Here is a 52,329-nt window from a genome sequence, read left to right as displayed (position 1 = left end):
CCTTGACCTGGGGATCTTCAAACATCTGCGCCAGGTCATTGATGGGGCCGCACGGCACACCGGCCTGCTCCAACTGAGCGACCCATTCAGCGGTCGTCTTGAACACCGTAGCCTGACGGATCAGGGGGATCAGCACGGTCCGGTTTGCCACCCGCAACTTGTTGGTCGCAAAACGCGGATCGTCCGCCCACTGAGGCTGCCCCGCCACTTCGGCAAACTTGCGGAACTGCCCGTCGTTCCCGACCGTCAGGATGAAATCGCCATCAGCCGTAGGAAAGTCCTGGTAAGGCACGATGTTCGGATGAGCATTGCCCAGGCGCTTTGGCGCATTGCCCGTGGTCAGGTAGTTCATCGCCTGGTTGGCCAGGCACGCGACCTGCACATCCAGCAATGCCATGTCGATATGCTGCCCACCACCATCGTGGTCTCGATGTGCCAGCGCGGCCAGGATGGCCACCGTCGAATAGAGCCCGGTGAGGATATCCGTCAGCGCCACGCCAACCTTGACCGGCCCTGCCCCTTCTTCGCCTTCAGGTCGACCCGTCAGGCTCATCAGGCCACCAAGGCCCTGGATCATGAAGTCATAGCCCGCACGCTTGGCGTAGGGACCGGTTTGTCCAAACCCGGTAATCGAGCAATAGATCAGATCAGGATTGATCGCCTTCAGCGACTCATAGTCCAGACCGTAGGCCGCCAGACCGCCGACCTTGAAATTCTCGATCAGGATGTCCGACTTGGCCGCCAGCTCACGCACCAGCTTCTGTCCCTCTGGGCGCGTGAAGTCGATGGTGACTGATTGCTTGTTGCGGTTGGCCGACAGGTAATAGGCGGCCTCGCTGGTGTTCTCGCCATAGGCGTCCTTGAGGAACGGCGGACCCCAGGCGCGCGTGTCATCGCCATTGCCCGGACGCTCGACCTTGATCACTTCGGCGCCAAGGTCGGCGAGGATCTGCCCGGACCATGGCCCGGCCAGCACCCGCGATAAATCCAGTACCCGTAGATGCGAAAGCGCGCCCATGGCGTTCTCCTATTAATAGAACGCCTGGATGCCGGTCTGCGCGCGACCGAGGATCAGCGCATGGACGTCGTGCGTACCTTCATAGGTATTCACCACTTCCAGGTTGACCAGGTGACGCGCCACCCCGAATTCATCCGAGATACCGTTGCCGCCCAGCATGTCACGGGCCATACGGGCGATATCCAGGGACTTGCCGCAGGAGTTGCGTTTCATCATCGAGGTAATTTCAACCGCCGCGGTGCCTTCGTCCTTCATGCGACCCAGACGCAGGCAGCCTTGCAGCGCCAGGGTGATTTCGGTCTGCATGTCGGCCAGCTTCTTCTGGATCAACTGGGTAGCGGCCAACGGGCGACCGAACTGTTGACGATCCAGGGTGTATTGGCGAGCGGTGTGCCAGCAGAACTCGGCTGCGCCCAGCGCACCCCAGGAGATGCCGTAACGGGCCGAGTTCAAGCAGGTGAAGGGACCTTTCAGACCACGGACGTCGGGGAAGATGTTTTCTTCCGGAACGAACACGTTGTCCATGACGATCTCACCGGTGATCGAAGCCCGCAGGCCCACCTTGCCGTGAATCGCCGGGGCGCTCAGGCCTTTCCAGCCCTTTTCCAGAACGAAGCCACGGATGTCGCCGGCATCGTCCTTGCCCCAGACCACGAACACATCGGCGATCGGGCTGTTGGTGATCCACATCTTGCTGCCGGTCAGGCTGTAGCCGCCTTCGACTTTTCGTGCACGAGTGATCATCGCACCCGGATCGGAGCCATGGTTAGGTTCGGTCAGGCCGAAGCAGCCGATCCACTCGCCCGACGCCAGTTTTGGCAAGTATTTCTGTTTCTGGGCTTCAGTACCGAACTCATTGATCGGCACCATTACCAGCGAGGACTGCACGCTCATCATCGAGCGGTAGCCGGAGTCGACACGCTCGACTTCACGCGCAATCAAACCGTAGCTGACGTAGTTCAGGCCGCTGCCACCGTACTGCTCGGGAATGGTTGCGCCCAGCAGGCCCACTTCGCCCATTTCGCGGAAGATCGCCGGATCGGTCTTTTCATGGCGGAAAGCTTCGAGCACGCGCGGCGCCAGACTTTGCTGAGCGAACTGCGCAGCGGTGTCGCGGATCATGCGCTCTTCTTCGGTGAGCTGTTGATCCAGCAGCAGGGGATCGATCCAGTTGAAGCTAGCTTTACCGGCCATGAGTGTGTCCTCTCGAAACAGGTCAAATAACGTGCAGTGATCCTAGGCCGGCTTCGACGTCTGGGCAAACGAGGATTTCGCATACTGTTGTGCTAATTTCTCACTCCGAAACGTCGCAGAACCCATTCAATGCGATGTATTAGTGAGATTGACGTACATGCGCAGGAAAATACCCAGCACAACGGCCTTAATCAGCTTCGAGGCGGCCGCCCGCCATGAAAGCTTCACCAAGGCAGCCCTGGAACTTTCGCTGACCCAAGGGGCGATTTGCCGACAGATCGCCAGCCTCGAGGAGTTCCTCGGCGTGGAACTGTTCCGACGTTCCCGGCGGGGGGTCAAGCTGACGGAGGCAGGACTTTCCTACAGTCGCCGGGTGGCCACTCAACTCGATGCGGTTGAGCGCGACACCTTGTCGGTGATGGGCCAGCAGGGAGCCAACGTCATCGAACTGGCCGTGGTTCCGACCTTTGGCACCCAGTGGCTGCTGCCCAGGCTCAAGGACTTTCAACACAAACACCCGGAAGTGACGGTCAACCTGACCAACCGCACGCGGCCATTCCTGTTTGCCGACACCGATTTCGACGCGGCGATCTACTTCGGTGATGCCGATTGGTCGGGTACTGAATCCCACAGGCTGATGGGTGAAAATCCGATGCCCGTGTGCAGCCCCAACCTGCTGGGCAACAAGAATGTCCTGACACCCTCTGAAATCGCCGACCTCCCCCTATTGCAACAGACCACCCGCCCCTACGCCTGGCGCCAATGGTTCGACTCTCAACACCTGAACGTCCCGCGGGACATGACAGGACCGCGTTACGAGCTATTCTCCATGCTGGCCCAGGCGGCGATGCACGATATGGGGATTGCGCTGATCCCGCCGTTCCTGATTCAGCGCGAATTGGCCGAGTCGCGCCTGGTGATCGCCAACCCGCAGGCTCTCTCGAGCATCAAGGCCTACTACCTGATGATTCCGGAGAGAAAGGTCGAATCGGCGTCTTTAAGGGCTTTTCGTGACTGGCTGGTAAATCAGGCCCATGGCTACAGCCTAGAAGGATAAAGGCCCGTAGCACTTATCTGACCTCGTAGTCAGAAAAATAAAAACCCTACAGATATAAGTAATTGTCGCATAGAAGAAAACTGTACGGTGACGCAGTACAAACGTGCCACAAGCGCCTGAAGACGCGGCTTTGAGCCACTATTTCATCGCGATGCCGCATCATTCATATGGCCGATGTGTAAATTGTTGGATTTGCGTAAAAAGCCCGGAAAGGCACGGCCTGCAAGGGATTGAGCCGTTTGGTTGCGACATTCGGTCACGGGGTGACTTGTAGTTAATTTTCCGTCACCCGTCATAATCCCTTGAAAGGGCACAAAGTTCGCCTGCAAAATGCCGCGCCCCGCCTGAATTTGGCGGGGTCGTGCTGATCGGCCGCCCCAGCCGCACCATCCGTAGTGCATGGGTTTACTCAATAAGATCACGCAGGAGATTTGACGTGCACATTGGTGTTCCTCTCGAAACCCAGACCGGTGAAACACGGGTTGCTGCAACCCCCGAAACTATCAAGAAGCTCATCGGCCAGGGTCATAAGGTCACTGTACAAAGCGGCGCCGGCGTCAATGCCAGCGTTGTCGACAGTGCCTATGTAGCCGCTGGTGCGGTCATTGGCAGCGCCAGTGAGGCGTTTGGTGCAGAACTGATTTTGAAGGTGGTCGCTCCCAGCGACAGCGAGCTTGCTCTGATAAAGAGCGGCACCGTTGTGGTGGGGATGCTCAATCCGTTCAACAACGAAACCATCGCCAAGATGGCCGAGTGCGGCATTACCGCCTTTGCCCTGGAGGCCGCGCCTCGCACCTCCCGTGCACAGAGCCTGGATGTACTGTCCTCGCAAGCCAACATCGCCGGCTATAAAGCCGTGTTGCTGGCCGCCCATCACTATCCGCGCTTCATGCCGATGCTGATGACCGCCGCGGGCACCGTGAAAGCGGCGCGGGTGCTGATTCTCGGCGCCGGTGTTGCCGGGCTGCAGGCCATCGCTACGGCCAAGCGCCTGGGTGCGGTGATCGAAGCCTCGGACGTGCGGCCTGCGGTGAAGGAGCAGATCGAATCCCTGGGCGCCAAGTTCGTTGACGTGCCCTACGAGACCGATGAAGAGCGCGAATGCGCCGTCGGTGTCGGCGGTTACGCTCGCCCAATGCCGGCCAGCTGGATGCAGCGCCAGGCCGTGGCCGTGCACGAACGCGCCAAGCAGGCTGACATCGTCATCACCACGGCACTGATTCCGGGTCGCAAGGCGCCGACGCTGCTCAGCGCGGAAACCGTGGCCCAGATGAAACCGGGCTCGGTGGTCATCGACCTGGCGGCGGCACAGGGCGGCAACTGCCCGCTGACCGTGGCCGATCAGGTGGTTGTCGAAAACGGCGTGACCATCGTTGGCCCGACCAACCTGGCAGCCGCGGTCGGCGCCGATGCCTCGGCACTGTATGCCCGCAACCTGCTGGACTTCATGAAACTGTTGTTCGATAAAGAAGGACAACTGGTGATCAACCTTGAAGACGATATCGTCGCCGCGTGCCTGATGTGCCGCGACGGCCAGATCGTGCGCAAGAACGGCTGAGGATAAAAACAATGGAAGACATGCTGATCTCTCACGGTATCTACAACCTGATCATCTTCGTGCTGGCCATCTATGTCGGCTACCACGTGGTCTGGAACGTGACCCCTGCACTGCACACCCCACTGATGGCCGTGACCAACGCGATCTCGGCCATCGTCATCGTCGGCGCCATGCTCGCGGCCGCCCTCACCGTGACCCCACTGGGCAAGACCATGGGCACCCTGGCCGTGGCCCTGGCCGCGGTCAACGTGTTTGGTGGCTTCCTGGTCACCCGACGCATGCTGGAAATGTTCAAGAAGAAAGCGGCGCCAGCAAAAGCTCCGGCAGCCAAGGCCGAAGCAATCAAGGCTGAGGTGCAGCAAGCATGAGCATGAATCTGGTTACTTCCCTGTATTTGATCGCCTCGGTCTGCTTCATCCAGGCGCTCAAGGGACTTTCGCACCCAACCACGTCGCGTCGCGGCAACCTGTTCGGCATGCTCGGCATGGGCCTGGCGATCCTCACCACGGTCGGCCTGATCTACAAACTCGGCGCCGAGCTGGCCCACGACGGTATCGTCTACGTGATCGTCGGCCTGCTGATCGGTGGCACTGTCGGTACGATCATGGCCAAACGCGTTGAAATGACCAAGATGCCCGAGCTGGTCGCCTTCATGCACAGCATGATCGGCCTGGCAGCGGTGTTCATCGCCGTGGCCGCCGTGGTCGAGCCACAGTCGCTGGGCATCGTCCAGAACCTCGGCGATGCAATTCCGGCCGGTAACCGCCTGGAACTGTTCCTGGGTGCTGCCATCGGTGCGATCACCTTCTCCGGCTCGGTCATTGCGTTCGGCAAGCTGGCGGGCAAGTACAAGTTCCGCCTGTTCCAGGGCGCGCCAGTACAGTTTGGCGGTCAGCACAAGCTGAACCTGCTGCTGGGCCTGGCCACACTGGCACTGGGCGTGACTTTCATGCTTACCGGCGACTACACCGCTTTCAGCGTGATGCTGGCGCTGGCCTTCGTGCTCGGTGTGCTGATCATCATCCCGATTGGCGGTGCCGACATGCCGGTCGTGGTGTCCATGCTCAACAGCTACTCCGGCTGGGCAGCAGCGGGTATCGGCTTCTCGCTGAACAACTCGATGCTGATCATTGCCGGTTCGCTGGTGGGTTCGTCCGGTGCGATCCTCTCGTACATCATGTGCAAGGCGATGAACCGCTCGTTCTTCAACGTACTGCTCGGCGGCTTCGGCAACACGGCGGACGCAGGCCCTGCAGGCTCGAAAGAAGCGCGCCCGGTGAAATCCGGCTCGGCTGACGACGCGACCTTCCTGCTGACCAACGCCGACACCGTGATCATCGTTCCGGGCTACGGCCTGGCGGTAGCGCGGGCACAGCATGCGCTGAAGGAACTGACCGAGAAGCTGACCCATCGCGGCGTGACCGTGAAGTACGCGATCCACCCAGTTGCCGGTCGGATGCCTGGCCACATGAACGTACTGCTGGCCGAGGCCGAAGTGCCTTACGACCAGGTGTTCGAGATGGACGACATCAACTCCGAGTTCGGCCAGGCCGACGTGGTGCTGGTGCTGGGCGCCAACGACGTGGTCAACCCGGCCGCGAAGAACGATCCGAAATCGCCGATTGCCGGCATGCCGATCCTCGAAGCGTTCAAGGCCAAGACCATCATCGTCAACAAGCGCTCGATGGCCAGCGGCTATGCCGGTCTGGACAACGAACTGTTCTACCTGGACAAAACCATGATGGTCTTCGGCGACGCCAAGAAAGTCATCGAAGACATGGTTAAAGCTGTCGAGTAAGACCGCTTCGCAGCACCACAACGCCCCGACTCGTCGGGGCGTTTTTGTTTGCGCAAATTGTCGGACAAACCACCGCGTTATTACCGAAACGGTAACGGTGTTTTGTCTGAAAGCACCGGAATAGACGCTCCGTTTGCGACCTTGGTAGCGGGACACAGCGCCGTGAAATTCACTAGACTGCACGTCCTGCTACCCGTTGCCCGAGATAACAATCCATGTACCGTGACCGTATTCGCCTGCCTTCGTTGTTGGATAAAGTGATGAGCGCCGCCGAGGCTGCCGCTCTGATTGAGGACGGCATGACCGTCGGCATGAGCGGCTTCACCCGCGCCGGCGAAGCCAAGGCCGTACCCCACGCACTGGCCGAACGGGCCAAGGTCACCCCGCTGAAGATCAGCCTGATGACCGGCGCCAGCCTGGGCAACGACCTCGATAAACAGCTCACCGAGGCCGGCGTATTGTCGCGCCGCATGCCCTTCCAGGTGGACAGCACCTTGCGCAAGGCGATCAACGCTGGCGATGTGATGTTCATCGACCAACACCTCTCGGAAACCGTCGAACAGCTGCGCAACCAGCAACTGAAGCTGCCGGACATCGCGGTGATCGAAGCCGTGGCCATTACCGAGCAAGGCCATATCGTGCCGACCACTTCCGTGGGCAACTCGGCCAGCTTCGCGATTTTCGCCAAGCACGTGATCGTCGAGATCAATTTGGCGCACAACCCGAACCTCGAAGGCCTGCACGACATCTATATCCCGACCTATCGCCCGACCCGCACGCCGATTCCCCTGGTCAAGGTCGACGATCGTATTGGCAGCACCGCCATCCCGATCCCACCGGAAAAGATCGTCGCGATCGTGGTCACCAACCAGTCCGACTCGCCGTCCACCGTGCTGCCACCGGACGTGGACACCCAGGCCATCGCCGATCACCTGATCGACTTCTTCAAGCAGGAAGTCGACGCGGGTCGCATGACCAACAGGCTCGGCCCGCTGCAGGCCGGAATCGGCACCATCGCCAACTCGGTGATGTGCGGCCTGATCGACTCGCCATTCGAAGACCTGACCATGTACTCCGAGGTACTTCAGGATTCGACGTTCGACCTGATCGACGCCGGCAAGCTGAGTTTTGCCTCGGGTAGCTCGATCACCTTGTCGAGCCGGCGCAACGCTGACGTATTCGGCAACCTGGAGCGCTACAAGGACAAACTGGTCCTGCGCCCGCAGGAAATCTCCAACCACCCGGAAGTGGTCCGTCGCCTCGGCATCATTGGCATCAACACCGCCCTTGAATTCGACATCTATGGCAACGTCAACTCTACCCATGTCTGCGGCACGCGGATGATGAACGGCATTGGCGGCTCGGGCGACTTCGCGCGCAACGCGCACCTGGCTATCTTCGTGACCAAGTCGATCGCCAAGGGCGGGGCGATTTCCAGCGTGGTACCGATGGTCAGCCACGTTGACCACACGGAACATGATGTCGACATCCTCGTCACCGAAGTCGGCCTGGCGGACCTGCGCGGCCTGGCGCCTCGGGAGCGCGCTCGCGTCATCATCGACAATTGCGTACACCCGGATTATCGCCAGGCACTGAACGACTACTTCACGAAAGCCTGCGCAATCGGCGGACACACGCCGCATATCCTGCGTGATGCCCTGAGCTGGCACATGAACCTGGAAGAAACCGGGAGAATGATCGCGGTTTGATTGATACAGATGGCAGCTGACGCAAACACAGTTTCGTCAGCTTGCTGTTGCCAAGCCAAATCCAGACAAAAACTGTACTGCTGTACCGGTCTTTTCCTACCGAATTTTCCTACACTTCTCACTCAAATGAGCAAAATTGCACCATAACGGCGCAGACAGGTACAGTTGCCTCATTTTCGACCAGTACACCCCCTATAAACAGTTAACTGAGCTCTCACAATACAGATGAACTGTATCTACAGAGACTAGGCAAACAAGAGGATCATGGGCACCAGTTAAGCCACTACCTAATCCCGCCATAAGCGGAAGGATGAAAACCATGGAACGTACACTCAGTTCCGATCTGTTCTTCGAAGACACCGCTGCAAAAACCCAGGCTTCCATGCCTCTGCGCGTTATCGCCAATCTGATGCTGTGGCAGCGCCGCATCTCCAGCCGCCACCAACTGGCTCGTCTGGATTCGCGTCTGCTGGCTGACGCCGGGATTAGCGAAGCACAACGCTACGAAGAGCTGAGCAAGCCGTTCTGGCGCTAAGTCAGCGTCGCTGGCCCTGACCTGCAGGGTCTACCGCCAGCAACCCGAATTGAAAAAACAAAGCCCGTCGTGGGAAACCGCGACGGGCTTTGTCGTTTCAGGCCTGTTAATGCGCAAACAGGTACAGTTTCTATAATCAGAAACCTGACCGTTACAGTTCTGCAATTGTCTTTTGGCCGATCAAACTGATTTTTAGCAACCTTTTCTCTTATAGGCTGTTCGAAACGCCCTGCTCAGGCCTAATATCAAGCCAGAACGTGTTGCCCCCCCGAGTGTCTAACGTCTAACTCATCAGACACTGCACCACTTTTTAATCGTCTTATCCAAAGGAGTTACACCATGTCCCGTCTTCGTCTGCTCAGCGCTGCTGCCCTGCTTGCCGTGGCTGCCAATGCCCACGCCACCAGCTTCATCGTGACCACCGATGCCGTCGTCGGTGCACTCAAAGCCACGTCCGACGCGACCTCCGACGTCACGTCTTCGTTCAAGGACGACAAGATCGTGCTCGCGGCCCGTGACGACGCTGCCAGCTTCGTCGCCAGCGAAGGCAGCATTCGTGGGGTAAAACTGGAAAGCGCACTTGATCACATTCGCCATCAGGCTCCTCAACTGAACGCAACCGACGCACAGTTGGCACAGGCCATCCTGACCATCTAAGCGTTTGTCGAGATGCGGGACACGCATGGCGTGTCCCAATGTTTCAGCACTGGCTCTAGCCCGGGCCTTGCGCTAGCCTTGGGACTCACGTTCAACTGTCGAGTCTCATGCGTTTTCTTTCAAACCTGCTGATTGCTCCGGTATTTCTAGCGGCCTGGTACTCGGGGGCGGCCCATGCCTTCGACGCGTTTAACCTTTCTACCCAGGGCATCGTGGCCAGCAGTTATGCCTCAGGCATGGTGACCTCTGCCCCCTTCGACCATAAACTGCTCGCCGCCCGGGATGATGCCGCTGCATTCATCGCCAGTGATGGCCAGATGAGAGGCGCACGGCTGGAGTCGGCCCTGGCTTACCTGCGCCAGACCCGGCCAAAACTTCATGCCAGCGACCTTGAACTGGCACAGGCAATTCTCGTCCAATAGTTATCCCAAGTTTTTCCGGAGTCGTTCCATGCGTAACCCACTGATTGTTGCCACTCTTGGCCTACTGTTGTTGGCTGATGTGGCCCAGGCCCAAACCCTGGTTGCCACCAGCAACATTCTCATTCGTGCCACCCAGCGCACACTGGACTTCACTTCCGACACCACGACGTCCATCCGCGACTCGAAAATTGTCCGCCAAGCCCAAGACGATGCCGCCAGTTTCGTCGCCAGCAACGGCGATATTCGTGGTGCGCACCTGGAATCCGCTCTCAATTTGTTGCGCACTCGCGTTCCGGAAGCCCGCGAAGCCAGTGATCAGGATCTCGCCGAAGCCATCCTCGCACTGTGAGGTCTCCAGCTGCCTGGCTGTTGGCCGGGGTCGTGCTGCTGTTCGGCAGCGCGGCCCACGCCGACCTCGAACTACGCCTCAAGACCGAAGGCCTGAGCCCCGCGCAGCAGCAAGCCAGCCAAGCGTTGCTTGATGAAGCCATGCAGGCATTGCCGCCACGGTTCATCGAGCAACTCGACCGGCGTATTGACGTCGGCTGGACCGATAACATGCGCAGCGATGCCTACGGCCAGGCGTCACTGGTGTCCGAGCTCGATCTGAACCGCAACCTGTTGGCGAGCCTCACCGATGGCAGCGCCGCGACCAAAAAGACCTATCGCCCCCATGGCACTGTGCGCCGGGAGATGCTCGCTACGGTGCTGCATGAGCTGACCCACATTTATGACCGCTCGCGTCTCTGGTCGAATGAGGAGCGCACGCTGATCCAGCGCTGTACCCAACGCAACGGCAGTTCAGGGCTGATCGGCATTCCCGATCAATGCCGCGGCCAGTCCGATCGACGCTTTACGTTCAGCGACGACCCGCGCCTGCTCGACCTTGCCGGGTGGCAGCAGTACGTTGGCCGTCGTGGTGAGCGCGAACAGCACAACCGCCAGATCGTCCGCAGCCCGGATATCTACGAGACCAGCAGCCCCAAGGAATTCGTCGCGGTCAACATGGAGTATTTCCTCCTCGACCCGAGCTACGCCTGTCGTCGCCCTGCGCTGTACCGCTACTACAAGGAACGCTTCGGCTGGGCACCTGCGGCCAAAGGCGATTGTGGCAAGACCTTCGCCTTCCTCAATGCCGGCAATGACTTCGCCAAGACGCCTTTGGGCCAGGTCGATCCAGAGCGGGTCTACGCTGTCGACTATCTACTGGCAGAAGCCAACCAGAACTGGGTCAGCCGTTGGGGCCACAGCATGTTGCGCCTGGTGATCTGCGCACCGGGCCGGCCACGCGGGCCGGATTGCCGCCTGGACCTGGACCAGCACCTGGTGTTGTCCTACCGCGCGTTCGTGGGCGACGTGCAGCTATCGAGTTGGGATGGATTGGTGGGCAAATACCCGTCACGCCTGTTCGTGCTGCCACTGGCCCAGGTGATCGACGAATACACCAAGACCGAACTGCGCAGCCTCGCCTCCGTGCCGCTGAACCTGTCTCGTGAAGAGATCGAAAACGTGGTGGAACGTGCCGCCGAGATGCACTGGAGTTACGACGGCAACTACTTCTTCCTGTCAAACAACTGCGCTGTCGAAGAGCTGAAGTTATTGCGTGGCGGCACCAACAACTCGAAGTTGGTTGCGCTCGACAACATCATGCCCAATGGCTTGCTGGAAGTGCTGAAGGGTCGCGGGCTGGCGGATACCAGCGTGCTGGACGATCCACGTGAGGCACTGCGCCTGGGTTATCGCTTTGACTCATTCCGCGATCGCTATCAAGCGATGTTCGAGGTACTGAGAAAGCAACTACCGATCAAACAGGAAAAGGTCGAAGACTGGTTGTCCCTGACCGCAGCGCAGCGTCGCCAGTGGTTCGATCAGGCGGATTTGCGCACCAGTGCGGCATTGCTCCTGCTGGAACAGGCAAGCTATCGCCAGCAGTTGCTTCTGGCCCAGGACGAGGTCAAGCAACGTTACCTGGGTGCCCGTGAGCTGAAGAACGGTGGAATGGACAAAGCCAACGCGACACTGAGGCAAATTCTCGATAGCAGCGGGTTCCTCAGTCGTCCGGCGGAATTGCTCGGCAGCGGCGGGTATGGCTTGCCGCAACCGGCTGAATGGCAACGCCTGGAATCGGAGACCAGCCTGCGGCAGAAGCAGCTTCAGGCACTGACCGGGGATCTGGACAAGGAAGTCAGGGCGCTGCTCGATCCAGACCGTGCAGCGGAAATGGCCGCCAACGAGGCCAATGTGAAACAGATTGGCGAACACCTGCGCAAGTTGCACAAAGCTTCGGGTGGGTTGGAGTTGCCGTAAAAAAGGCTTCGCGGCGCAACCGCCGCGAAGCCTTTTGCCAAACGCGGGTCAGAGCACCCCTTCGAGAATCTCGTAGACAATACCGCTGCCCATCGCGATCAATACGATATCGCTACCCGCGCGACGCCATTCGTAGCCCTGGTAATACGGCAAACGACTCAATGCGCGATTGTCCAGGCGTTCGCCGTAATAGCCATGGGGCAGTGGCCGGCCACGTTCCAGATGTATGCCTGGAGGTGGCGGCGCACCACGGACGAAATAGTCGTGATGGTCATGAATCGTCTGGCGCACCGGGCCAAAATCCCGGGGAGGCCCACCGCGATGGTTGTCCTGCCCGCCACGATGGTCATTGTCGTGGTTATCGTATTGGCCCTGTTGCGGGCCGCCGTGGTCATGATCGTTGCGCTGATCGGCGCTGGCGTTCAGCAACGGGGTCGCACTGAGAATCAGCACACCCAGGCTGGCAATCAGACGTTTCGGCATTTTCATTGGGGCTTTCCTCACCACACACACAACAAAAAGGGCTTCAGAACGTAGTCCTGAAGCCCTCGGTCTTGCTGGTTAGTCTGTGTCGGGAGGTTCTAATTCCTCTGTATCAGGAACTTTACCTTCAGCTGACGCGGGCCTTACGCACGCCATCGGCCAACGCCGAGCACAGGCTCAGGACGCCATCGATGGCCTGATCCGGCGTCGTGGCATTGGCGATGTGATCGATCAGTGCCGAACCCACCACTACACCGTCCGCCAGGCGCGCAATGGATGCCGCTTGCTCCGGCGTGCGAATGCCGAAACCGATGCTGATCGGCAGGTCGGTATGGCGACGCAGGCGAGTGACCGCTTCTTCGACGTGTTCCAGGGTTGCCGCGCCAGCACCGGTCACACCGGCCACCGATACGTAGTACACAAACCCGGAGCTGCCATTAAGGACTGTTGGCAGGCGCACATCGTCGGTGGTCGGCGTGGTCAGGCGGATGAAGTCCAGACCGGCCGCCTGGGCCGGGTCGCACAGCTCACCGTTATGCTCGGGCGGCATGTCGACCACGATCAGGCCATCGACACCGGCCTCTTTCGCGTCGGTGATGAAACGTGGCACGCCGTACTTGTGGATCGGGTTGAAGTAACCCATCAGCACCAGTGGCGTGTCGTTGTTGTCCTTGCGAAACTCACGCACCATTTCCAGGGTTTTCGCCAGGTTCTGTTTGGCTGCCAGCGCGCGGATGTTGGCCAGCTGGATAGCCGGGCCGTCAGCCATCGGATCGGTGAAGGGCATGCCCAATTCGATCACATCGGCGCCAGCGGCCGGCAAACCCTTGAGGATTGCCAGGGAGGTGTCGTAGTCCGGGTCACCGGCGGTGACGAAGGTCACCAGGGCGGCGCGATTCTGTTCCTTGAGTTCGGCAAAACGCGTTTGCAGGCGGCTCATCAGTGTTTCTCCTGCTTAGACTGCTCTTGTTGAGAGTGTTCCATGTGGTGCATCACAGTCTGCATGTCCTTATCGCCACGGCCAGACAGGTTGACCACCATAAGGTGATCCTTCGGCAAAGTCGGCGCGCGCTTGAACACTTCAGCCAGGGCATGGGCGCTTTCCAGGGCAGGAATGATCCCTTCCAGGCGGCAGCACTGGTGGAATGCCGCGAGCGCTTCGTCGTCGGTCACCGAGGTGTACTGGACACGGCCGATGTCATGCAACCAGGCGTGTTCCGGGCCGATGCCCGGGTAGTCGAGGCCAGCGGAGATCGAGTGGGCGTCGATGATCTGGCCATCGTCGTCCTGCAACAGGAAAGTGCGGTTGCCGTGCAGTACACCCGGAACGCCACCGTTCAGGCTGGCCGCGTGCTTGCCGGTTTCGATGCCGTGACCGGCCGCTTCAACGCCGATGATTTCAACGCTCTTGTCGTCGAGGAACGGGTGGAACAGGCCCATGGCGTTGGAACCACCGCCGATGCACGCCACCAGGCTGTCCGGCAGGCGACCTTCCTGAGCTTGCAGCTGGTCACGAGTTTCCTTGCCGATGACGGCCTGGAAGTCGCGGACCATCGCAGGATAAGGGTGCGGACCGGCCACGGTGCCGATCAGGTAGAAGGTGTTGTCGACGTTGGTCACCCAGTCACGCAAGGCTTCGTTCATCGCATCCTTGAGGGTGCCGGTGCCGGCCACGACCGGGATCACTTCGGCGCCCAACAGCTTCATGCGGAACACGTTGGCCTGCTGACGTTCGATGTCAGTGGTGCCCATGTAGATCACGCAGTCCAGCCCAAAACGCGCAGCCACGGTGGCGGTCGCCACGCCGTGCATGCCCGCGCCGGTTTCGGCGATGATGCGTTTCTTGCCCATGCGCCGCGCCAGCAGGATCTGGCCGATGCAGTTGTTGATCTTGTGCGCGCCGGTGTGGTTCAGCTCTTCACGCTTGAGATAAATCTTCGCGCCGCCACAGAATTCGGTCAGACGTTCGGCGAAATAGAGCGGGCTCGGACGACCGACGTAGTCGCGCTGGAAATAGGCCAGCTCTTCCTTGAAGGCAGGATCTTCCTTGGCCGCTTCGTATTCACGGGCCAGATCGAGGATCAACGGCATCAGGGTTTCAGCGACGTAACGGCCGCCGAACGAGCCGAACAGGCCGTTGGCGTCAGGGCCGTTGCGCAGATTAGTCTGGGTCATGGGGCGCTCCAATTGAATGCGTGATATGACAATGGGCTTCACTCTACCCCTGACGCCCAGCCCTGAATACCGATAAGATCGCCACAACCTGTCAGGAAAACTCACAGATACCATGAGCCACGACCTGCCACCGCTGAATGCCCTGCGCGCCTTCGAAGCCACTGCCCGCTTGAACAGCGTCAGTCAGGCAGCCGAGCAGCTGCACGTCACCCATGGGGCGGTCAGCCGGCAGCTCAAAGTGCTTGAGGAACACCTCGGCGTGAGCCTGTTCATCAAGGAAGGACGCGGCCTGAAACTCACAGATGCAGGCATGCGTCTGCGTGATGCCAGCGCTGAAGCGTTTGAGCGCTTGCGCACCGTGTGCGCCGAGCTCACGCAAAGCACCGCCGATGCGCCGTTCGTCCTGGGCTGTTCGGGAAGCCTGCTGGCACGCTGGTTCATACCGCGCCTAGGGCGACTGAACGCTGATTTGCCCGACCTGCGCCTGCACCTGTCAGCCGGTGAGGGCGATCTCGATCCCCGTCGCCCGGGCCTGGATGCCCTGCTGGTGTTCGCTGAACCGCCCTGGCCGGCCGATATGCAGGTCTTCGAACTGGCCAGTGAACGGATCGGCCCGGTCATGAGCCCACGATTCGCCGGTTATGAGCGCCTGAAAACGGCGCAGGCCACCGCGCTACTTACTGAACCCTTGCTGCACACCACTTCGCGTCCGCAAGCCTGGCCCAGCTGGGCGCAGCAAAGCAACCTCGACGCCAAGGCATTGAAGTACGGACAGGGTTTCGAACATTTGTATTACTTGTTGGAAGCGGCGGTAGCCGGGCTGGGCGTGGCGATTGCCCCCGAGCCGCTGGTGGCCGAGGACTTGAAGGCGGGTCGCCTGGTCGCCCCTTGGGGATTTTGCGAAACACCCGCGCATCTAGCCTTGTGGCTACCCAAGCGCGCCGCGGACGGGCGCGCCAGGCAACTGGCGCAATGGCTCAAGAATGAGCTGCGCCAGACAGATCACTCCCCGCGTTTAAACAGCAGGTAGGCCGCCAACAGGCCCAACGCACCGACGGCAACACCGGCAGTCGTCCAGGGGTGCTCCTGTGCGTAATCGCGAGTGGCGATGCCGGTTTCACGGGTTTTGACCTTGACCTCTTCATAGGCATCCGAAAGCAGATGGCGCGAATGCCTCAAGGCATTCTCGGCATTGCCTTTAAGCACCTTGAGGGTTTTACGCGACTCGTCCGAGGCGTCGTCCTTCAGGCTTTCCAAGGATTTGAGCAGACTCTCGATCTCCGCTTCCATGCTTTGCAATGAGGCTTTGCGTAACGAGCTGTTGGCCATGGTGGCTCTCCTGCATTGTTGATGAGTGGCGTGTGTTGGTTGGGACTTCAGGGACTCGAGAAAGTGCAGTAAATGTGAGCCTCCATGTCGCACCGCCCGAAGGAAGTAAGTCAGAAAATCACTGCTAGGCTGTATTTCACACCCTAAGGAGAACGCCATGACTGACCATCACACCTATAAGAAAGTCGAACTCGTAGGCTCGTCCACCAGCAGTATCGAAGACGCGATCAACAACGCGCTGGCCGAGGCCAGCAAGAGTCTCAAGTACATGGAATGGTTTGAAGTGACCGAAACCCGCGGCCATATCAAGGACGGCAAGGCTGCGCACTTCCAGGTGACGCTCAAGGTCGGGTTCCGGATTGCCAGTAGCTGACGTTGGTCTAGTCTTCTGAACTTGCGCGCTGGCCGATTGCCATAGGGACTGGCAATGCGCAAGGCGCGTTTCCGGCCAATGGCTGGATGCCTTTTTTTTGATCCGACCAGAGAATGCGACCGATGAAGAAGTTTATTTTGGCGGTAGGTTTGTTGAGCCTGGCGGGTACTGCCTTCGCTGAAGGTGGCAAGTCCTGCGAAGAGTTGAAAGCCGAAATCGCTGCAAAGCTCGATGCCAAGGGCGTTTCGGGTTATTCGCTGGAAATCGTTGATAAAGGCAATGCATCTGGCGGAAAAATCGTCGGCACCTGCGAGAAGGGCAGCAAGGAAATAGTCTACAAAAAGTAGTCCCAACCCTATGCAAGCAAAAAGCCGACGCCATCGCGTCGGCTTTTTGCGGTTAGCGTGCTCAGCCCTTCATGACCTGCGCCAGCAGCTCATAGGAATGCAGGCGATCCGCGTGTTCGTAGAGATCGCAGGTGAAAATCAGTTCGTCGGCCTGGGTCTGCTCGATCAGCACTTCCAGCCTGGCGCGGATTTTTTGCGGGCTGCCGATCATCGCCAACCCCAGGAAATCGCTGACGGCTTCTTTCTCATGGGGCAACCACAACCCATCCATCGTTTTCACCGGCGGGCGCTGCACCAGGCTCTGCCCACGCATCAGCGCGAGAATGCGCTGGAATACCGAGGTCGCCAGATAGTCGGCCTGTTCATCCGTGTCGGCGGCCACCAGCGGCACGCCGAGCATCACATAAGGCTTGTCCAGCACCGCAGAAGGCTTGAAATGATTGCGGTAGACACGAATGGCCTCATGCATGAAGCGTGGAGCGAAGTGTGAAGCGAAGGCGTAGGGCAAACCGCGCTCCCCTGCCAGCTGCGCGCTGAACAGGCTTGAGCCCAGCAGCCAGATCGGGACATTCGTGCCGGTTCCTGGCATCGCGATAACGCGCTGGTCCGGCGTGCGCGGGCCGAGATAACGCACCAGTTCGGCCACATCGTCCGGGAAATCGTCGGCGCTGCCGGAGCGTTCACGACGCAGGGCACGGGCCGTCATCTGATCGGAACCGGGCGCACGGCCAAGCCCCAGGTCGATGCGCCCCGGATACAGGCTTTCAAGCGTGCCGAATTGTTCCGCGATCACCAGCGGCGCATGGTTGGGCAACATGACTCCGCCGGAACCGACCCGAATGGTCGAGGTGCCACCGGCCAGATAGCCAAGCAGCACGGAGGTCGCAGAACTGGCAATGCCGTCCATGTTGTGGTGTTCGGCAACCCAGAACCGGTTATAGCCGAATTTTTCGACGTGCTGCGCCAGGTCCAGCGAGTTGCGCAACGACTGGGCGGCGCTGCCGCTCTCCCGCACGGGCACCAGGTCGAGGGTCGAGAACTTGATATCGGACAGTCGTTTCATAAACCTGCTTCTCCAATTGAGGGCGCAGGTTTTTTGTTTGCAAACGAAAACCTGCCGAATCCATAAGCGTGTTTCATGCAATGAGGGCATATACCCGAGTTTCAATAGCACGGCGAAATTTACCGACAAAAAAGCCGAACGATCAGATGCGCTGAACTTTGCTCCCCCGCCTACCCTCAGAACCCTAGCGACCGAAACCACAACGGCGCGACCCTTCGCGCCGGATCTTGAGGAGACAGGCATGGCTATCACCAAGAAAGCATCGGCCCACTGGGAAGGTGACCTGAAAACCGGCATCGGCTCGATTTCCACCGAAACCGGGGTGCTCAGGGACGCGCCCTACGGCTTCAAGGCCCGTTTTGAGGGCGGCAAGGGCACCAATCCGGAAGAGTTGATCGGAGCGGCCCACGCAGGCTGTTTCTCCATGGCGTTTTCGATGATTCTCGGTAACGCCGGCCTCAAGGCTGACAGCATCGATACCAACGCCGAAGTCACTCTGGATCAGGTAGAAGGTGGTTTTGCGATCACGGCCGTGAAACTGATCCTCAAGGCCAAAATCCCCGGCGCAAGCCAGGCGCAGTTCGATGAGTTGAGCAACAAGGCCAAAGAGGGCTGCCCGGTATCCAAGGTGTTGAATGCGAAAATCAGCCTGGATGCGACTTTGCTCAGCTGAATTCGCATTGAAATGAAAAGATCGCGGCCCCCGGCAGCTTCTACAGATTGACGTTGATCCTGTAGGAACGGCCAAAGGCTGCGATCTTTTTTGAGTTGAAACAGATTTGCCGGGTAAAACTGTGGTCGAATAAATGACAGCAGCAAAAACGCATGACCTGTGCGCGCTGCCTCAAGGAGCTTCAACCATGAAACGTTTTGCCTTGGCGGTTATCTGTTGCGCCCTGGCCACTTCGGCCCTGGCGGCACCCAAACCTTGTGAAGAACTCAAGGCCGAAATCGAAGCCAAGATCCAGGCCGCAGGGGTGACGTCCTACACCCTGGAAATCGTGACCAATGACGAAGTGCACGACCAGAACATGGTCGTTGGCTCGTGCGACGGTGGCACCAGGAAAATCATCTACCAGAAGAATGACCGCTGACTGCAGTTACGGCACACAGTTGATCTGGCTCTCTTCGGCAACGATCTCATGCTTGGCGTTGTACAGCCGCGCTTCAGGGGTGAACGCCATGGAGCGAGCTTGTAACAGATAGCGTTGACCGGCTTCAAAATGATCGTATTTGACGATCATGTAGCACAGCCGCTCCGTGGAACCGCCGAACAAGTCCGAGCTTCCGCCAGGCACTTCAAAGTCGAAGCGCACGGTCAGCTCGTGACTACCGGGAGTGACCTGGAAAAAACGCCCGTCGCGCAAGCGCTGGTTATCCAGTCGCTCGGCCATCAGCAATTTATCGTTAGGGAATGGCGTAGAAAAGTCGACCCACGCCATCTGCGGATTGGCCGCCGGCATCGGCGTCGAACAGCCGGCCACGGCACTTGCAGCCAGTAACAGCATCAACCTGCGCATGATGAATGTCCCAATGTCGGGATATTCAGAATAGCGCCGATCAGGTCCGTTGGCAGCCCGCCGGTGTGCCCTGGCCAATCACTTTTCGCTGTTGATCATACAACTTGGCCCATGGCCGGAAGCCGATATTCCCCGCTTGCAGTTGATAGCGCTCACCCGCGTTGAAGTCGTTGAATTTCACATTCAGCTGGCAGTCTCGCCACAGCGGTTCGGCATCGGGACCGATATTGGTGGGCTGGACCGGGAACTGGTAGCGAACGGTCAATTCATGGCTGCCGGGTTGGACCTCGAAATAGCGCTTGTCGGTGGCCGCTTTATTGTCCACCTCCAGCGCCAGCAGGGCCGTGTCTTCCTGATGTGACTCCAGATCGATCCAGGCTTGCGTCGGATCATGGCGAGGTAATCCGAATCCTGCACAACCGGCCAGCATCAGCAGGCCTCCCGTCAGCATCAACTTGCGCATAGCGGAGCTCCAGTCAAGCGGGATAGTCTTGCGAGCAGACTCTCCAGGGATTTTTTTATTTTGATCAGGCCGCGTCGAAGCCTTGGGTTACTTGATCGCGTTTTACGCATTTTGTTTCCGGGCGTGTTGTTTTTGTTACTCAACGGTTGTTCCAGCGTCAGCTACTACAGTCAATTGGCCAGTGGTCAGCTGCAATTGCTGCGGGCGCGGGAGCCCGTTGCCCGAGTGATTGCCGATCCGCAGCGCGATCAGAAACTGCGTGCGCACCTGGTCCAATCACAAAGGGCGCGGACCTTCGCCAGCCAGCAACTGCATCTGCCGGATAATCAGAGTTACCGCTTGTATGCCGACATTGGCCGTCCCTATGTAGTCTGGAACGTGTTTGTCACACCGGAATTTTCCCTGAAGCCACAAAATCATTGCTTCCCCATCGCCGGTTGCGTGGCTTATCGCGGCTATTACAGCCAGGGCGCGGCTCGCGGTGAGGCGGCGTTGCAGCACCTGCAAGGGATGGACGTGTCCATTGGTGGAGTTGAAGCCTATTCGACCCTGGGCTGGTTCAACGATCCGATCATGAACTCAATGATGGGCTGGGGCGATGAACGCCTGGCCACGCTGATCTTTCATGAACTCGCGCATCAGCGCGTTTATGTGAAGGATGACACTGAGTTCAACGAGTCATTTGCCACCTTTGTCGAGCAGGAAGGTACTCGACAGTGGCGGGCATTTCGCAGCCTGCCCCCCGAAAGCGGGACAAAGGCGCAGCAACGGGACCAATTCATTCAGCTGGTTCTCGACACCCGTACCCGGCTGGAAAAACTGTACAGCCTACCGCTGCCGCCTGAACAAATGCGCCAGCGTAAAGCCGAGGCGTTCGAACAGTTGCGCGCCGAATACCGACAGATGCGCGATGAACAATGGGCCGGGGACAAACGCTACGACGTGTGGATCAATGCGCCGATGAACAATGCGCGATTGCTGCCGTTTGGTCTTTACGACCAGTGGGTGCCGGCGTTTGCGGCGTTGTTCAAGCAGGAGGGTGGGGATTGGGTGAGGTTTTATGCGCGGGTCGAGCGGCTTGGGACGATGCCGGTTGAACAGCGTAAAGTGGCGTTGAAGGCGTTGCTGTAGGAGCGAGCGGGCGGCGTTCCGACTTGCCCGCGAACCAGACACCGCGGTGCATCTGCAACACCGCGTCATCGTTCTTCGCCGGCAAGCCTGGCTCCTACGGCCGCAAAAATGCCTGGTGCATCTCGTCCAACGTTTCAAAATGATAGGCCGGTGCTTCAGCGCTCAACTCCTCCCGACTGCCGAACCCATAACCCACCGCTGCCGCATCCAGCCCGTTACTGCGCGCACCGATCAGGTCGTGCTTGCGATCGCCGATCATCAGGGTACTCGCCGGGTCGAGGCCTTCTTCAGCCATCAAATGGGCGATCAATTCGACTTTATTGGTGCGGGTGCCGTCCAGTTCGCTTCCGTAAATCACCTTGAAGTGTTTGGCGAAGTCGAAATAGCGGGCGATTTCCCGGGCGAAGACCCAGGGTTTGGAGGTCGCGATATACAGCTGTCGCCCTTGCCCACCCAGGGTTTCGAGCAGCGGCGTGACACCGTTGAATACGCGGTTTTCATATAAGCCGGTGACCTTGAAGCGTTCCCGGTAGAAGTTCACCGCCTCCCAGGCCTTGGCCTCGTCAAAGTCATAGAATTGCATGAAGGCCTGCAACAACGGCGGCCCGATGAAGTGTTCGAGCTTGGTCAGGTCGGGCTCATCGATGCCCAACTTACCCAGGGCAAACTGGATCGAACGGGTAATGCCTTCGCGCGGGTCGGTCAGGGTGCCATCTAGGTCGAACAGAACGGTTTGGTAATGCATGAAAATTCCTGGGCGATAGCGAGACGTTTCAGATCTGGTCGTAGCCTTCGGCCAGATGCAGATCCTTGAGTTTCACGTAGTTCGCCGCGCTGTAGGTGAAAAAGGCTTGTTCCTTGTCGGTCAGTGGCCGGATCTGTTTCACCGGGCTGCCCACATATAGAAAACCGCTTTCCAGGCGTTTGCCCGGTGGCACCAGGCTGCCGGCGCCGATGATCACATCGTCGGCGACCACCGCGCCATCCATGACGATGCTGCCCATGCCGATCAACACCCGACTGCCGACGGTGCAGCCATGCAGCATGACTTTGTGGGCGATGGTCACGTCATCGCCAATCAGCAGCGGGAAACCGTCGGGGTTGAACGGCCCGGCATGGGTGATGTGCAGCACACAGCCGTCCTGCACGCTGGTCCGCGCACCAATGCGGATGCGGTGCATGTCGCCGCGGATCACCGTCAATGGCCACACCGAGCTGTCTTCGCCGATTTCAACATCGCCGATCACCACCGCCGAACTGTCGACAAAAGCGCCTTTACCGAGCAACGGCGTGTGGTTCTGGTACTTGCGAAGGGACACGATAGGTTCTCTCTCTGTCGCTGATAGCTGCGGTGAGTGTCGATTGTAATTAAGATGGCTGTACGTTTCTTCCAGCCAAGGTGCCAACCGTGAGCGTGAACAACCCTCTTTTGCAGTCCTATGACCTGCCGCCGTTCTCCGCGATCCGTGCAGAGCACGTGCAACCGGCCATTGAACAGATCCTGGCTGACAACCGCGCCGCCATTATCGAGATCCTCAAGGCCCAGGGCAAACAACCGACCTGGGCTGGGCTGATACTGGCCATGGACGAGCTCAACGATCGCCTGGGTGCGGCGTGGAGTCCGGTCAGCCACTTGAACGCCGTGTGCAACAGTGCCGAACTGCGCGAAGCCTACGAGTCCTGCCTGCCGGCCCTGAGTGCCTACTCCACCGAATTGGGCCAGAACCGTGAACTGTTCCAGGCCTATGAAGCCCTGGCCAACAGCCCGGAAGCCGCCGGTTTCGACGTAGCGCAGAAAACTATCCTGGAACACGCCCTGCGCGATTTCCGTCTGTCGGGTATCGACCTGCCGGAAGCCGAGCAGAAGCGTTACGCCCAAGTGCAGAGCAAATTGTCGGAGTTGGGCAGCCGCTTCTCCAACCAGCTGCTGGACGCTACCCAGGCCTGGACCAAGCACATCACCGACGAAGCCGCCCTCGCTGGCCTGACCGATTCGGCCAAGGCGCAAATGGCCGCCGCCGCGCAAGCCAAGGACCTCGATGGTTGGCTGATCACCCTGGAATTCCCGAGCTACTACGCGGTGATGACCTACGCCCACGACCGCGCCCTGCGTGAAGAAGTCTACGCGGCGTACTGCACCCGCGCGTCGGACCAGGGCCCGAATGCCGGCCAGAACGACAACGGTCCGGTCATGCAGGAAATCCTCGACCTGCGTCAGGAACTGGCCAAGCTGCTGGGCTTCGCCAGTTTCTCGGAGCTGAGCCTGGCCACCAAAATGGCTGAATCCAGCGATCAAGTATTGAGCTTCCTGCGCGACCTGGCCAAACGCAGCAAACCGTTCGCCGCCCAGGACCTGGAACAGCTCAAGGCTTACGCGGCCGAACAGGGCTGCCCGGATCTGCAAAGCTGGGACAGCGGCTTCTACGGCGAAAAACTTCGCGAGCAACGTTACAGCGTTGCCCAGGAAGCCCTGCGCGCCTACTTCCCGATCGATAAAGTACTGGGCGGCCTGTTCGCCATCGTGCAACGCCTGTACGGCATCGAAATCGCCGAGCAGCAAGGCTTCGACACCTGGCACCCGGATGTGCGCCTGTTCGAAATCAAGGAAAACGGCCAGCACGTCGGCCGCTTCTTCTTCGACCTTTACGCCCGCGCCAACAAACGCGGTGGTGCCTGGATGGATGGCGCTCGTGACCGTCGTCGCACTGCCGAGGGAGTGCTGCAAAGCCCGGTGGCCAACCTGGTGTGCAACTTCACTCCAGCCGACAGCGGCAAGCCTGCGCTGCTGACCCACGATGAAGTCACCACCCTGTTCCACGAGTTCGGTCATGGCCTGCATCACCTGCTGACCCGCGTCGAACACGCCGGGGTGTCCGGCATCAACGGTGTGGCCTGGGACGCGGTCGAGCTGCCGAGCCAATTCATGGAAAACTGGTGCTGGGAACCGGAAGGCCTGGCGCTGATTTCCGGTCATTACGAAACCGGCGAACCACTGCCACAGGACCTGCTGCAGAAAATGCTCGCGGCGAAAAACTTCCAGTCCGGCCTGATGATGGTCCGCCAACTGGAGTTCTCGCTGTTCGACTTCGAACTACACGCCACCCACGGTGACGGTCGCAGCGTATTGCAAGTACTTGAAGGCGTGCGAGACGAGGTGTCGGTGATGCGTCCTCCGGCCTACAACCGTTTCCCTAACAGCTTCGCGCACATCTTCGCCGGTGGTTACGCGGCCGGTTACTACAGCTACAAATGGGCTGAAGTGCTCTCGGCCGACGCTTTCTCCAAATTCGAGGAAGAAGGCGTGCTCAATGCGGACACCGGCCGGGCGTTCCGCGAAGCGATCCTGGCGCGCGGCGGTTCCCAAGAGCCGATGGTGCTGTTCGTCGACTTTCGTGGTCGTGAGCCGTCGATTGACGCACTCTTGCGCCATAGCGGCCTGAGTGAGGGCGCGGCAGCATGAGTGAGAGTCCCGTGATTACCAAACGACGCTTTATCGCCGGCGCAGTTTGTCCGGCCTGCAGCGAGCCGGACAAATTGATGATGTGGAGCGAAGACGACGTACCGCACCGCGAATGCGTGGCCTGCGGTTATTCCGATACGCTGAATGAACAAGGCCTGTCCGTTCCCAAGGAACTGGGCACCCGGGTCAACACTTCCGCACTCAAGCCTGCGGACACCAAGGTTCAGGCCGTGCAGTTCTTTCCGAATCCGAAGCTGAAGAAAAAGCCTGACGAACAACACTGAATAGAAAGCGGCACCTCTCACGGCGCAACGCCGTGAGAGGTAATCGAGTTTCAGTCAAGGCGTGGAAATGCTGACGTAGGCTTTAGCCAGCGCCAGCAGTTTCAGCAGGTCCTCGGCGTCAACATCGCCATCACCATCGACATCTTTATTGAAGTTACGGATCTTGAATGATTGTCCCCCATCATTTGAGGAGGCGATTAGGGTGGTGGAGTCCAGTAAAGCGGTGCTCGTCGCGAAATTTTTTGCATCCCAAGTCTCTTCTTTCAATGCGAACTGCATCGATACTTGCACTTCTATTGGATTGACGGAGCTTGGGCCAAGCTTTTGTAAAAAAATACCGCGACGATTGAACATAGACATAATTAAATCCTTTTAATTAATACTCCAATCAATGCATGGAGCGACCATAACAATACCGGTGCCTTGAGCGTTTCAACCAGACGCGATATGTATCGTTCAATGACTTTCGAGACCAGACCGGAGAGCTGCCCAACGGCACTGGTCACTCGAGTCTTTCACGTATACTGTATGGGCATACAGCATGCGAGCCATCCCCATGAACGCGTCATTGCCCCCACGCGGTCGCGGCACCGCCACCAACCCGCATAACCGCTTCGCACCCCATCGCTCGGTGGCCGAGGACGACGGCTGGTATCAGGAAGCGCCGATGACCCAAGGCACCGAGGTGTCCATCGAGACGGCGAAAACCATCATCACCCGCAACAATTCACCGGATCTGCCCTTCGATCGATCGATCAATCCTTATCGCGGCTGCGAGCACGGTTGCATCTACTGTTATGCGCGGCCCAGCCACGCCTATTGGGACATGTCGCCAGGCCTGGATTTCGAGACGAAGCTGATCGCCAAGACCAATGCCGCGGACATACTGGAGGAACAGCTTTCCAAACGTGGCTATCAATGTGCCCCCATTAACTTGGGGTCCAACACCGACCCTTACCAGCCCATCGAGCGTGAGTACAAGATCACCCGCCAAACCCTCGAAGTGCTGCTGCGCTACCGTCATCCGGTAACCATCGTGACCAAGGGCTCGTTGATTCTGCGCGATCTGGACCTGCTGGCCGAACTGGCCCGGCAAAGGCTGGTGGCGGTGATGATCAGCCTGACCACGCTGGACGACGAGCTCAAGCGCATCCTCGAACCCCGTGCTGCGGCACCCAAGGCCCGACTGCGAGCGATCAGGGTGTTGCGCGAAGCGGGCGTTCCGGTGGGCGTGCTGTGTTCACCCATGATTCCGATGATCAACGACAGCGAAATCGAAAACCTGCTCACAGAGGCCCACGCGGCCGGGGCACAGAGCGCCGCCTACATGATGTTGCGGTTGCCCCTGGAAGTCGCCCCCCTGTTCGAAGAATGGCTGGCGGCCCACTATCCGCAACGTGCGGCCCATGTCCTGAGCCTGATTCGCCAGAGCCGGGGCGGCGAGCTGTACGATAGTCGCTTTGGCGCACGGATGCGTGGTGAAGGCCCCTTTGCCGATTTGTTGGCACAACGTTTTGCCAAGGCCATCAAGCGCCTGGGGCTCAACCATCGGGAAGGTTTTGACCTGGACTGCGAAGCCTTCTGTCCGCCGGGTCGCCAAATGTCGTTGATTTAAGGACAATTAGCCTATGGTTGAGTACTGGGGATCGCGCTCGACTTTTTCGCCAGTCACGTTTTTTGTGACCTGGAACACAGGTTCTAGAGCGGTCTATTCAGTTTGAGTTAAGATTCGACGGCTACCTTGTTCATCGAGTGACTGACGGGTCGATTGACGACCTGGATGTTTTTTTAAACAGCCACTGGCTTCACACCGGACAAAACGGGAATATCCCTGACTCCGCCAAAGAGGATGAATCATGAGTGACAAGGATAAACAGCCGTTGGCTGCGTCGGCTTCTGCCCAACCCGAGGCGGAAACCGCCGATGCAGCGCTGCAGCATATCGTTGACGGCTTTTTGCATTTTCATCATGAGATCTTTCCGCAACAGGAAGAACTCTTCAAAAAACTCGCCACGGCCCAGCAGCCACGGGCGATGTTCATTACCTGCGCCGACTCGCGCATCGTACCCGAGCTCATCACCCACAGCTCGCCTGGCGACCTGTTTGTCACCCGCAACGTCGGCAACGTCGTACCCCCTTACGGCCAGATGAACGGTGGCGTTTCCACCGCCATCGAGTACGCGGTGCTGGCACTGGGCGTACAGCACATCATCATCTGCGGTCACTCCGATTGCGGAGCGATGCGTGCGGTACTCAACCCCGACAGCCTGGAAAAAATGCCTACGGTCAAAGCCTGGCTGCGGCATGCGGAAGTCGCGAAAACCATGGTGCACGACAACTGCAACTGCGCCGACGAAAACGAGCGCATGCATGTCCTCACCGATGAAAATGTCATCGCCCAATTGCAGCACTTGCGGACTCATCCCTCGGTAGCCTCGCGCATGGCGAACGGTCAACTGTTCATCCATGGTTGGGTCTATGACATCGAAACCAGCCAAATCAAAGCTTACGACGCGGATCAGGGTCGTTTCCTGCCGCTCGACGGCAGCCATCCGATTCCGGTGGCGACGCCCAAAGCGCGCTTCTAAATCCTCCTAACCATCTGTGTGGTTTGACGCCGGCCGCTGTTTCAGCGGCCCGGCCTTGCCATGCCTGAAGAAAACTTCGGGAGAATCATCATGCGTGCTGCGCAACTTAAAGCTGTGCTGCCACGGGAGCTGTTGGCTTCGGTGGTTGTGTTTCTGGTCGCCCTGCCCCTGTGCATGGGCATTGCCATTGCTTCGGGACTGCCGCCGGCCAAAGGCCTGATCACCGGGATCATCGGTGGACTGGTAGTCGGTTGGCTGGCCGGCTCGCCGTTGCAGGTCAGCGGCCCGGCGGCAGGCCTGGCGGTGTTGGTGTTCGAACTGGTACGCCAGCATGGTGTGGTCATGCTCGGGCCGATCCTGCTGTTGGCGGGCTTTCTACAACTGGTGGCCGGTCGGTTGAAACTGGGCTGCTGGTTTCGCGTGACCGCGCCCGCCGTTGTCTACGGCATGCTCGCCGGGATCGGGGTGCTGATCGTCCTGTCACAGCTGCACGTGATGCTGGACGCCACGCCCAAGCCCTCAGGGCTGGATAACCTGGCAGCTTTCCCAGCCGCCGTGGCTCAAGCTTTGCCCTCCTTTGGCTGGCAGGCCGGCTTGCTCGGGCTGGGAACGATCGCTGTCATGTGGCTGTGGGAAAAGCTGCGTCCCCATTCCCTGCGCTTCGTTCCCGGCGCGCTACTCGGAGTAGGGATTGCCACCGTCGTCAGCCTGGCCTTGGCGCTGCAAGTCAAACGGGTGGAAGTGCCGGCCAACCTGGCCGAAGCCATCGACTGGCTCAAACCTGCGGACTTGCTGAACCTGGCTGACCCTGCACTGCTGATCGCGGCATTCGCGGTAGCCTTCATCGCCAGCGCCGAAACCCTGCTGTCCGCCGCCGCAGTCGACCGCATGCACAGTGGTCAACGTTCGGACTTCGACCGCGAACTGTCTGCCCAAGGCGTCGGCAACATGCTGTGCGGATTGCTCGGCGCGTTGCCGATGACCGGGGTGATCGTACGTAGCTCAGCCAACGTCCAGGCGGGTGCAACCACGCGCTATTCGACGATCTTCCACGGATTGTGGCTGCTGGCGTTCGTGATGTTGCTGTCAAGCGTGCTGCAAAGCATTCCTGTGGCGAGCCTGGCCGGTGTGTTGGTTTACACGGGTTTCAAACTGGTCGACCTCAAGGCTTTTCGCGGTTTGGGTCGATACGGTCGAATGCCGATGTTCACCTACGCCGCGACGGCACTGGCGATCATCTTCACCGACCTGCTGACAGGCGTGCTGATCGGCTTCGGCTTGACCCTGGTAAAACTGGCGCTGAAGGCTTCACGGCTGAAAATAAGCCTGATCGACCTGCCCCGGGACGGGGAAATGGAGCTGCGTCTGGTAGGTGCGGCGACCTTTCTCAAGGTGCCGGCATTAACCCGGGTACTGGGCAGCATTCCAGCCGGTGCGACGGTGCATGTGCCGCTCAATAACCTGAGCTACATCGATCATTCGTGTCTGGAGCTGCTGGAGGAATGGGGACGGGCCAATGCGGCCAAGGGTTCGAAGTTGTTGATCGAATCGCGCGGGTTGAAGCGCAGGCTGGAAGGGCGGGTGCGGACCAATATCGGTATTGGTGCGGCTGGCTGAGTAAAACACCTGTAGGAGCGAGCTTGCTCGCGATGGACCAAAGAACACCGCGGGGTGTCAGGATACCCGCGTAATCGTTGTCGTCAATCGCGAGCATGCTCGCTCCTACAAGGGTAATGCGGACCTACGCCACCGGCTGTTCCAGATCCAGGCCCACGCCCAGTCGGCGGGACATGCAGGGCCAGCGCTTCCAAGCGGCGCCAGTGTCCGGGCTGCTAAGTTTCTCGCGGTAGGCTTCGACCGACTCCAGCGCAAAGCTGTCGTCGTTGAGCATTTCGTCCACAGCGTGATGCACCGCCTCGTCCAGTTGGTTGGCAAATTCCTCACCGATCAACTGGTGAGCAATCAGGTTGGCGACAGTCATGTCCAAGGGGATCAGTGGCTGGCCAAGATGCTTGATGTACAGGTCGTTGACCTCTTCGACGAACCGGTGCGCCAGATAGGCCTCGTCCAAAAGGCTGTCGAGCCCTTCGTGCCCGGCCATGATCGCCGGCGGCTGGAGGAAGTACTGTTCGGCGATTTTCAGCACCGGTTTGATCTGTGACTCGATGCCCGCTTCCCTGGCGACTTCATTGGCTGCATCCAGCAGGTCTGGCACTTCATCAATATAGGCGGCGACAAAACGCGCCAGTACGCCGTTGGCATCAGCCTCCGGTAACTGAATCGCGCGGTGTAGATGAGGCAGTTGGGTTTCCAGCTGACGGGTCAGCAGGCCGGTCTCGGCTTCGTGTTGTCGGGCTTTTTGGATCTGCTCGCGCAATGCGGCGGTGTTCATGAAAACTCCAGGAAACAAGGCAATGAAATAGGGAAGACATAACTTAGCTGGCATACGAAAAATGCTAAGACGCATTTGTCATAATTGTTTCATCCTTGAGACGCCTCCGTTATATCGGTTCGCCACCACTCGTCTGCATCCTTCTCCATTCGTGCCCTGCAATGCAAGTTAATGCTGTTTCACATGATTTACGCCAGCACATTGCGAGGTGAGAGTCGCTGTCTATACTCGGGTTGGAATGGAGTTAGCTGATGACGCCCGACTGCAATGCAGCAAGGCCCGGCGATTCAAGTTCGTAGTCTGATGCAGCCGCTCCCTTGCCGCAGGTGAAAGCCGGCGGGATAAAAAGAACGATAAGGGGAACCCGCAATGATGCGACATCCACATGTCTGGATGGGCCTCCTGTTGTGGTCGATTTTCAGTCAGGCGCAAGCGGCCTGGACTGTGAATATGGCGCCTGGAGCGACTGAAATCAGTCACGCTGTGTTTGACCTGCACATGACCATTTTCTGGATCTGTGTAGTGATCGGCATCATCGTCTTTGGTGCCATGTTCTGGTCGATGATCCTGCACCGCCGCTCTACCGGGCAGGTGGCGGCAAAATTTCATGAAAGCACCACCGTCGAAATCCTCTGGACCATCGTGCCCTTCATCATCCTGGTGGCCATGGCGGTTCCGGCAACTGCCACCCTGATCAAGATGTACGACGCCAGTGAGCCGGATATCGATATCCAGGTCACCGGCTATCAGTGGAAATGGCACTACAAGTACCTGGGCCAGGACGTTGAGTTCTTCAGCAACCTGGCCACTCCCGCCGATCAGATCCACAACAAGGAAGCCAAGAGCGAGCACTACCTGCTCGAGGTCGACAAGCCCCTGGTGCTTCCGATCGGCGCCAAGGTGCGATTCCTGGTGACCTCCGCCGACGTAATCCACTCCTGGTGGGTACCGGCCTTCGCGGTCAAGCGCGATGCGATCCCGGGGTTCGTCAACGAAGCCTGGACCCGTGTCGAAAAACCCGGCGTCTACCGCGGCCAATGCGCCGAGCTGTGCGGCAAGGATCACGGGTTCATGCCGATCGTGGTCGAGGTCAAGGACAAGCCCGATTACGAAAAATGGTTGGCTGAACGCAAGGCCGAAGCGGCGCAACTCAAGGAGCTGACCAGCAAGGAATGGACCCTCGACGAGCTCAAGGAGCGCGGCGACAAGGTCTATCACACCACCTGCGTGGCCTGTCACCAGGCCGAAGGCCAGGGTTTGCCGCCCATGTTCCCGGCACTCAAGGGCTCGAAAATCGCCACCGGACCGATCAAGGATCACCTGAGCATTGTCTTCCATGGCAAGCCTGGCACCGCCATGGCGGCGTTCGGCAAGCAACTGTCGGAAGTCGATATCGCAGCGGTCGTGACCTACGAGCGTAACGCCTGGGGCAACAACAAGGGCGACATGGTCACTCCCAAGGAAGTGCTGGAGCTGAAACAGGCGGAAAGCAAATGACCCGGTCTATTGCGCACCCAAGGAACCCGTCGGTGCATCACGCCCCGACCTGCCCAGCCCATCTGCTTGCAGGAGACAGGACATGACTGTTGTAGTCGATGACCATGTTCAGACCGGCACCGCCCACGAGCACGCCCACGGCCCCGCCAAAGGCCTGATGCGCTGGGTGCTGACTACCAACCACAAGGATATCGGTACGCTGTACCTGTGGTTTGCGTTTTCCATGTTCCTGCTCGGCGGCTCGTTCGCGATGGTGATTCGCGCCGAACTGTTCCAGCCAGGGCTGCAGATCGTCCAGCCGGAATTCTTCAACCAGATGACCACCATGCACGGCCTGGTGATGGTCTTCGGTGCGGTGATGCCGGCCTTTGTCGGCCTCGCCAACTGGATGGTCCCGCTGATGATCGGCGCACCCGACATGGCGCTGCCGCGGATGAACAACTTCAGCTTCTGGCTGTTGCCAGCGGCGTTCATCCTGCTGGTTTCGACCCTGTTCACCCCCGGCGGTGGCCCCAACTTCGGCTGGACGTTCTACGCGCCGCTGTCGACGACCTATGCACCGGAAAGCGTGACGTTCTTCATCTTCGCCATCCACTTGATGGGGATCAGTTCGATCATGGGTGCGATCAACGTGATCGCCACCATTCTCAACCTGCGCGCCCCCGGCATGACGCTGATGAAAATGCCGCTGTTCGTCTGGACCTGGCTGATCACCGCGTTCCTGCTGATCGCGGTGATGCCGGTACTGGCCGGTTGCGTGACGATGATGCTGATGGACATCCACTTCGGCACCAGCTTCTTCAGTGCCGCCGGTGGCGGTGACCCGGTGCTGTTCCAGCATGTGTTCTGGTTCTTCGGCCACCCCGAGGTGTACATCATGATCCTGCCGGCCTTCGGTGCCGTCAGCTCGATCATTCCGGCCTTCTCGCGCAAACCCCTGTTCGGCTACACCTCGATGGTCTACGCCACGGCATCTATTGCCTTCCTGTCGTTCATCGTCTGGGCGCACCACATGTTCGTGGTCGGCATTCCGCTGGTGGGCGAGCTGTTCTTCATGTACGCCACGTTGCTGATCGCGGTGCCCACCGGGGTCAAGGTGTTCAACTGGGCCAGTACCATGTGGCAGGGTTCGCTGACCTTCGAGACGCCGATGCTGTTCGCGGTGGCGTTCGTGATCCTGTTCTCCATCGGCGGCTTCTCCGGGCTGATGCTGGCCATCGCCCCGGCGGACTTCCAGTACCAGGACACCTACTTCGTGGTCGCACACTTCCACTACGTGCTGGTACCGGGGGCGATCTTCGGGATCTTCGCCTCGGCTTATTACTGGATGCCGAAGTGGACCGGCCACATGTACGACGAAACCCTCGGCAAGCTGCACTTCTGGCTGTCGTTCATCGGCATGAACATGGCCTTCTTCCCGATGCACTTCGTCGGCCTTGCTGGCATGCCGCGGCGGATTCCGGACTACAACCTGCAATTTGCCGACTTCAACATGGTGTCCTCGATCGGTGCGTTCATGTTCGGTGCAACGCAGATCTTCTTCCTGTTCATCGTTATCAAGACCATTCGCGGCGGCCCGCCAGCACCGGCCAAACCGTGGGATGGGGCTGAAGGCCTGGAATGGAGCATTCCGTCACCGGCGCCGTATCACACCTTCACCACGCCGCCGGAAGTGAAATGAACATTCGACCCTTTGTGGGAGCGGGCTTGCTCGCGAAGAACGATAACGCGGTGCTCCTGTCAGACCGCGGCGCCTGCTTCGCGGGCAAGCCCGCTCCCACAGGGTTTGGTGTTGAGGGTTCGAATCATGGCTGACTCGATTTCGATGAAGAAACTGGTCACCCGCCTGTTACTGGTGGTGGTAGCGATGTTTATCTTCGGCTTTGCCCTGGTGCCGATCTACGACGTGATGTGCAAGGCATTCGGTATCAATGGCAAGACTGCCGGGCAGTACGAGGGCGAACAAACGGTCGATACCTCGCGGCAGGTTCGCGTGCAGTTCCTGTCGACCAATTCCGCCGACATGTCCTGGGACTTCTATCCCAAGCACGACGAATTGACGGCCAACCCCGGGGCGGTGAACGAGATGATCTTCATCGCGCACAACCCTACCGATCGCCCGATGAGCGCCCAGGCGGTGCCAAGCATCGCGCCCAGCGCCGCGGCGGCGTACTTCCACAAGACCGAATGCTTCTGCTTTACCCAACAAGTGCTGCAGCCCGGTCAACGGATCGAGATGCCGGTACGTTTCATCGTTGACCGCGACATGCCCAAGGATGTGAAGCACCTGACGCTGTCCTACACGCTGTTCGATATCACCGCCCGACATCCACCGGTCGCAGTAAATACTGGCGGTTGAGCGTGCCCGATAAGGAGAACAATAAATGGCAACTCATGAACATTATTACGTTCCGGCCCAGAGCAAATGGCCGATCATCGCTACGGTCGGGATGTTCGTCACGGTGTTCGGCCTGGCCACCTGGTTCAACGATCTGAAAGCGGCGCGGCCGGAATCCCACGGCCCGTTGATCTTTTTCGTCGGCGGCCTGTTGCTGGCCTACATGCTCTTTGGCTGGTTCGGTACGGTGATCAAGGAAAGTCGCGGCGGCCTGTACAGCGCGCAGATGGATCGCTCGTTCCGCTGGGGCATGAGCTGGTTCATTTTCTCGGAGGTGATGTTCTTCATCGCCTTTTTCGGCGCACTGTTTTATGTGCGCCACGTCTCCGGCCCGGCACTCGGCGGTGAAGGCACCAAAGGCCTCGCCCACATGCTGTGGCCAGCCTTCGAGTGGACCTGGCCACTGCTGAACAACCCCGATTCCAAGCTGTTCCCACCACCGAAGGAGGTCATCAGCCCCTGGGGATTGCCGCTGCTCAATACCGTGATACTGGTGAGCTCCAGCGTCACCGTGACCATCGCCCACCATGCCTTGAAAAAGGGCCATCGCGGCGCGCTAAAAATCTGGCTGGCGCTCACGGTGCTGCTGGGCGTTGCGTTCCTCGGCTTTCAGGCCGAAGAGTACATGCATGCCTATAACGAACTGGGCCTGACCCTGGGTTCGGGCATCTACGGTGCCACGTTCTTCATGCTTACCGGGTTCCACGGCGCCCACGTGACCATCGGCACCATCATCCTGTTCGTGATGCTGATGCGGGTCATGCGCGGGCACTTCGACAGCGAACATCAGTTCGGTTTCGAGGCGGCGAGTTGGTACTGGCACTTCGTGGATGTGGTGTGGATCGGGCTGTTCGTTTTTGTCTATGTGCTGTAGGAGCGAGCATGCTCGCTCCTACCGTTACCAAGGCGCGTGAGAGACAAGCTGGCCGCTGAAAAAACCCCAGGCGATCAAGCCGACGGTGATAGCGGCCAGTGCCACACGAACACTCAAGGCAATGACGAGGCGGTTCGAGCTGCTGTCGTCCTTGACCAGAAAAAACAGGCCGCTGAACAGGCTGACAACCGTGGCAATCAGCATCAGGACGATGGCTGCTTTGAGCATGGTGAGACTCCGGGGGGACAAGCGATGCATCTGAGTATAGCTATCGCGATGACCGACTTTCTGGCGACGCCATGAAGCGCTTTCGGCCGGGCATCATTCCGACATTGGTGGTAGCGCTGTTGCTGCCCCTGCTGGTGTCGCTCGGGTTCTGGCAATTAAGCCGGGGCGCGGAGAAAAGCGCGCTGCTGCAAAGCTACACCGAACGCCGGGCCGCAGAACCGATGGCCAGCACCGAGCTGCAACACACCGCAGACCCGGCCTTCAGACGGATTCACCTGCACGGCCAGTTCGACGCCGCGCACAGCCTGTTGCTGGATAACCGCCAGCGCGGCGGCAAGGTCGGGGTCGAATTGCTGCAACCGTTTCAGGATCAGGCCACCGGGCTGTGGCTGCTGGTCAACCGCGGCTGGCTGCCATGGCCCGACCGCCGGACGCCACCGCAATTCACCACACCGACCGATGCCTTGAGTCTCGATGCATGGGTCTACGTTTCGCCCGGTGCGACCTTCCAGCTTCACGCCGACCCAAGCACCAGCACCTGGCCAAAATTGCTGACGGCCATTGACCCCAACGCACTCTGGACAGCCCTGGGCCGTGAAGGCTTTGCCTACGAATTACGCGCAGAAGCCGGACCTGCGACTTACCAGGCTGATTGGCCAGTGGTTGCCACGGGCCCGGAAAAACATATCGCTTATGCCGTGCAGTGGTTCGCCATGTCGATCGCCCTGTTCGGTCTTTATCTCTACCTCGGCTGGCACAACGCAAAGGAGAAACACCATGGGAGCGGCCATGAATCCACCCAGCATGTCTGAGGCAAAAGCGCCGGTGAACCGACGCAAGGGACGGTTGCAGTTACTGCTGATTGTGCTGGGGGTGGTCGGTCCGATGATCCTGGCCACCGGCATGTACAAACTGAATTTCTGGGTGCCGGAAGGTCGCAGTTATCACGGCGAACTGATTGGCAACGGACAAAGCCGCGCCGAACTTGGCGTACAGGCACAGGAAGACCGCTGGCAGTTGCTGGTGACGGCACCGAAAGAGTGTTCGGTGGACTGCCAGCAACTGGTTTATCTGGCGCGACAAATCCAGATCGGCCTGGGTCGCGATGCCGGTCGCGCCAGTCACGCACTGGCGGTCACGCAGCCGCTGAGCAGTGATTACGAGACTAAACTTCAACGCGAGTACCCGCAGTTGCAGCGCTATCCACTGGACTTGCCGACCTACACCAAAGGCGCTCAGAGCAATGACTCTCCACACCTGTGGATCATCGACCCCCACGGCAATCTGGTGTTGCGCTACGACCCGTCAGTCAAAGGCAAGGATCTGCTCAATGACCTGCGGCATCTGTTGAAACTGTCGAACATCGGATAAGGGCATCGTCATGGCCAAGCCTGGATTTCGCCTCGCACTGTTTGCCACCCTGCTGGCACTGATTGTGGTGTTGCTCGGTGCTTATACCCGCCTGACCCACGCAGGCTTGGGCTGTCCAGACTGGCCTGGCTGCTACGGCTTTATCAGCGTGCCCAAAAGCGAAGCGCAACTGGCCCATGCCGAATTGCATTTCCCGGACACGCCGGTAGAAGCCCATAAAGGTTGGAACGAGATGATCCACCGCTACTTCGCCGGCACGCTGGGGCTGCTGATCTCGGTGCTGGCCGGTCGGGCCTGGGTCCATCGCCGGCATCCTGGGCAACCGGTGAAGCTGCCGTTGTTCCTGCTGGCAGTGGTGTTCGCCCAAGCGGCGTTCGGCATGTGGACGGTGACGCTCAAGCTCTGGCCGCAAGTGGTCACCGGGCACCTGCTTGGCGGCTTTGCGACCTTGAGCCTGCTGTTTCTGCTGACCTTGCGCCTGTCCGGCGTGTTGCCCGCACTCACGGTGCCGCGACGCCTGCAGTACTGGGCGACCGCGGGGCTGTTGCTGGTCATCGGACAAATCGCCCTGGGTGGCTGGGTCAGCTCCAACTACGCCGCCGTGGCCTGCATCGACTTTCCGACTTGCCATGGTCAATGGCTGCCACCGGCCGATTTCGCCAACGGCTTTCACCTGACCCAGCACATCGGCCCGAACTACCTCGGCGGGCAACTGGACAGCGATGCCCGCACCGCCATTCACCTGACCCACCGAATCGGCGCGTTGTTGGTGACCCTGGTGCTGCTCGGCCTCGCCTGGCAACTGAAAGTCGTCGGCATGACGCGACTCGCCGGGTTGGTGCTGATCGCCCTCGCGGCGCAAATCACCCTGGGCATCAGCAACGTGCTGTTGCACCTGCCGTTGCCGATTGCCGTCGCCCACAACGCCGGGGGTGCAGCGCTGTTGCTGACGATGGTGCTGGTCAATTACCACGCCCGGACCAGCCTGGTTCGGGTCAAGCAGCCGACACGCTGGCGTTTCAGCCCGCGTAAACACTCAGCCGGGCCCATAACAATAAAAGGAGAGATGCCGTGGCGATTCTGATCGGCGAACGTCCCAGCCAGGCGATCTGGCGTGACTATCTGGAGCTGACCAAACCAAAAGTGGTGGTGCTGATGCTCATCACTTCGCTGGTGGGGATGTTCCTCGCGACGCGCGCCGGAGTGCCGTGGACCGTGCTGGTGTTTGGTAACCTGGGCATTGCCTTGTGTGCGGGCGGTGCGGCAGCGGTCAACCATGTGGTGGACCGGCGGATCGATGCGGTCATGGCACGTACCCACAAGCGTCCGCTGGCCGAAGGCCGGGTGTCTCCTGCCGCTGCACTGACCTTTGCCCTGGTGCTGGCGCTGCTCGGCCAGGCCTTGTTGCTGGCCTTCACCAATCCGCTGACGGCGTGGCTGACCCTCGCCTCCTTGCTCGGCTACGCAGTGGTCTACACCGGATTCCTCAAGCGTGCGACGCCGCAAAATATCGTCATCGGAGGCTTGGCCGGTGCCGCTCCGCCGCTGCTCGGCTGGACCGCCGCCACCGGCCACGTCAGCGCCGAACCACTGCTGCTGGTACTGATCATCTTCGCCTGGACCCCGCCGCACTTCTGGGCGCTGGCGATTCATCGCAAGGAGGAATATGCCAAGGCCGACATCCCGATGCTGCCGGTGACCCACGGCGAGCACTACACCAAAATCCACATCCTGCTTTATACCTGCGCGCTGCTGGCCGTCAGCCTGATGCCCTACGTGATCCACATGAGCGGCTTGCTCTACCTGGTCTGCGCCATCGGTCTTGGCGCCAGATTCCTGCAATGGGCCGTGGTGCTGTACCGTGGCACTCGGCCGCACGCGGCGATCAACACCTTCAAGTACTCTATTTACTACTTGTTCCTGCTGTTCATCGCCCTGCTCGTTGACCACTACTTATTGTTGAACCTATGACCCGAACCCAGAAAACCGTCTTCATCCTTGTCGCCCTGATCGCGCTGGTCCTGGGCCTGACCATCAACAAAGTGCTCTCCGGCAAAGGCCAGGGCGATCCGACGGCACTGATCGACGCTGGCATCATTCTCCTGCCGCAAAGCCGCAATCTGCCGGATGTGAAGATGACCGATCAGGATGGCAAGCCGGTGGCGATCAACGAGCTCAAAGGCAAGTGGAGCCTGCTGTTCTTCGGCTACACCTTCTGCCCGGACATCTGCCCGACCACCCTTGCCCAGCTGCGTCAGATCAAGAGCGAATTACCGCCCGAGGCTGTGGACAAGTTGCAGATCGTGCTGGTCAGTGTCGATCCGCACCGCGATACGCCCAAGCAGCTCAAGCAGTACCTGGGCTACTTCGATCCGCAGTTTGTCGGCCTGACGGCAACGTCGGTAGAAGAACTGCAGAAAGTTGCCAATGCCGTGAGTATTCCGTTCATTCCGGCCGATACCAGCAAGCCAAACTACACGGTCGACCACAGCGGTAACCTCGCGGTGATAGGCCCGGACGGCACCCAGCGCGGGTTCATTCGGGCGCCGTTGAATAACGTAAAGCTGGTGGCGCAGTTGCCGGTGATGCTCAAACACGATTAATGACGCACAGTTTGTAGGAAGCCGGCTTGCTGCGAGCAGCGTTCCGACGATGGCGGCCTTGAAATCGCCATCGCCGGCAAGTCGACGTAAACGAGGCAGCAACATTCAAAGGTCATCTTTTTTGTTCCAGCTAATCAACTTGACCTCCTTCGCTATGCCATTGTCTTCAATATAGTCCCTAACCATATAAATCGATTCAAAATCCGGCTTGTAGTGACCAGACTTGTTACTTATTGCGATACCCCCTCCCTCGTCCACATACAAATATCCAGCAGCCAGAACTTTCGAACTACGCTCATTCGCGACCAAACTACCATGATGAACATAATGTATTCCGTGCCAATCTTGATTGTATTTAGGGATTTTTCCTAAAATTAACTCCCTATTTTTAGTGAATACAAATTTCGCTTTATCACCTGCGCTCAAATAATCAATACCTTTGGCATCTTGCACACGGCGTATCACTTCCTCCGGCGCCAAGTGCCGAGTACTTTCGAAATTTTCATGATAAAGTTTTACCAATGGTTTGGGGTGCACAATTTTATATGTTTTGGGCTTTGATTGTAACCCGAACAGTTTCCGAAGAAAATTATGTCCGTTTTCATCAAATCGATTAACTGGGTCCCCAGAACAATAAGCGTACGAGTTCAGCCCACCTTTTCCGAATGGGCTTGCACTATCCGAACTATTAAAACGCATCAACATCGGATTGAACGCCCTATAGCCATTACCCAAGAAATAATATCCAGTAATGGGGTCAGCCCGTTCGCCGTTGAACCCTAACAGGCTGAGCATTGCAACTTCATCTGAACGATGGCCGTAAGGCGAATAGACAATTGGAACGGATGGACCGCCGTTAACTGCCTGCAACACCGACCGCATTTGATCTGTCAAAATTAATGATGTCTGGTCGGCGCCGACCGTTTTGTTTTTTTGCGCGAGCAGAAAGTCGTTCTGTTGAAATATCGACCGCTTAACTACGCCCTGAATTTCAGTTATCAAATGTTTTCTGCAATAAAAACGTCGGAGTTCCTCATCGTTCGCAGTCTTCGTTCCGACCAATCGATCCAACGCATCGTAGTGATATCTGCATATAACATCTCGAGTATTACTGATCATGAGCGACCCCTATGAGGATATCTGTTGGGATGGCTCAGCTTCGGCAATACTCACCGCACTGTCTACTAGCAGAACTGATAGTAAAACTGACAAAACCTTGTAGGAGCCCGGCTTGCCGGCGATGCCGTCTTTGAAATCGCCATCACCGGCAAACCGGATTCCTTCAAGGTCCGTGTTTTTAGGCCACTCGTTGTTATAGATTTGCACCGACTCATTCACCATCTGGATGGCTTCTGAAAAATCTTTGGGGCGATGCAGCAATAACACGGTTTTCACAATCCCATTCACACATTCGGCCAAAGCATTTTGATAGCAGTCGTAGCCATTGGTCATTGAGCAGGTGTCCCGTATTCATAACTCCATCCTGAGAATGGGTCAGAAGGTGTAAACCTTATTCAGGACGAGTCCATGGGCACAAAAAAGGGGACGCACTTGGCGTCCCCTTTTTCGTTGCTTTCAGCCAATCAGAACGCCGGCACGACCGCGCCTTTGTACTTCTCGAGAATGAAGGCCTTCACTTCCGGGCTGTGCAAGGCAGCCACCAGTTTCTTCATTGCTTCGCTGTCCTTGTCGTCCGGACGAGCGACCAGGATGTTCACGTAAGGCGAGTCGCTGCCTTCGATGACCAGTGCGTCCTTGGCCGGATCGAGCTTGGCTTCCAGCGCGTAGTTGGTGTTGATCAGCGCCAGGTCGACCTGGGTCAGCACGCGCGGGATGGTCGCGGCTTCCAGTTCACGGAACTTCAGGTTCTTCGGGTTCTCGGTGATGTCCTTGACCGTCGACAGGATGTTGTTCGAATCCTGCAGCTTGATCACACCGGCCTTGGCCAGCAGCAACAATGCACGACCGCCGTTGGTGGCGTCGTTCGGGATCACCACGGTGGCGGTGCTTGGCAGCTCTTCCAGGGTTTTGTACTTGCTGGAGTAAGCGCCCAGAGGCTCCAGGTGCACACCGGCAACCGAGACCAGGTTAGAGCCCTTGGCCTTGTTGAATTCATCCAGGTACGGCTGGTGCTGGAAGAAGTTGGCATCCAGGCGTTTTTCCGCAACCTGCACGTTCGGCTGGATGTAGTCGGTGAAGACCTTGACCTTCAGGTCGACGCCTTCTTTGGCCAGGGCCGGCTTCACGAACTCGAGGATTTCCGCGTGCGGCACCGGAGTAGCGGCGACAGTCAGGGTGTCGGCGGCGTGGGCGGAAAAGGCTGCAACGGCAGCGAACGCAACGAGTAGTTTTTTCATTCAGCTAACTCCATTTGAGGCGCCCGTCTGGCGCCTGCCAGCGAATGGCCGGCTCATTTGTCATTTACGAGAACTTTTTATTTCCGAGAAAAATGCACAACCAGCTTGTCGCCGACGGTTTGCAGGACCTGCACCAGCACCAGCAGCAACACCACCGTGACCACCATCACGTCGGTCTGGAAACGCTGGTAACCGAACCGGATCGCCAGGTCACCCAGGCCACCGGCACCGACTACACCGGCCATTGCCGTGTAGGACACCAGTGTAATCGCCGTCACCGTAATCGCCGCGAAAATGCCCGGGCGGGCTTCGGGCAGCAAGGCATTGGTGATGATCTGCCGCGTCGTCGCGCCCATGGCCTGGGTCGCTTCGATGATCCCGCGATCCACCTCGCGCAGGGCGGTTTCCACCAGTCGCGCGAAGAACGGCGTGGCACCCACCACCAGCGGCGGGATTGCACCGGCGACGCCCAGGGACGTGCCAGTGATCAACACGGTGAACGGAATCATCACGATCAACAGAATGATGAACGGCAGCGAACGCAGGATGTTCACCACCAGGGACAACATCGCGTAGACGCCTTTGGCTTCCAGCAACTGACGCGGGCTGCAGAGGAACAGCAGCACGCCAAGCGGCAGGCCCAGCAATACGGTGAACAGCAGTGAACCACCAAGCATCAGCAAGGTATCGCCAGTGGCCAACCAGATTTCGAACCAGTCGATGTTGGCGAAGAAACTTGTCAGGGCTTCCATTAGCGCAGCACCTCCATGTGGACGTCCGCTGCGGTGAAGCGTGCGAAAGCCGCTTCCATGTCACCGCCGGTCACCGCCAGGGTCAGTTGCCCGTAAGGGATGTCCTTGATGCGGTCGATACGACCGGCCAGGATGCTGTAGTCCACACCGGTTTCCCGCGCGACGGTACCCAACAGGGGTGCGTAGGTCGCTTCGCCCTGGAAGGTCAGACGCACGATGCGGCCTGGCACGTGAGCGAAGTCGTCACGCTGTTCGCTTTCGTCGATCTGCTCGTCTTCTTGCACGAAGCGCTTGGTGGTCGGGTGCTTCGGATGCAGGAACACCTCTGCCACCGAACCTTGCTCGACGATCACGCCAGCGTCCATGACGCCTACCTGGTCGCAGACCCGGCGGATCACGTCCATTTCATGGGTGATCAGCACGATGGTCAGCTTCAGCTCGCGATTGATCTCGGCCAGCAACTGCAGGACCGACGCCGTGGTCTGCGGGTCCAGTGCACTGGTGGCTTCGTCGCACAGCAGAATTTTCGGCTTGGTCGCCAGGGCGCGGGCAATGCCGACACGCTGTTTCTGGCCACCGGACAACTGCGCCGGATACTTGTTGGCGTGATCGGACAAACCGACCCGGGCCAACAACTCGGCCACGCGCTGATCGATGTCGCGGCGGGACAATTCACCGGCCAGGGTCAGCGGCAACGCAACGTTGTCAGCAACGGTCTTGGACGCCAGCAGGTTGAAGTGCTGGAAAATCATTCCGACCTGCTGACGGAAACGGCGCAGTCCGTTGGCGTCGAGCGCGGTGACTTCTTCGCCGTCCACGATGATCTTGCCGCCGCTGGAGTTTTCCAGGCGATTGATCAGACGCAGCAGGGTACTTTTTCCCGCACCGGAATGGCCGATCAGACCAAAGACCTGACCATTTTCAATCGTCAGACTGGTCGGATGCAGGGCGGGAATATCCTTACCGGCGACGCGGTAGGTTTTATGGACGTTTTGAAACTCGATCACGTAGCGAACCTTGTGGGGCGCGTTGGAAAAGGGTCAGCGGTTAGCCGGGCGCGCATTTTAGCCTGTCCGTATAGCAGTTCTTAGCATTTATTTCGCATTCGACCAGTCATTTGGCAATAACGCGATCAAAGGTCAGATAAAAGGAACGGCTAAAAACGCCATCAGTCACTACTTAGGCAACTCGAATTCAGCCGAGGAGTCACGCCTGATGAGTACTAAAAAGCCTGCCGCGCCAAAGAGCGACCTGGCCGGGACCGATACCCTGGACCGCAATAACACCAACGCCAAGCTTGATAGCCTGGAAAAATTCCGCTCCGACGCCACCGGCCAGGCCTTGCGCACCAATCAGGGCGTGAAGGTGGCGGACAACCAGAACACCTTGAAAGCCGGCGCCCGTGGGCCGTCGCTGCTGGAAGATTTCATCATGCGTGAAAAGATCACGCATTTTGACCATGAACGCATTCCCGAGCGCATCGTTCATGCCCGCGGGACGGGTGCCCATGGTTACTTCCAGAGCTATGAAAAACACAGCGTCTTGACCAAAGCCGGATTCCTACAGGACCCCGGTAAAAAGACCCCGGTATTCGTGCGTTTTTCCACGGTGCAGGGGCCTCGCGGGTCAGGCGATACCGTGCGTGATGTACGAGGCTTCGCCGTGAAGTTCTTCACCGATGAAGGTATTTACGATCTGGTGGGCAACAACATGCCGGTGTTTTTCATCCAGGACGCCATCAAGTTCCCTGACTTCGTCCACGCGGTAAAACCCGAACCCCACAACGAAATACCCACCGGCGGCTCGGCCCACGACACCTTCTGGGACTTTGTTTCGTTGCAGCCGGAATCGGCACACATGGTGATCTGGGCCATGTCCGACCGGGCGATCCCCAAAAGCCTGCGCAGCATGCAGGGCTTTGGGGTTCACACCTTCCGCATGATCAATGCCGAAGGAAAATCGCGCTTCGTCAAGTTTCACTGGCGCCCTGCCGCAGGTACCTGTTCGCTGGTGTGGGATGAAGCACAAAAGCTTGCGGGAAAAGACACCGACTACCATCGTCGCGATCTCTGGGAGGCCATCGAGATGGGTGACTATCCGGAATGGGAGCTGGGTGTGCAGGTGGTGGAGGAAGAAAACGAACACGCCTTCGATTTCGACATCCTCGACCCCACCAAGCTCATACCTGAAGAGATCGTACCCATCACCCCGCTGGGCAAGATGGTGTTGAACCGCAATCCGGACAACTTTTTCGCCGAAACCGAGCAGGTCGCGTTCTGCCCGGGGCATATCGTGCCGGGGATCGACTTCTCTAACGATCCGCTGCTGCAGGGCCGGCTGTTTTCCTACACCGACACGCAGATCAGCCGACTCGGTGGCCCGAATTTTCACGAGATTCCAATCAACCGAACGATTTCACCCCTGCACAACGGCCAGCGGGATGCGCTGCACCGCACCACCATCGACAAGGGTCGTGCGGCCTACGAACCTAACTCTATCGATGGCGGCTGGCCGAAAGAAACGCCGCCCGCAGCGCAAGATGGCGGCTTCGAGAGTTACGCCGAGCGCATCGACGCCAACAAGATCCGTCAGCGCAGCGAATCGTTCAGCGACCACTTCTCCCAGGCACGCCTGTTTTTCCACAGCATGAGCAAACATGAGCAAGAACACATCATCGCCGCGTACAGCTTCGAGCTGGGCAAGGTTGAGCGTGAGTTCATTCGGGCAAGGGAAGTGAATGAAATCCTGGCCAACATCGATCTGGAGCTGGCCAAGCGGGTGGCACAGAACCTCGGACTTGCGGTGCCGAAAGCGGGGACCATCGATGTACCAAAAACGTCCCTGGACCGCTCGCCGGCCCTGAGTCAGGCCAACCTGCTGCCAGGCGATATCAAAACCCGCAAAGTAGCGATCCTGGCTGCCGATGGCGTAGACGGCGCAGCAATCGATGCCATGAAGAAAGCGCTGGAAGCTGAAGGGGCCCATGCCAAATTGCTCGGCCCGACCTCGGCGCCGGTGAAGACCTCCGATGGCAAATCGTTGCCGGTGGATGCGTCCATGGAAGGCTTGCCTTCAGTGGCATTCGATGCGGTATTCGTGCCTGGAGGTGCGGCCTCGATCAAGGCGCTGAGCACTGACGGGGTGGCATTGCATTACGTGCTGGAGGCTTACAAACATTTGAAAGCGATCGCGCTACACGGCGAGGCGAAGCAGTTGCTGGATGTGTTGAAGCTGGAGGTTGATGCGGGGTTGATCGTCGGCACGGATGCGAAGTTGGCCAAAGCGTTTTTTGCGGCGATCGGGCAGCATCGGGTTTGGGACAGGGAGCCCAAGGCCAAGGCGATTCCGGCTTAGGTTATTTGTTAAATGTGAGGACGCCTTCGCGAGCAAGCCCGCTCCCACATTGGATCTGTGCTCGACGCAGAACCAATGTGGGAGCGGGCTTGCTCGCGAAGCTTTTAAGGCTGCTTGCGAGGGCTAAGAACAACCTGCGCCGGAACGCTGCGCAGAATCTGCCGCTCCAGATTCAGGTCAAATTGCGGATCAAGCTTCTTCACCCGCTTGGTCAGCAAGTTAGCCACCCATGGATAATCATCGGTACGCGGCACCTGAATGCTCACGTCGCACTGAAAATTCACCACATCGGCGGCAATAGCATCCAATTGACGACGCATTTTCCCCATATCGGTGATTTTAAGCTTCACCGTGGTGCTTTCCGCCTCCGGATCAATGACCTTGGCTTTACGCTTGGCTTCGGCGGACTTGAGGTCTGCTTCGGCTTTTTCCAGCTCAGCCTTGCGGGCTTGTGCGATGGCGCCGTTGACGCCCCCGGTAAGCGCAGGCGCTTTAGGCATCAAGACCCGGGCCCGGGCCAGTGCGGTGGCAGCAGCGTTTACGTCGCCTTTTTGCAGCACGATCTGGCTACGCAGCAGATAGGCTTCGGCCAGTTGACGCTGGTATTGCTCAAGGGATTGATCGTTGGGGGACTCGGCCTGCAACGCGGCCAATTGCCCTTCGGCCGTGGCCAAATCGCTGCTGGCCAGGCTTTGTTCCAGCTGTGCAATGGCCGTGGCCCGCGCATCCGGGACCTCGGGGGTTGCCGGTGGCGTGCTTTGGCAAGCGCCCAGCAGCAAAGAAAATGCGACAAGGAGCAGATAACGGGAGGCGAACGACTTCATTCCTGCGACTCTCTATTTGCGCAAAAAACGAGCAAGTCTACACCCCTCTACGGGGCAGAACAAAACTCAGCAGAAACAGCGCGGCGGCCGCCACTACAATCGACGGGCCCGCCGGGGTGTCCTTGAACCAGGACAGCGCCAGTCCGCCACACACCGCGAGTATGCCCAGCACACTGGCGCCCAGTGCCATCTGCTCCGGTGAGCGGGCATGACGTTGTGCCGCAGCCGCCGGAATGATCAACAACGAGGTGATCAGCAACACACCGACGATTTTCATCGCCACGGCAATCACCACGGCAATCAACAGCATCAGCGCCAGGCGCAACCCCGCCACCGGCAGCCCTTCGACCCTCGCCAACTCTTCGTGCACCGTGATTGCCAGCAGTGGCCGCCACAACGTCACCAGCAACGCCAGCACCGCGGCGCTGCCACCGAGGATCCACGCCAGGTCGGTCGGGCTGATCGCCAGCAAGTCACCGAACAGATAGGCCATCAGGTCGATCCGCACTTCGTGCATGAAGCTTAGTACCACCAGGCCTAAAGAGAGGGTACTGGGCGCGAGAATTCCCAAAAGCGTGTCGGAGGCCAGCGGCTGGCGCTGTTGCAAGGTCACCAGCAGCACCGCCAACAGCAAGCAGCCGACGGTGACTGCAACCGTCGGGCTGACATCGAGCAGAAAGCCCAGCGCCACGCCCAGCAATGCCGCGTGGGACAGGGTGTCGCCGAAATAGGCCATGCGCCGCCAGACCACGAAGGAGCCCAAGGGGCCCGCCACAACCGCCAGAGCCAGACCTGCAAGCAGGGCGTAGAGCAGAAAATCAGCCATGCTTGCAGCTATCTCCGTGAACATGGTTATGGCCCGACGCGGGCGCCTTGACCACCGAGCCGTGCAAATCGTGGGCGTGGTCGTGGTGGTGGTGATAAATCGCCAGGCTTTGGGCGTTTTTTCCGAACAGTTCGACGAAAGCCGGATCGCCGCTGACCTGCTCGGGGTGGCCGGAGCAGCAGACATGGCGATTCAGGCAAACCACCTGGTCGGTGGTGCTCATCACCAGGTGCAGATCGTGGGAAACCATCAACACACCGCAGCCATGACGGTCTCGCAGGCGGGTGATCAGGCTATAGAGTTCGGCTTGGCCGGCCACGTCGACGCCTTGTACCGGCTCGTCGAGCACCAGAAGTTCAGGCTCGCGCAACAAGGCCCGGGCCAGCAGGACGCGTTGCATTTCACCGCCGGAAACACTTTGCACGGGGCTATCGATCACTTGCTCGGCACCGACTTCCTTGAGCGCGGCCAAAGCCATCGCGCGGTCCACGCCCGGCACCAGGCGCAAGAAGCGCAGCACCGAGAGCGGCAGGGTCGGGTCGACATGCAGCTTTTGCGGCATGTAGCCGACCCGCAGTTTCGGCTTGCGCCAGACACTGCCGCTGTCGGGCTTCAACAGGCCGAGCACGGCGCGCACCAGGGTCGTCTTGCCAGCGCCATTAGGGCCGATCAGGGTCACGATCTGCCCGGGCTCTACGCTCAGTTCGATGTTATCCAGCACAGGTTGCCCGGCAAACGTGACGGCAACCTGCTCGAGGCGGATCAGCGCGTTGCTCATCAAGCCCCCTGGCAGCCCGAACAGAGACCGATCACTTCGACGGTCTGGCCTTCGACGACAAACCCGACGTCCTTGGCGCTGACGATGATCGCGTCGCTGATGGATTTCTGTTCGAGTTCGATGGCGGCGTGGCATTCACGGCAGATCAGGAACTGACCCTGGTGGGCGTGCTCCGGATGATTGCAACCGATGAAGGCGTTGAGCGAGGAGATTCGGTGTACGAGGCCGTTTTCCAGCAGGAAATCCAGCGCGCGGTAAACGGTCGGTGGCGCCGCTCGGCGGCCATCCTGCTCGCTAAGCACCGCAAGAATGTCGTAGGCGCCCAAGGGTTTGTGGCTTTGCCACACCAGTTCCAGCACGCGCCGACGCAATGCGGTCAGGCGCAAACCCTGGCGCGCGCACAAGGCATCGGCCTCAGACAGTGCGCTGTGAACGCAATGTGAGTGGTCGTGGGGACGGCTGGCAATCGGTGTTTTAGGCATGAGCGGCGACGAGTTTTGTGAGAGACGTTATTATGTTACCCGTTCTCGCCTCTTCGAGTGGTCATCGTGTCCCGACTTTTTTCCATCTTTGTCGCAATTTTCACCAGTTTTCTGCTGATCGGCTCGGCGCAAGCCGAGGTCAAGGTCCTCACCAGTATCAAGCCACTACAGCTGATCGCCGCTGCCGTACAGGATGGCGTGGCGATCCCGGAAGTCCTGCTGCCACCCGGCGCCTCGCCGCATAACTATGCCTTGCGCCCATCCGACGTACGGAAGGTGCAATCGGTGGACCTGCTGTACTGGATCGGGCCGGACATGGAAGGTTTCATGCCGCGGGTGCTCAATGGTCGTACGCTGCCGAGCGTCGCCGTGCAGGAGCTTCCTGGCCTGAAGCTGCGACATTTCGCCGAAGATAACCACTCCCACGCCGAAGAAGCCGACGAACACGACCACGATCACCGTCCGGGCACCCTGGATGCGCATTTGTGGCTGTCGCCGGTCAACGCCCGGGTGATCGCGGCGAAAATGGCTGCGGACCTGAGTGCAGCCGACTCGGCCAACGCGGCGCGCTACCAGAGCAACCTGAAGGCATTTGACGAACGTCTCGATGCGCTGGATGCACGCCTGAAGAAACGTCTGGCCGGTATTGAAGGCAAACCTTACTTCGTGTTCCACGAAGCGTTCGACTACTTCGAAGACGCCTACGGCCTCAAGCACGCGGGTGTATTCAGTGTTGCAGCCGAGGTGCAACCCGGCGCCCAGCACGTCGCAGCAATGCGTGCGCGGTTGCAGGAAGTCGGCAAGACCTGTGTATTCAGTGAACCACCGCTGCGCCCACGCCTGGCGGAAACCCTGGTGGCCGGGCTGCCGGTGAAACTGGCAGAGCTGGATGCGCTGGGCGGCTATACGCCAGCGACGGCTCAGGGGTATGAGCAGGTGCTGGAGAAATTGGGGAATGATTTGGCGGGGTGTCTGGAGTCGTTGTAACAACCCATAACCTGTGGCGAGGGGATTTATCCCCGTTGGACTGCGCAGCAGTCCCTCTTTTTGGGGCCGCTTCGCAGCACAACGGGGATAAATCCCCTCGCCACAATGTTTAGAGGGCGAAAGGCAATGGCGTATTGACTGTCTGCCGCTGCGCCAAACGCTGCTCAAACTCCATCGGATCGTGAATCAACACATCCTGTCCGGCAAACGACTCCGCCGCGATCAACCGTGACAACCAGAAGCGCACGCACGCCACCCGCAGCATGGTCGGCCACAACTCGGCCTCGGCGGCGGTAAATGGTCGCAACGCAGCATAAGCCCCCAGCAACGCCCGCGCCCGTGGACCGTCGATCAAGCCGTCATCGTCGGAACACCAGTCGTTCAGGGCAATCGCCACGTCGTAGAGCATCGGCCCCGAGCAGGCGTTGTAGAAATCAATCAGCCCGGTCAGGTGCGTGCCTTCGAACATCGCGTTATCACGGAACAGGTCGGCGTGGATGTTGGCCCGAGGCAGCGCCAGAATTTTCTCTTTCTGCTGGGTGATTTCTTCCAGCGCCCGCTCCAGCAAAGCTTTCTGCCCTGCATTGAGGTGCGACAGGAATTGCGTGCCCTCTTCCAGCATCCAGTCCAGGCCACGATCGGTCTTGCGCTTGATCATCTTTCCCTGGGTGGCCAGGTGCAGGTGGGCAAGCAACTCGCCTACTTGCGCGCAATGCTGTGCGTTGGCTTGCTTGATGTGCTTGCCAGCCAGGCGCGGTTGCAACAACGCAGGCTTGCCGGCCAGCTCGCGCAACGCGACGCCGTCGGTGGTGCGCAGCGCGTAAGGCACCGGCAGGTCGGCTTCGTGCAGCACGTCGAGCAATTCGATGAAGAACGGCATCTCCTGGACCGGGCCGCGCTCGACCAGGGTCAGGACGAATTCGCCCTGCTCCAGGCTGATAAAGAAATTGGTGTTTTCGCTACCGGCGGCAATCCCCTGGAAATCAAGCAGGCGGCCGAGGCCATAAGGGGCGAGAAAAGCTTCCAGCTCGGGCCGAGCCAGGGGGGTGAACACAGACATATTTAAACTGCCAGTACGGGCGCCGATATTGAGCCAGCGCCGATTAATATTAAGAAACTATTTCCACTCAAAAATCTTCCATGCCGGGATCAGCATATCCGGGTAATCCGAGCGAATGAAGTTACCGTCCGATCCATCCGCACGAACCAGGAAGTACGGTTTCCCCACCGAAGGTGTGACCTTGATGGCGTAGAGAAAACCGTTCTGACGGTACTCCTGAATCGTTTTGTCGCCTTCCGTGCGAATGGTTACTTCCGGATCTGGCGATGGCGCATCGTCCGCCGCCATGACGGCCAACGGAGTGACTGCAAACAACCCAGCCAGCAACAGGCGATTTAGTGTGCGCATGATAACCTTGTCCCTTTGTCGTCAACGGTCCCGCTATTCTAGCGCCGGACCCGCCGAAAAGGTTGATCCTGCTCATGAGCCAAGCCCCCCTCGTCCTGGTGGACGGTTCTTCTTACCTGTACCGCGCCTTTCACGCGCTGCCACCGCTGACCACGTCCAAAGGCCTGCCTACCGGCGCGGTCAAGGGCGTATTGAACATGCTCAAGAGTCTGCGCAAGCAGTACCCGGACAGTCCCTTCGCCGTGGTGTTCGACGCCAAGGGCGGGACATTTCGCGATGACATGTACGCCGAATACAAGGCCAACCGGCCGAGCATGCCCGATGACATGCGTGTGCAGATCGAACCCCTGCATCAAAGCGTGATCGCCCTGGGCTTCCCGCTGCTGTGCGTTGAAGGCGTCGAGGCCGATGACGTGATCGGCACGCTGGCACGCAGCAGCGCGGCGGCCGATCGCCCGGTGGTCATCTCAACCGGCGACAAGGACATGGCGCAGCTGGTCGACGGCCACATTACCTTGGTCAATACCATGACCGGTAGCAGCATGGACGTAGACGGCGTGAAGGAGAAATTTGGCGTCGCTCCCGAGCAGATCATCGACTATCTGGCACTGATGGGCGATTCTTCCGACAACATTCCAGGCGTTCCGGGCATAGGTCCAAAGACCGCTTCCGGCCTGCTGGTGGGTGTAAATGGCGGCCTGACCGAGCTTTACGCGCAGCTCGACATTGTCCCCACCCTGCCGATTCGCGGCGCCAAGACCCTGCCAGCCAAGCTCGAAGAGCACAAGGAGATGGCGTTCCTCTCCTATCAACTGGCGACCATCAAGGTCGATGTGCCGCTGGACATTGGCCTGGACGACTTGCAAATGGGCCCGGATGATCCGGCCAAACTCTACGAGCTCTATTCCCTGCTGGAATTCAAAAGCTGGCTGAACGATCTTGATCGGGACGCCAAACGTCTTGAACTGAGCGCTGCTGCCCCCAAGCCTGAGCCAGTAGTCGATCTGTTCAGTGCCACCGAAGCCGAAACCGAAGCCGAGGTGCCGCCGGCCACGCCGGAAGCCCGTTACGAGACCATCCTCGACCAAGCGCGATTCGACGTCTGGCTGGATAAACTGAAAAACGCCAAACTGCTCGCCTTCGACACCGAAACCACCGGCATCGACGCGCAGCAGGCGCAATTGGTGGGCCTGTCGTTTGCGGTGCAAGCCAACGAAGCGGCCTACATCCCGTTGACCCACTCCTACATCGGCGTGCCCGATCAACTGGATCGCGACACCGTCCTGCGCGCCCTCAAGCCGATTCTGGAAGACCCGAACAAGCTCAAGGTCGGCCAGCACGCCAAGTTCGACATGAACATCCTGGCCAACTGCGCCATTGGTGGCGATCAGGCAAACGGCATCACCGTGCGCGGCGTCGCTTTCGACACCATGCTTGAGTCCTATGTGCTCAACTCCACGGCCACCCGCCATGACATGGACAGCCTGGCGCTGAAGTACCTGGATCACACCACCGTGAGCTTCCAGGACATCGCCGGCAAAGGCGTGAAGCAGCTGACGTTCGATCAAATTGCGCTGGAGCAGGCCGGGCCTTACGCGGCCGAGGACGCAGACATCACCCTGCGCCTGCACCAGGCCTTGTTCGAGAAGCTGACCGCCATCCCGACCCTGGCCAGCGTGCTGACCGACATCGAGATGCCCCTGGTGCCGGTGCTCGCACGTATCGAA

The 52,329-nt window shown here is 59.2% G+C and carries 57 protein-coding genes and 1 pseudogene (2 of these 58 running past the window's edge); 33 read left to right on the top strand and 25 right to left on the bottom strand.

The genetic code is table 11. The features are described 5' to 3' along the window. Both OH720_RS00545 and OH720_RS00540 read right to left on the bottom strand, forming a co-directional pair. Positions 1–1,018, bottom strand: the 5' portion of a protein-coding gene (locus OH720_RS00545) for a CaiB/BaiF CoA transferase family protein (RefSeq protein WP_272604159.1). Its footprint begins 203 nt before the window's first position; the window shows 1,018 of its 1,221 coding nt (coding positions 1–1,018); the start codon lies at positions 1,016–1,018; its stop codon lies beyond the left edge, outside the window. 12 nt (positions 1,019–1,030) lie between these two features. Further along, the gene (locus OH720_RS00540; RefSeq protein ID WP_008064832.1) at positions 1,031–2,212 is read right to left on the bottom strand and encodes an acyl-CoA dehydrogenase; all 1,182 of its coding nucleotides are present in this window, start codon (positions 2,210–2,212) and stop codon (positions 1,031–1,033) included. A 157-nt stretch (positions 2,213–2,369) separates the two neighbouring features. Here OH720_RS00540 and OH720_RS00535 point away from each other — a divergent pair, with 157 nt between their 5' ends. The 10 genes from OH720_RS00535 (at position 2,370) to OH720_RS00490 (ending at position 12,255) form a co-directional block, all read left to right on the top strand. Further along, on the top strand, positions 2,370–3,269 hold the full coding sequence (locus OH720_RS00535) for a LysR family transcriptional regulator (protein WP_272604158.1): 900 nt from the start codon (positions 2,370–2,372) through the stop codon (positions 3,267–3,269). A 436-nt stretch (positions 3,270–3,705) separates the two neighbouring features. Continuing rightward, positions 3,706–4,827, top strand: a complete 1,122-nt coding sequence (locus tag OH720_RS00530; protein WP_008064829.1) for a Re/Si-specific NAD(P)(+) transhydrogenase subunit alpha — start codon at positions 3,706–3,708, stop codon at positions 4,825–4,827. Positions 4,828–4,838: 11 nt separating this feature from the next. After that, the gene (locus OH720_RS00525; protein WP_008064823.1) at positions 4,839–5,195 is read left to right on the top strand and encodes an NAD(P) transhydrogenase subunit alpha; all 357 of its coding nucleotides are present in this window, start codon (positions 4,839–4,841) and stop codon (positions 5,193–5,195) included. Next, positions 5,192–6,625, top strand: coding sequence for an NAD(P)(+) transhydrogenase (Re/Si-specific) subunit beta (locus OH720_RS00520; protein ID WP_008064822.1), 1,434 nt, complete (start codon positions 5,192–5,194; stop codon positions 6,623–6,625). The genes OH720_RS00525 and OH720_RS00520 overlap by 4 nt, the downstream gene beginning before the upstream one ends. Before the next feature lie 215 nt (positions 6,626–6,840). Next, positions 6,841–8,334 carry an acetyl-CoA hydrolase/transferase family protein gene (locus OH720_RS00515; protein WP_272604157.1) on the top strand — a complete coding sequence of 498 codons (1,494 nt, stop codon included), beginning with the start codon at positions 6,841–6,843 and terminating at the stop codon, positions 8,332–8,334. 382 nt (positions 8,335–8,716) lie between these two features. After that, positions 8,717–8,869 (top strand): DUF1127 domain-containing protein, encoded by a 153-nt coding sequence (locus OH720_RS00510; protein ID WP_370694728.1) that lies wholly within the window; start codon positions 8,717–8,719, stop codon positions 8,867–8,869. Between the two features lie 339 nt (positions 8,870–9,208). Then, a complete protein-coding gene (locus OH720_RS00505) occupies positions 9,209–9,526 on the top strand; it encodes a DUF2388 domain-containing protein (RefSeq protein WP_008064820.1) in 318 nt (105 codons plus the stop codon). A gap of 107 nt (positions 9,527–9,633) precedes the next feature. Then, positions 9,634–9,948 carry a DUF2388 domain-containing protein gene (locus OH720_RS00500; protein WP_272604156.1) on the top strand — a complete coding sequence of 105 codons (315 nt, stop codon included), beginning with the start codon at positions 9,634–9,636 and terminating at the stop codon, positions 9,946–9,948. Between the two features lie 28 nt (positions 9,949–9,976). Next, positions 9,977–10,297, top strand: coding sequence for a DUF2388 domain-containing protein (locus OH720_RS00495; protein WP_272604155.1), 321 nt, complete (start codon positions 9,977–9,979; stop codon positions 10,295–10,297). Further along, a complete protein-coding gene (locus OH720_RS00490) occupies positions 10,294–12,255 on the top strand; it encodes a DUF7844 domain-containing protein (RefSeq protein ID WP_272604154.1) in 1,962 nt (653 codons plus the stop codon). The genes OH720_RS00495 and OH720_RS00490 overlap by 4 nt, the downstream gene beginning before the upstream one ends. A gap of 48 nt (positions 12,256–12,303) precedes the next feature. Here OH720_RS00490 and OH720_RS00485 read toward each other — a convergent pair whose 3' ends face one another. From OH720_RS00485 to trpB, 3 genes are all read right to left on the bottom strand, one after another. Further along, positions 12,304–12,744 carry an anti-virulence regulator CigR family protein gene (locus OH720_RS00485; protein WP_272604153.1) on the bottom strand — a complete coding sequence of 147 codons (441 nt, stop codon included), beginning with the start codon at positions 12,742–12,744 and terminating at the stop codon, positions 12,304–12,306. A 121-nt stretch (positions 12,745–12,865) separates the two neighbouring features. After that, a complete protein-coding gene (gene trpA / locus OH720_RS00480) occupies positions 12,866–13,678 on the bottom strand; it encodes a tryptophan synthase subunit alpha (protein WP_272604152.1) in 813 nt (270 codons plus the stop codon). Beyond that, positions 13,678–14,913, bottom strand: coding sequence for a tryptophan synthase subunit beta (gene trpB, locus OH720_RS00475; protein ID WP_272604151.1), 1,236 nt, complete (start codon positions 14,911–14,913; stop codon positions 13,678–13,680). Before trpB ends, trpA begins: the two co-directional genes overlap by 1 nt. Before the next feature lie 112 nt (positions 14,914–15,025). On the opposite strand from trpB, the gene OH720_RS00470 reads away from it, so the two are divergent. Beyond that, on the top strand, positions 15,026–15,943 hold the full coding sequence (locus OH720_RS00470) for a LysR family transcriptional regulator (RefSeq protein WP_272604150.1): 918 nt from the start codon (positions 15,026–15,028) through the stop codon (positions 15,941–15,943). Here OH720_RS00470 and OH720_RS00465 read toward each other — a convergent pair. Next, the gene (locus OH720_RS00465) at positions 15,916–16,242 is read right to left on the bottom strand and encodes a DUF883 family protein (protein ID WP_020798079.1); all 327 of its coding nucleotides are present in this window, start codon (positions 16,240–16,242) and stop codon (positions 15,916–15,918) included. The two genes, OH720_RS00470 and OH720_RS00465, sit on opposite strands and share 28 nt — an antisense overlap. A gap of 157 nt (positions 16,243–16,399) precedes the next feature. On the opposite strand from OH720_RS00465, the gene OH720_RS00460 reads away from it, so the two are divergent. Both OH720_RS00460 and OH720_RS00455 read left to right on the top strand, forming a co-directional pair. Further along, positions 16,400–16,615 (top strand): dodecin, encoded by a 216-nt coding sequence (locus OH720_RS00460; RefSeq protein WP_008027736.1) that lies wholly within the window; start codon positions 16,400–16,402, stop codon positions 16,613–16,615. Between the two features lie 122 nt (positions 16,616–16,737). Beyond that, entirely contained in the window at positions 16,738–16,962 is a 225-nt protein-coding gene (locus tag OH720_RS00455) for a DUF1161 domain-containing protein (RefSeq protein ID WP_272604149.1), read from the top strand. 61 nt (positions 16,963–17,023) lie between these two features. Here OH720_RS00455 and OH720_RS00450 read toward each other — a convergent pair whose 3' ends face one another. Then, the gene (locus OH720_RS00450; RefSeq protein WP_272604148.1) at positions 17,024–18,025 is read right to left on the bottom strand and encodes an LLM class flavin-dependent oxidoreductase; all 1,002 of its coding nucleotides are present in this window, start codon (positions 18,023–18,025) and stop codon (positions 17,024–17,026) included. 241 nt (positions 18,026–18,266) lie between these two features. Here OH720_RS00450 and OH720_RS00445 point away from each other — a divergent pair, with 241 nt between their 5' ends. Together OH720_RS00445 and OH720_RS00440 are read left to right on the top strand one after the other, a co-directional pair. Then, positions 18,267–18,698: an OsmC family protein gene (locus OH720_RS00445; RefSeq protein WP_272604147.1), complete on the top strand. Its 432-nt coding sequence runs from the start codon at positions 18,267–18,269 to the stop codon at positions 18,696–18,698. A gap of 187 nt (positions 18,699–18,885) precedes the next feature. Continuing rightward, a complete protein-coding gene (locus OH720_RS00440) occupies positions 18,886–19,119 on the top strand; it encodes a DUF1161 domain-containing protein (protein WP_272604146.1) in 234 nt (77 codons plus the stop codon). Positions 19,120–19,125: 6 nt separating this feature from the next. Here OH720_RS00440 and OH720_RS00435 read toward each other — a convergent pair whose 3' ends face one another. Then, a complete protein-coding gene (locus OH720_RS00435) occupies positions 19,126–19,545 on the bottom strand; it encodes a PA0061/PA0062 family lipoprotein (RefSeq protein ID WP_272604145.1) in 420 nt (139 codons plus the stop codon). Positions 19,546–19,585: 40 nt separating this feature from the next. Continuing rightward, positions 19,586–20,008, bottom strand: a complete 423-nt coding sequence (locus OH720_RS00430) for a PA0061/PA0062 family lipoprotein (protein ID WP_008064778.1) — start codon at positions 20,006–20,008, stop codon at positions 19,586–19,588. A 60-nt stretch (positions 20,009–20,068) separates the two neighbouring features. Here OH720_RS00430 and OH720_RS00425 point away from each other — a divergent pair, with 60 nt between their 5' ends. Next, positions 20,069–21,139, top strand: coding sequence for an aminopeptidase (locus OH720_RS00425; RefSeq protein WP_272604144.1), 1,071 nt, complete (start codon positions 20,069–20,071; stop codon positions 21,137–21,139). 94 nt (positions 21,140–21,233) lie between these two features. Here OH720_RS00425 and OH720_RS00420 read toward each other — a convergent pair whose 3' ends face one another. Beyond that, on the bottom strand, positions 21,234–21,884 hold the full coding sequence (locus OH720_RS00420; RefSeq protein ID WP_272604143.1) for an HAD family hydrolase: 651 nt from the start codon (positions 21,882–21,884) through the stop codon (positions 21,234–21,236). A gap of 28 nt (positions 21,885–21,912) precedes the next feature. Then, positions 21,913–22,458, bottom strand: coding sequence for a gamma carbonic anhydrase family protein (locus tag OH720_RS00415; RefSeq protein ID WP_008064772.1), 546 nt, complete (start codon positions 22,456–22,458; stop codon positions 21,913–21,915). Positions 22,459–22,547: 89 nt separating this feature from the next. Here OH720_RS00415 and prlC point away from each other — a divergent pair, with 89 nt between their 5' ends. Together prlC and OH720_RS00405 are read left to right on the top strand one after the other, a co-directional pair. Continuing rightward, positions 22,548–24,599, top strand: coding sequence for an oligopeptidase A (gene prlC, locus OH720_RS00410; protein WP_272604142.1), 2,052 nt, complete (start codon positions 22,548–22,550; stop codon positions 24,597–24,599). Next, on the top strand, positions 24,596–24,883 hold the full coding sequence (locus OH720_RS00405) for a YheV family putative zinc ribbon protein (protein WP_008064765.1): 288 nt from the start codon (positions 24,596–24,598) through the stop codon (positions 24,881–24,883). The genes prlC and OH720_RS00405 overlap by 4 nt, the downstream gene beginning before the upstream one ends. Positions 24,884–24,937: 54 nt before the next feature. On the opposite strand, the gene OH720_RS00400 is transcribed toward OH720_RS00405, so the two are convergent. Next, the gene (locus tag OH720_RS00400; RefSeq protein WP_272604141.1) at positions 24,938–25,243 is read right to left on the bottom strand and encodes a hypothetical protein; all 306 of its coding nucleotides are present in this window, start codon (positions 25,241–25,243) and stop codon (positions 24,938–24,940) included. Between the two features lie 196 nt (positions 25,244–25,439). Here OH720_RS00400 and OH720_RS00395 point away from each other — a divergent pair, with 196 nt between their 5' ends. The 3 genes from OH720_RS00395 to OH720_RS00385 all read left to right on the top strand — a co-directional run bounded on the left by OH720_RS00395 (position 25,440) and on the right by OH720_RS00385 (position 29,088). Beyond that, complete coding sequence (locus OH720_RS00395; RefSeq protein ID WP_272604140.1) at positions 25,440–26,498, top strand: PA0069 family radical SAM protein; 1,059 nt, start codon at positions 25,440–25,442, stop codon at positions 26,496–26,498. 241 nt (positions 26,499–26,739) lie between these two features. Further along, positions 26,740–27,471 carry a carbonic anhydrase gene (locus tag OH720_RS00390; protein WP_272604139.1) on the top strand — a complete coding sequence of 244 codons (732 nt, stop codon included), beginning with the start codon at positions 26,740–26,742 and terminating at the stop codon, positions 27,469–27,471. A 90-nt stretch (positions 27,472–27,561) separates the two neighbouring features. Continuing rightward, positions 27,562–29,088 (top strand): SulP family inorganic anion transporter, encoded by a 1,527-nt coding sequence (locus OH720_RS00385; RefSeq protein ID WP_272604138.1) that lies wholly within the window; start codon positions 27,562–27,564, stop codon positions 29,086–29,088. 124 nt (positions 29,089–29,212) lie between these two features. Here the strand turns inward: OH720_RS00385 and OH720_RS00380 are convergent, their stop codons facing one another. Next, on the bottom strand, positions 29,213–29,863 hold the full coding sequence (locus OH720_RS00380; protein ID WP_272604137.1) for a hypothetical protein: 651 nt from the start codon (positions 29,861–29,863) through the stop codon (positions 29,213–29,215). A gap of 369 nt (positions 29,864–30,232) precedes the next feature. Between OH720_RS00380 and coxB the strand changes: the two genes are divergently transcribed. From coxB to OH720_RS00360, 4 genes are all read left to right on the top strand, one after another. Further along, positions 30,233–31,360, top strand: coding sequence for a cytochrome c oxidase subunit II (gene coxB, locus OH720_RS00375; RefSeq protein ID WP_272604136.1), 1,128 nt, complete (start codon positions 30,233–30,235; stop codon positions 31,358–31,360). Between the two features lie 82 nt (positions 31,361–31,442). Then, positions 31,443–33,041, top strand: coding sequence for a cytochrome c oxidase subunit I (gene ctaD / locus OH720_RS00370; RefSeq protein ID WP_008064745.1), 1,599 nt, complete (start codon positions 31,443–31,445; stop codon positions 33,039–33,041). A 126-nt stretch (positions 33,042–33,167) separates the two neighbouring features. Next, positions 33,168–33,719 (top strand): cytochrome c oxidase assembly protein, encoded by a 552-nt coding sequence (locus OH720_RS00365; protein ID WP_272604135.1) that lies wholly within the window; start codon positions 33,168–33,170, stop codon positions 33,717–33,719. A gap of 25 nt (positions 33,720–33,744) precedes the next feature. Next, positions 33,745–34,632 carry a cytochrome c oxidase subunit 3 gene (locus OH720_RS00360; protein ID WP_272604134.1) on the top strand — a complete coding sequence of 296 codons (888 nt, stop codon included), beginning with the start codon at positions 33,745–33,747 and terminating at the stop codon, positions 34,630–34,632. Between the two features lie 24 nt (positions 34,633–34,656). Here OH720_RS00360 and OH720_RS00355 read toward each other — a convergent pair whose 3' ends face one another. Then, positions 34,657–34,860, bottom strand: a complete 204-nt coding sequence (locus OH720_RS00355; protein WP_008064738.1) for a twin transmembrane helix small protein — start codon at positions 34,858–34,860, stop codon at positions 34,657–34,659. Positions 34,861–34,931: 71 nt separating this feature from the next. Between OH720_RS00355 and OH720_RS00350 the strand changes: the two genes are divergently transcribed. From OH720_RS00350 to OH720_RS00330, 5 genes are read left to right on the top strand one after another with little or no spacing between them, the layout of a single operon-like run. Then, complete coding sequence (locus OH720_RS00350) at positions 34,932–35,672, top strand: SURF1 family protein (protein ID WP_180202009.1); 741 nt, start codon at positions 34,932–34,934, stop codon at positions 35,670–35,672. After that, entirely contained in the window at positions 35,638–36,231 is a 594-nt protein-coding gene (locus tag OH720_RS00345) for a hypothetical protein (protein WP_272604133.1), read from the top strand. Before OH720_RS00350 ends, OH720_RS00345 begins: the two co-directional genes overlap by 35 nt. Before the next feature lie 10 nt (positions 36,232–36,241). Next, on the top strand, positions 36,242–37,315 hold the full coding sequence (locus tag OH720_RS00340) for a COX15/CtaA family protein (RefSeq protein ID WP_008064734.1): 1,074 nt from the start codon (positions 36,242–36,244) through the stop codon (positions 37,313–37,315). Then, the gene (gene cyoE, locus OH720_RS00335) at positions 37,303–38,202 is read left to right on the top strand and encodes a heme o synthase (RefSeq protein WP_008064733.1); all 900 of its coding nucleotides are present in this window, start codon (positions 37,303–37,305) and stop codon (positions 38,200–38,202) included. Before OH720_RS00340 ends, cyoE begins: the two co-directional genes overlap by 13 nt. Then, entirely contained in the window at positions 38,199–38,834 is a 636-nt protein-coding gene (locus tag OH720_RS00330; protein ID WP_272604132.1) for an SCO family protein, read from the top strand. Before cyoE ends, OH720_RS00330 begins: the two co-directional genes overlap by 4 nt. Positions 38,835–38,939: 105 nt before the next feature. Here OH720_RS00330 and OH720_RS00325 read toward each other — a convergent pair whose 3' ends face one another. The 5 genes and pseudogenes from OH720_RS00325 to OH720_RS00305 all read right to left on the bottom strand — a co-directional run bounded on the left by OH720_RS00325 (position 38,940) and on the right by OH720_RS00305 (position 42,950). Beyond that, positions 38,940–39,953, bottom strand: coding sequence for an RHS repeat-associated core domain-containing protein (locus OH720_RS00325; protein ID WP_272604131.1), 1,014 nt, complete (start codon positions 39,951–39,953; stop codon positions 38,940–38,942). Positions 39,954–40,133: 180 nt separating this feature from the next. Next, positions 40,134–40,292 (bottom strand): annotated as a pseudogene (locus OH720_RS00320) (integrase core domain-containing protein); the annotation flags it as partial. Positions 40,293–40,417: 125 nt separating this feature from the next. Then, a complete protein-coding gene (locus OH720_RS00315; protein WP_272604130.1) occupies positions 40,418–41,191 on the bottom strand; it encodes a MetQ/NlpA family ABC transporter substrate-binding protein in 774 nt (257 codons plus the stop codon). 77 nt (positions 41,192–41,268) lie between these two features. Then, positions 41,269–41,943: a methionine ABC transporter permease gene (locus OH720_RS00310; protein WP_008002212.1), complete on the bottom strand. Its 675-nt coding sequence runs from the start codon at positions 41,941–41,943 to the stop codon at positions 41,269–41,271. Continuing rightward, positions 41,943–42,950, bottom strand: a complete 1,008-nt coding sequence (locus OH720_RS00305; RefSeq protein ID WP_272604129.1) for a methionine ABC transporter ATP-binding protein — start codon at positions 42,948–42,950, stop codon at positions 41,943–41,945. The genes OH720_RS00310 and OH720_RS00305 overlap by 1 nt, the downstream gene beginning before the upstream one ends. A gap of 208 nt (positions 42,951–43,158) precedes the next feature. Here OH720_RS00305 and katE point away from each other — a divergent pair, with 208 nt between their 5' ends. Next, positions 43,159–45,297, top strand: coding sequence for a catalase HPII (gene katE / locus OH720_RS00300; RefSeq protein WP_272604128.1), 2,139 nt, complete (start codon positions 43,159–43,161; stop codon positions 45,295–45,297). Positions 45,298–45,401: 104 nt separating this feature from the next. On the opposite strand, the gene OH720_RS00295 is transcribed toward katE, so the two are convergent. Genes OH720_RS00295 through zur form a run of 4 tightly spaced genes read right to left on the bottom strand, consistent with a single transcriptional unit; the run spans position 45,402 to position 48,207 of the window. Continuing rightward, complete coding sequence (locus OH720_RS00295) at positions 45,402–46,121, bottom strand: PA5502 family lipoprotein (RefSeq protein ID WP_272604127.1); 720 nt, start codon at positions 46,119–46,121, stop codon at positions 45,402–45,404. 37 nt (positions 46,122–46,158) lie between these two features. Beyond that, a complete protein-coding gene (znuB, locus tag OH720_RS00290; RefSeq protein ID WP_008064715.1) occupies positions 46,159–46,947 on the bottom strand; it encodes a zinc ABC transporter permease subunit ZnuB in 789 nt (262 codons plus the stop codon). Next, positions 46,940–47,725 carry a zinc ABC transporter ATP-binding protein ZnuC gene (gene znuC / locus OH720_RS00285; protein ID WP_008064713.1) on the bottom strand — a complete coding sequence of 262 codons (786 nt, stop codon included), beginning with the start codon at positions 47,723–47,725 and terminating at the stop codon, positions 46,940–46,942. Before znuC ends, znuB begins: the two co-directional genes overlap by 8 nt. Next, positions 47,725–48,207, bottom strand: coding sequence for a zinc uptake transcriptional repressor Zur (gene zur / locus OH720_RS00280; RefSeq protein WP_272604126.1), 483 nt, complete (start codon positions 48,205–48,207; stop codon positions 47,725–47,727). The genes znuC and zur overlap by 1 nt, the downstream gene beginning before the upstream one ends. A 66-nt stretch (positions 48,208–48,273) precedes the next feature. Between zur and OH720_RS00275 the strand changes: the two genes are divergently transcribed. Continuing rightward, entirely contained in the window at positions 48,274–49,194 is a 921-nt protein-coding gene (locus OH720_RS00275; RefSeq protein ID WP_008064709.1) for a zinc ABC transporter substrate-binding protein ZnuA, read from the top strand. Positions 49,195–49,303: 109 nt separating this feature from the next. Here OH720_RS00275 and OH720_RS00270 read toward each other — a convergent pair whose 3' ends face one another. Together OH720_RS00270 and OH720_RS00265 are read right to left on the bottom strand one after the other, a co-directional pair. Next, positions 49,304–50,254: a homoserine kinase gene (locus tag OH720_RS00270; RefSeq protein WP_272604125.1), complete on the bottom strand. Its 951-nt coding sequence runs from the start codon at positions 50,252–50,254 to the stop codon at positions 49,304–49,306. Between the two features lie 57 nt (positions 50,255–50,311). Further along, on the bottom strand, positions 50,312–50,602 hold the full coding sequence (locus OH720_RS00265) for a DUF2782 domain-containing protein (protein ID WP_272604124.1): 291 nt from the start codon (positions 50,600–50,602) through the stop codon (positions 50,312–50,314). A gap of 74 nt (positions 50,603–50,676) precedes the next feature. On the opposite strand from OH720_RS00265, the gene polA reads away from it, so the two are divergent. After that, positions 50,677–52,329, top strand: partial view of a DNA polymerase I gene (gene polA, locus OH720_RS00260; protein ID WP_272604123.1) — the 5' portion only. Its footprint extends 1,167 nt past the window's final position; only the first 1,653 of its 2,820 coding nucleotides appear in the window; its start codon is at positions 50,677–50,679; the stop codon falls past the right edge of the window.

The sequence above is a fragment of the Pseudomonas sp. WJP1 genome (assembly GCF_028471945.1).
Lineage (GTDB): Bacteria > Pseudomonadota > Gammaproteobacteria > Pseudomonadales > Pseudomonadaceae > Aquipseudomonas.
Note: the sequence above shows the minus strand (reverse complement) of the source record. Positions and strands in the feature narration are given on the sequence as shown.

What these genes read in the sequence shown, in the direction of transcription:
- OH720_RS00540 (WP_008064832.1), bottom strand. Translation starts at nt 2,212, where the DNA reads ATGGCCGGTAAAGCTAGCTTCAACTGGATCGATCCCCTGCTGCTGGAT.
- OH720_RS00535 (WP_272604158.1), top strand. Translation starts at nt 2,370, where the DNA reads ATGCGCAGGAAAATACCCAGCACAACGGCCTTAATCAGCTTCGAGGCG.
- OH720_RS00525 (WP_008064823.1), top strand. Translation starts at nt 4,839, where the DNA reads ATGGAAGACATGCTGATCTCTCACGGTATCTACAACCTGATCATCTTC.
- OH720_RS00520 (WP_008064822.1), top strand. Translation starts at nt 5,192, where the DNA reads ATGAGCATGAATCTGGTTACTTCCCTGTATTTGATCGCCTCGGTCTGC.
- OH720_RS00515 (WP_272604157.1), top strand. Translation starts at nt 6,841, where the DNA reads ATGTACCGTGACCGTATTCGCCTGCCTTCGTTGTTGGATAAAGTGATG.
- OH720_RS00510 (WP_370694728.1), top strand. Translation starts at nt 8,717, where the DNA reads ATGCCTCTGCGCGTTATCGCCAATCTGATGCTGTGGCAGCGCCGCATC.
- OH720_RS00505 (WP_008064820.1), top strand. Translation starts at nt 9,209, where the DNA reads ATGTCCCGTCTTCGTCTGCTCAGCGCTGCTGCCCTGCTTGCCGTGGCT.
- OH720_RS00500 (WP_272604156.1), top strand. Translation starts at nt 9,634, where the DNA reads ATGCGTTTTCTTTCAAACCTGCTGATTGCTCCGGTATTTCTAGCGGCC.
- OH720_RS00495 (WP_272604155.1), top strand. Translation starts at nt 9,977, where the DNA reads ATGCGTAACCCACTGATTGTTGCCACTCTTGGCCTACTGTTGTTGGCT.
- OH720_RS00485 (WP_272604153.1), bottom strand. Translation starts at nt 12,744, where the DNA reads ATGAAAATGCCGAAACGTCTGATTGCCAGCCTGGGTGTGCTGATTCTC.
- trpA (WP_272604152.1), bottom strand. Translation starts at nt 13,678, where the DNA reads ATGAGCCGCCTGCAAACGCGTTTTGCCGAACTCAAGGAACAGAATCGC.
- trpB (WP_272604151.1), bottom strand. Translation starts at nt 14,913, where the DNA reads ATGACCCAGACTAATCTGCGCAACGGCCCTGACGCCAACGGCCTGTTC.
- OH720_RS00470 (WP_272604150.1), top strand. Translation starts at nt 15,026, where the DNA reads ATGAGCCACGACCTGCCACCGCTGAATGCCCTGCGCGCCTTCGAAGCC.
- OH720_RS00465 (WP_020798079.1), bottom strand. Translation starts at nt 16,242, where the DNA reads ATGGCCAACAGCTCGTTACGCAAAGCCTCATTGCAAAGCATGGAAGCG.
- OH720_RS00460 (WP_008027736.1), top strand. Translation starts at nt 16,400, where the DNA reads ATGACTGACCATCACACCTATAAGAAAGTCGAACTCGTAGGCTCGTCC.
- OH720_RS00455 (WP_272604149.1), top strand. Translation starts at nt 16,738, where the DNA reads ATGAAGAAGTTTATTTTGGCGGTAGGTTTGTTGAGCCTGGCGGGTACT.
- OH720_RS00450 (WP_272604148.1), bottom strand. Translation starts at nt 18,025, where the DNA reads ATGAAACGACTGTCCGATATCAAGTTCTCGACCCTCGACCTGGTGCCC.
- OH720_RS00445 (WP_272604147.1), top strand. Translation starts at nt 18,267, where the DNA reads ATGGCTATCACCAAGAAAGCATCGGCCCACTGGGAAGGTGACCTGAAA.
- OH720_RS00440 (WP_272604146.1), top strand. Translation starts at nt 18,886, where the DNA reads ATGAAACGTTTTGCCTTGGCGGTTATCTGTTGCGCCCTGGCCACTTCG.
- OH720_RS00435 (WP_272604145.1), bottom strand. Translation starts at nt 19,545, where the DNA reads ATGCGCAGGTTGATGCTGTTACTGGCTGCAAGTGCCGTGGCCGGCTGT.
- OH720_RS00430 (WP_008064778.1), bottom strand. Translation starts at nt 20,008, where the DNA reads ATGCGCAAGTTGATGCTGACGGGAGGCCTGCTGATGCTGGCCGGTTGT.
- OH720_RS00420 (WP_272604143.1), bottom strand. Translation starts at nt 21,884, where the DNA reads ATGCATTACCAAACCGTTCTGTTCGACCTAGATGGCACCCTGACCGAC.
- OH720_RS00405 (WP_008064765.1), top strand. Translation starts at nt 24,596, where the DNA reads ATGAGTGAGAGTCCCGTGATTACCAAACGACGCTTTATCGCCGGCGCA.
- OH720_RS00400 (WP_272604141.1), bottom strand. Translation starts at nt 25,243, where the DNA reads ATGTCTATGTTCAATCGTCGCGGTATTTTTTTACAAAAGCTTGGCCCA.
- OH720_RS00395 (WP_272604140.1), top strand. Translation starts at nt 25,440, where the DNA reads ATGAACGCGTCATTGCCCCCACGCGGTCGCGGCACCGCCACCAACCCG.
- OH720_RS00390 (WP_272604139.1), top strand. Translation starts at nt 26,740, where the DNA reads ATGAGTGACAAGGATAAACAGCCGTTGGCTGCGTCGGCTTCTGCCCAA.
- OH720_RS00385 (WP_272604138.1), top strand. Translation starts at nt 27,562, where the DNA reads ATGCGTGCTGCGCAACTTAAAGCTGTGCTGCCACGGGAGCTGTTGGCT.
- OH720_RS00380 (WP_272604137.1), bottom strand. Translation starts at nt 29,863, where the DNA reads ATGAACACCGCCGCATTGCGCGAGCAGATCCAAAAAGCCCGACAACAC.
- coxB (WP_272604136.1), top strand. Translation starts at nt 30,233, where the DNA reads ATGATGCGACATCCACATGTCTGGATGGGCCTCCTGTTGTGGTCGATT.
- ctaD (WP_008064745.1), top strand. Translation starts at nt 31,443, where the DNA reads ATGACTGTTGTAGTCGATGACCATGTTCAGACCGGCACCGCCCACGAG.
- OH720_RS00365 (WP_272604135.1), top strand. Translation starts at nt 33,168, where the DNA reads ATGGCTGACTCGATTTCGATGAAGAAACTGGTCACCCGCCTGTTACTG.
- OH720_RS00360 (WP_272604134.1), top strand. Translation starts at nt 33,745, where the DNA reads ATGGCAACTCATGAACATTATTACGTTCCGGCCCAGAGCAAATGGCCG.
- OH720_RS00355 (WP_008064738.1), bottom strand. Translation starts at nt 34,860, where the DNA reads ATGCTCAAAGCAGCCATCGTCCTGATGCTGATTGCCACGGTTGTCAGC.
- OH720_RS00350 (WP_180202009.1), top strand. Translation starts at nt 34,932, where the DNA reads ATGAAGCGCTTTCGGCCGGGCATCATTCCGACATTGGTGGTAGCGCTG.
- OH720_RS00345 (WP_272604133.1), top strand. Translation starts at nt 35,638, where the DNA reads ATGGGAGCGGCCATGAATCCACCCAGCATGTCTGAGGCAAAAGCGCCG.
- OH720_RS00340 (WP_008064734.1), top strand. Translation starts at nt 36,242, where the DNA reads ATGGCCAAGCCTGGATTTCGCCTCGCACTGTTTGCCACCCTGCTGGCA.
- OH720_RS00330 (WP_272604132.1), top strand. Translation starts at nt 38,199, where the DNA reads ATGACCCGAACCCAGAAAACCGTCTTCATCCTTGTCGCCCTGATCGCG.
- OH720_RS00325 (WP_272604131.1), bottom strand. Translation starts at nt 39,953, where the DNA reads ATGATCAGTAATACTCGAGATGTTATATGCAGATATCACTACGATGCG.
- OH720_RS00315 (WP_272604130.1), bottom strand. Translation starts at nt 41,191, where the DNA reads ATGAAAAAACTACTCGTTGCGTTCGCTGCCGTTGCAGCCTTTTCCGCC.
- OH720_RS00310 (WP_008002212.1), bottom strand. Translation starts at nt 41,943, where the DNA reads ATGGAAGCCCTGACAAGTTTCTTCGCCAACATCGACTGGTTCGAAATC.
- katE (WP_272604128.1), top strand. Translation starts at nt 43,159, where the DNA reads ATGAGTACTAAAAAGCCTGCCGCGCCAAAGAGCGACCTGGCCGGGACC.
- OH720_RS00295 (WP_272604127.1), bottom strand. Translation starts at nt 46,121, where the DNA reads ATGAAGTCGTTCGCCTCCCGTTATCTGCTCCTTGTCGCATTTTCTTTG.
- znuB (WP_008064715.1), bottom strand. Translation starts at nt 46,947, where the DNA reads ATGGCTGATTTTCTGCTCTACGCCCTGCTTGCAGGTCTGGCTCTGGCG.
- znuC (WP_008064713.1), bottom strand. Translation starts at nt 47,725, where the DNA reads ATGAGCAACGCGCTGATCCGCCTCGAGCAGGTTGCCGTCACGTTTGCC.
- zur (WP_272604126.1), bottom strand. Translation starts at nt 48,207, where the DNA reads ATGCCTAAAACACCGATTGCCAGCCGTCCCCACGACCACTCACATTGC.
- OH720_RS00270 (WP_272604125.1), bottom strand. Translation starts at nt 50,254, where the DNA reads ATGTCTGTGTTCACCCCCCTGGCTCGGCCCGAGCTGGAAGCTTTTCTC.
- OH720_RS00265 (WP_272604124.1), bottom strand. Translation starts at nt 50,602, where the DNA reads ATGCGCACACTAAATCGCCTGTTGCTGGCTGGGTTGTTTGCAGTCACT.